48 protein-coding genes and 2 tRNA genes (1 of these 50 running past the window's edge) are annotated in these 57671 nt (G+C 72.1%); 39 read left to right on the forward strand and 11 right to left on the reverse strand.

Going from position 1 to position 57671, the window contains the following annotated elements:
- Positions 1 to 66 precede the first annotated feature (66 nt).
- Entirely contained in the window at positions 67 to 2154 is a 2088-nt protein-coding gene (locus ACFVT2_RS32635) for a hypothetical protein (RefSeq protein WP_390023803.1), read from the reverse strand.
- A 385-nt stretch (positions 2155 to 2539) separates the two neighbouring features.
- Between ACFVT2_RS32635 and proB the strand changes: the two genes are divergently transcribed.
- From proB to ACFVT2_RS32660, 5 genes are all read left to right on the forward strand, one after another.
- Positions 2540 to 3637 (forward strand): glutamate 5-kinase, encoded by a 1098-nt coding sequence (gene proB / locus ACFVT2_RS32640; protein ID WP_390023805.1) that lies wholly within the window; start codon positions 2540 to 2542, stop codon positions 3635 to 3637.
- Positions 3638 to 3872: 235 nt separating this feature from the next.
- Positions 3873 to 4373: a hypothetical protein gene (locus ACFVT2_RS32645; protein WP_390023807.1), complete on the forward strand. Its 501-nt coding sequence runs from the start codon at positions 3873 to 3875 to the stop codon at positions 4371 to 4373.
- Positions 4374 to 4567: 194 nt separating this feature from the next.
- A complete protein-coding gene (locus tag ACFVT2_RS32650) occupies positions 4568 to 5836 on the forward strand; it encodes a glutamate-5-semialdehyde dehydrogenase (RefSeq protein WP_390023809.1) in 1269 nt (422 codons plus the stop codon).
- 85 nt (positions 5837 to 5921) lie between these two features.
- Positions 5922 to 6530 (forward strand): hypothetical protein, encoded by a 609-nt coding sequence (locus ACFVT2_RS32655; RefSeq protein WP_390023811.1) that lies wholly within the window; start codon positions 5922 to 5924, stop codon positions 6528 to 6530.
- 59 nt (positions 6531 to 6589) lie between these two features.
- A complete protein-coding gene (locus ACFVT2_RS32660; protein WP_390023813.1) occupies positions 6590 to 7714 on the forward strand; it encodes a hypothetical protein in 1125 nt (374 codons plus the stop codon).
- Here the strand turns inward: ACFVT2_RS32660 and ACFVT2_RS32665 are convergent.
- Complete coding sequence (locus ACFVT2_RS32665; RefSeq protein ID WP_390023815.1) at positions 7677 to 8771, reverse strand: M48 family metallopeptidase; 1095 nt, start codon at positions 8769 to 8771, stop codon at positions 7677 to 7679. The two genes, ACFVT2_RS32660 and ACFVT2_RS32665, sit on opposite strands and share 38 nt — an antisense overlap.
- Before the next feature lie 130 nt (positions 8772 to 8901).
- Between ACFVT2_RS32665 and ACFVT2_RS32670 the strand changes: the two genes are divergently transcribed.
- From ACFVT2_RS32670 to ACFVT2_RS32705, 8 genes are all read left to right on the forward strand, one after another.
- Complete coding sequence (locus ACFVT2_RS32670) at positions 8902 to 9051, forward strand: hypothetical protein (RefSeq protein WP_390023817.1); 150 nt, start codon at positions 8902 to 8904, stop codon at positions 9049 to 9051.
- Positions 9052 to 9233: 182 nt separating this feature from the next.
- Positions 9234 to 9395 carry a hypothetical protein gene (locus tag ACFVT2_RS32675; RefSeq protein ID WP_016577759.1) on the forward strand — a complete coding sequence of 54 codons (162 nt, stop codon included), beginning with the start codon at positions 9234 to 9236 and terminating at the stop codon, positions 9393 to 9395.
- 53 nt (positions 9396 to 9448) lie between these two features.
- A complete protein-coding gene (gene nadD, locus ACFVT2_RS32680) occupies positions 9449 to 10060 on the forward strand; it encodes a nicotinate-nucleotide adenylyltransferase (RefSeq protein ID WP_390023819.1) in 612 nt (203 codons plus the stop codon).
- Between the two features lie 24 nt (positions 10061 to 10084).
- Positions 10085 to 11980 carry a LytR C-terminal domain-containing protein gene (locus ACFVT2_RS32685; RefSeq protein WP_390023821.1) on the forward strand — a complete coding sequence of 632 codons (1896 nt, stop codon included), beginning with the start codon at positions 10085 to 10087 and terminating at the stop codon, positions 11978 to 11980.
- 79 nt (positions 11981 to 12059) lie between these two features.
- The gene (locus ACFVT2_RS32690; protein WP_390023823.1) at positions 12060 to 12191 is read left to right on the forward strand and encodes a hypothetical protein; all 132 of its coding nucleotides are present in this window, start codon (positions 12060 to 12062) and stop codon (positions 12189 to 12191) included.
- The gene (rsfS, locus tag ACFVT2_RS32695; RefSeq protein ID WP_390023825.1) at positions 12188 to 12622 is read left to right on the forward strand and encodes a ribosome silencing factor; all 435 of its coding nucleotides are present in this window, start codon (positions 12188 to 12190) and stop codon (positions 12620 to 12622) included. Before ACFVT2_RS32690 ends, rsfS begins: the two co-directional genes overlap by 4 nt.
- Entirely contained in the window at positions 12619 to 13272 is a 654-nt protein-coding gene (locus tag ACFVT2_RS32700; protein ID WP_390023889.1) for a histidine phosphatase family protein, read from the forward strand. The genes rsfS and ACFVT2_RS32700 overlap by 4 nt, the downstream gene beginning before the upstream one ends.
- A 114-nt stretch (positions 13273 to 13386) precedes the next feature.
- Positions 13387 to 13459, forward strand: a tRNA-Ala gene (locus ACFVT2_RS32705).
- A gap of 143 nt (positions 13460 to 13602) precedes the next feature.
- On the opposite strand, the gene ACFVT2_RS32710 is transcribed toward ACFVT2_RS32705, so the two are convergent.
- On the reverse strand, positions 13603 to 14565 hold the full coding sequence (locus tag ACFVT2_RS32710) for a helix-turn-helix transcriptional regulator (RefSeq protein WP_390023826.1): 963 nt from the start codon (positions 14563 to 14565) through the stop codon (positions 13603 to 13605).
- Positions 14566 to 14676: 111 nt separating this feature from the next.
- Here ACFVT2_RS32710 and ACFVT2_RS32715 point away from each other — a divergent pair, with 111 nt between their 5' ends.
- Genes ACFVT2_RS32715 through ACFVT2_RS32725 form a run of 3 tightly spaced genes read left to right on the forward strand, consistent with a single transcriptional unit; the run spans position 14677 to position 16683 of the window.
- Complete coding sequence (locus tag ACFVT2_RS32715; RefSeq protein ID WP_390023828.1) at positions 14677 to 16212, forward strand: MFS transporter; 1536 nt, start codon at positions 14677 to 14679, stop codon at positions 16210 to 16212.
- A 57-nt stretch (positions 16213 to 16269) separates the two neighbouring features.
- Positions 16270 to 16446 (forward strand): hypothetical protein, encoded by a 177-nt coding sequence (locus ACFVT2_RS32720; protein WP_390023830.1) that lies wholly within the window; start codon positions 16270 to 16272, stop codon positions 16444 to 16446.
- Positions 16447 to 16449: 3 nt separating this feature from the next.
- A complete protein-coding gene (locus ACFVT2_RS32725; protein WP_147245244.1) occupies positions 16450 to 16683 on the forward strand; it encodes a hypothetical protein in 234 nt (77 codons plus the stop codon).
- Positions 16684 to 16945: 262 nt separating this feature from the next.
- Here ACFVT2_RS32725 and ACFVT2_RS32730 read toward each other — a convergent pair whose 3' ends face one another.
- Positions 16946 to 18361: a glycosyltransferase 87 family protein gene (locus ACFVT2_RS32730; protein ID WP_390023832.1), complete on the reverse strand. Its 1416-nt coding sequence runs from the start codon at positions 18359 to 18361 to the stop codon at positions 16946 to 16948.
- Between the two features lie 165 nt (positions 18362 to 18526).
- Here ACFVT2_RS32730 and ACFVT2_RS32735 point away from each other — a divergent pair.
- The 8 genes from ACFVT2_RS32735 to ACFVT2_RS32770 all read left to right on the forward strand — a co-directional run bounded on the left by ACFVT2_RS32735 (position 18527) and on the right by ACFVT2_RS32770 (position 31996).
- Positions 18527 to 18599 (forward strand) — tRNA-Ala (locus ACFVT2_RS32735).
- A gap of 348 nt (positions 18600 to 18947) precedes the next feature.
- Positions 18948 to 20906, forward strand: a complete 1959-nt coding sequence (locus tag ACFVT2_RS32740) for a protease pro-enzyme activation domain-containing protein (RefSeq protein ID WP_390023834.1) — start codon at positions 18948 to 18950, stop codon at positions 20904 to 20906.
- A gap of 323 nt (positions 20907 to 21229) precedes the next feature.
- Complete coding sequence (locus ACFVT2_RS32745; protein WP_390023836.1) at positions 21230 to 24157, forward strand: leucine--tRNA ligase; 2928 nt, start codon at positions 21230 to 21232, stop codon at positions 24155 to 24157.
- Positions 24158 to 24431: 274 nt separating this feature from the next.
- A complete protein-coding gene (locus ACFVT2_RS32750; RefSeq protein WP_390023838.1) occupies positions 24432 to 25253 on the forward strand; it encodes a hypothetical protein in 822 nt (273 codons plus the stop codon).
- Positions 25254 to 25615: 362 nt separating this feature from the next.
- A complete protein-coding gene (locus ACFVT2_RS32755) occupies positions 25616 to 26461 on the forward strand; it encodes a DegV family protein (RefSeq protein WP_390023840.1) in 846 nt (281 codons plus the stop codon).
- 1164 nt (positions 26462 to 27625) lie between these two features.
- Positions 27626 to 28102, forward strand: a complete 477-nt coding sequence (locus ACFVT2_RS32760; RefSeq protein WP_390023891.1) for a helix-hairpin-helix domain-containing protein — start codon at positions 27626 to 27628, stop codon at positions 28100 to 28102.
- A gap of 68 nt (positions 28103 to 28170) precedes the next feature.
- Complete coding sequence (locus tag ACFVT2_RS32765; RefSeq protein ID WP_390023842.1) at positions 28171 to 31086, forward strand: ComEC/Rec2 family competence protein; 2916 nt, start codon at positions 28171 to 28173, stop codon at positions 31084 to 31086.
- Between the two features lie 136 nt (positions 31087 to 31222).
- Entirely contained in the window at positions 31223 to 31996 is a 774-nt protein-coding gene (locus ACFVT2_RS32770) for an arylamine N-acetyltransferase (RefSeq protein ID WP_390023844.1), read from the forward strand.
- Between the two features lie 106 nt (positions 31997 to 32102).
- On the opposite strand, the gene ACFVT2_RS32775 is transcribed toward ACFVT2_RS32770, so the two are convergent.
- Positions 32103 to 32357 (reverse strand): hypothetical protein, encoded by a 255-nt coding sequence (locus ACFVT2_RS32775; protein ID WP_390023846.1) that lies wholly within the window; start codon positions 32355 to 32357, stop codon positions 32103 to 32105.
- Between the two features lie 161 nt (positions 32358 to 32518).
- Between ACFVT2_RS32775 and holA the strand changes: the two genes are divergently transcribed.
- The gene (holA, locus tag ACFVT2_RS32780) at positions 32519 to 33502 is read left to right on the forward strand and encodes a DNA polymerase III subunit delta (RefSeq protein ID WP_390023848.1); all 984 of its coding nucleotides are present in this window, start codon (positions 32519 to 32521) and stop codon (positions 33500 to 33502) included.
- A 967-nt stretch (positions 33503 to 34469) separates the two neighbouring features.
- Here holA and rpsT read toward each other — a convergent pair.
- Entirely contained in the window at positions 34470 to 34736 is a 267-nt protein-coding gene (gene rpsT, locus ACFVT2_RS32785) for a 30S ribosomal protein S20 (RefSeq protein ID WP_390023850.1), read from the reverse strand.
- 608 nt (positions 34737 to 35344) lie between these two features.
- Here rpsT and lepA point away from each other — a divergent pair.
- The 4 genes from lepA to hemW all read left to right on the forward strand — a co-directional run bounded on the left by lepA (position 35345) and on the right by hemW (position 43361).
- Positions 35345 to 37219: a translation elongation factor 4 gene (gene lepA, locus ACFVT2_RS32790; protein ID WP_390023851.1), complete on the forward strand. Its 1875-nt coding sequence runs from the start codon at positions 35345 to 35347 to the stop codon at positions 37217 to 37219.
- Between the two features lie 249 nt (positions 37220 to 37468).
- Positions 37469 to 39358, forward strand: coding sequence for an AMP-dependent synthetase/ligase (locus ACFVT2_RS32795; RefSeq protein WP_390023852.1), 1890 nt, complete (start codon positions 37469 to 37471; stop codon positions 39356 to 39358).
- 228 nt (positions 39359 to 39586) lie between these two features.
- Positions 39587 to 41695 carry a SpoIIE family protein phosphatase gene (locus tag ACFVT2_RS32800; RefSeq protein WP_390023893.1) on the forward strand — a complete coding sequence of 703 codons (2109 nt, stop codon included), beginning with the start codon at positions 39587 to 39589 and terminating at the stop codon, positions 41693 to 41695.
- A gap of 433 nt (positions 41696 to 42128) precedes the next feature.
- A complete protein-coding gene (gene hemW, locus ACFVT2_RS32805) occupies positions 42129 to 43361 on the forward strand; it encodes a radical SAM family heme chaperone HemW (RefSeq protein WP_390023853.1) in 1233 nt (410 codons plus the stop codon).
- A gap of 171 nt (positions 43362 to 43532) precedes the next feature.
- Here the strand turns inward: hemW and ACFVT2_RS32810 are convergent, their stop codons facing one another.
- The 3 genes from ACFVT2_RS32810 to ACFVT2_RS32820 all read right to left on the reverse strand — a co-directional run bounded on the left by ACFVT2_RS32810 (position 43533) and on the right by ACFVT2_RS32820 (position 45645).
- On the reverse strand, positions 43533 to 43808 hold the full coding sequence (locus ACFVT2_RS32810) for a DUF1876 domain-containing protein (RefSeq protein ID WP_390023855.1): 276 nt from the start codon (positions 43806 to 43808) through the stop codon (positions 43533 to 43535).
- Between the two features lie 95 nt (positions 43809 to 43903).
- Positions 43904 to 44746, reverse strand: a complete 843-nt coding sequence (locus ACFVT2_RS32815; protein ID WP_390023857.1) for a DUF3097 domain-containing protein — start codon at positions 44744 to 44746, stop codon at positions 43904 to 43906.
- A 164-nt stretch (positions 44747 to 44910) separates the two neighbouring features.
- Complete coding sequence (locus ACFVT2_RS32820) at positions 44911 to 45645, reverse strand: MBL fold metallo-hydrolase (protein WP_390023859.1); 735 nt, start codon at positions 45643 to 45645, stop codon at positions 44911 to 44913.
- 410 nt (positions 45646 to 46055) lie between these two features.
- Between ACFVT2_RS32820 and hrcA the strand changes: the two genes are divergently transcribed.
- The 5 genes from hrcA (at position 46056) to ACFVT2_RS32845 (ending at position 51513) form a co-directional block, all read left to right on the forward strand.
- Positions 46056 to 47072, forward strand: a complete 1017-nt coding sequence (gene hrcA, locus ACFVT2_RS32825; protein WP_390023861.1) for a heat-inducible transcriptional repressor HrcA — start codon at positions 46056 to 46058, stop codon at positions 47070 to 47072.
- The gene (dnaJ, locus tag ACFVT2_RS32830) at positions 47073 to 48209 is read left to right on the forward strand and encodes a molecular chaperone DnaJ (RefSeq protein WP_390023863.1); all 1137 of its coding nucleotides are present in this window, start codon (positions 47073 to 47075) and stop codon (positions 48207 to 48209) included. It abuts the gene before it with no gap.
- A gap of 87 nt (positions 48210 to 48296) precedes the next feature.
- A complete protein-coding gene (locus ACFVT2_RS32835; protein ID WP_390023865.1) occupies positions 48297 to 49397 on the forward strand; it encodes a nitronate monooxygenase in 1101 nt (366 codons plus the stop codon).
- Positions 49394 to 50137, forward strand: coding sequence for a 16S rRNA (uracil(1498)-N(3))-methyltransferase (locus ACFVT2_RS32840; protein WP_390023867.1), 744 nt, complete (start codon positions 49394 to 49396; stop codon positions 50135 to 50137). The genes ACFVT2_RS32835 and ACFVT2_RS32840 overlap by 4 nt, the downstream gene beginning before the upstream one ends.
- A gap of 263 nt (positions 50138 to 50400) precedes the next feature.
- Positions 50401 to 51513: a phospholipid scramblase-related protein gene (locus ACFVT2_RS32845; RefSeq protein ID WP_390023869.1), complete on the forward strand. Its 1113-nt coding sequence runs from the start codon at positions 50401 to 50403 to the stop codon at positions 51511 to 51513.
- Positions 51514 to 51563: 50 nt separating this feature from the next.
- On the opposite strand, the gene ACFVT2_RS32850 is transcribed toward ACFVT2_RS32845, so the two are convergent.
- A complete protein-coding gene (locus ACFVT2_RS32850; protein ID WP_390023870.1) occupies positions 51564 to 51995 on the reverse strand; it encodes an OsmC family protein in 432 nt (143 codons plus the stop codon).
- 220 nt (positions 51996 to 52215) lie between these two features.
- On the opposite strand from ACFVT2_RS32850, the gene ACFVT2_RS32855 reads away from it, so the two are divergent.
- The gene (locus ACFVT2_RS32855; RefSeq protein ID WP_390023872.1) at positions 52216 to 52575 is read left to right on the forward strand and encodes a histidine triad nucleotide-binding protein; all 360 of its coding nucleotides are present in this window, start codon (positions 52216 to 52218) and stop codon (positions 52573 to 52575) included.
- A gap of 6 nt (positions 52576 to 52581) precedes the next feature.
- Positions 52582 to 53487 (forward strand): ribonuclease Z, encoded by a 906-nt coding sequence (locus ACFVT2_RS32860; protein WP_390023874.1) that lies wholly within the window; start codon positions 52582 to 52584, stop codon positions 53485 to 53487.
- Between the two features lie 41 nt (positions 53488 to 53528).
- On the opposite strand, the gene ACFVT2_RS32865 is transcribed toward ACFVT2_RS32860, so the two are convergent.
- Positions 53529 to 54323, reverse strand: a complete 795-nt coding sequence (locus ACFVT2_RS32865) for an HAD family acid phosphatase (protein ID WP_390023876.1) — start codon at positions 54321 to 54323, stop codon at positions 53529 to 53531.
- A 213-nt stretch (positions 54324 to 54536) separates the two neighbouring features.
- On the opposite strand from ACFVT2_RS32865, the gene ACFVT2_RS32870 reads away from it, so the two are divergent.
- From ACFVT2_RS32870 to ACFVT2_RS32880, 3 genes are all read left to right on the forward strand, one after another.
- Entirely contained in the window at positions 54537 to 55844 is a 1308-nt protein-coding gene (locus ACFVT2_RS32870; RefSeq protein ID WP_390023877.1) for an enolase C-terminal domain-like protein, read from the forward strand.
- A gap of 162 nt (positions 55845 to 56006) precedes the next feature.
- Positions 56007 to 57092, forward strand: a complete 1086-nt coding sequence (locus ACFVT2_RS32875; protein ID WP_390023878.1) for an S-(hydroxymethyl)mycothiol dehydrogenase — start codon at positions 56007 to 56009, stop codon at positions 57090 to 57092.
- On the forward strand, positions 57092 to 57671 hold the 5' portion of the coding sequence (locus ACFVT2_RS32880; RefSeq protein WP_390023879.1) for an MBL fold metallo-hydrolase. The gene runs 50 nt beyond the window's last position; only the first 580 of its 630 coding nucleotides appear in the window; it begins with the start codon at positions 57092 to 57094; its stop codon lies off the right edge, out of view. The genes ACFVT2_RS32875 and ACFVT2_RS32880 overlap by 1 nt, the downstream gene beginning before the upstream one ends.

Genomic DNA, 57671 nt, shown 5'->3' on the forward strand with positions numbered 1-57671 from the left:
CCGGGAGGAACGCTCCTCCCGGGGCCTGCCCGCGTCTGCGGGGGCCGCGCACGGCCCGCTGTGGGCTCAGACGGCGGCGGTGGCGTCCGGGGCGCCGCCGGAGCCGTGGCGGGTCGTCTCGGCGCCGGTCACGCCCTGCTGCGAGCGCTGCACGGGGATGCCGGACAGCCGGCTCTCCATCCGGCGCCGCCGCTCGTCGGCCTGCACGCACAGGCCCACCGCGGCCTCGTTGAAACGGACCGTCGACGGCGGGTCGGACGGGCCGAGCAGGTGCTCCTTGAGCTCGGCGCGGTCCGCGGCCAGGCCGTCCCGCTCCTGGTCCCGAACCGCTTCGAGGAGCGCGGGCACGCCGGCCGCGTCGGGCGTGAGGACGGTGGCCGCCCGCACGGTCGGGAAGTTCGTCCGGAAGTCGTCCTCGGCCATCCCGGAGGTGTTGGCGACCGCGTACGGCTTCTCGCTGGACAGGTAGTCGGAGACCACGCTGGAGACGTCGCTGATCAGCAGGTCCGCCTGGTTGAAGCAGGTGAAGATGCCGGGGCGCACGGTGGTGATGACGCGGTGTTCCCACTCCGGGAAGGAGTTCCAGTACGCCTCCTCCCAGGCGACGACCGCGGCCTCGACGGCGGCCGCGCGGCCTTCCTCGGGGGTGCTCTGGAGCCGCATCCGCTCCAGTTCGTCGGCGCTCTTGCGGAAGTCGGCGGTGGTCAGCCGGTCCAGTTCGGCGGCGCGGCGGGCCAGTTCGGCGGCGGTCTCCGGGCCGGGCAGCGCGCCGCCGCGCCGGGCGTTGGCCTCCGTGATGAGCGCCTGGATGCGGGCGTCGGCGGCGCCGGCCCGCGGGTCCACCGAGCCGGTCATCGGATGCGGCTTGTACAGCAGCCGCACGGTGGGGTCGGCGAGCAGGGCGCGGACGATGTTCTCGCCGGCCAGGACCATCGAGGTGTTGCCCGGGTTGCCGTCCCAGCCCTCCCAGGTGGGGGCGTAGAGCACGGTGGTGTACCGGCCGAGCGGGGCGCCCTCGTAGGGCCGGATCGACGCCAACTGGGGGCGGCCGACCTCGACGACGTCCTTGTCCTCGATGCCGATGTCGGCGAGCTGGTAGCGGTCCCGGGCGGCCGGACCGGCCACCCACACCTCGTCGTACGCCTTGGCGTACGGGTTGCAGGAGGAGAGCTTGTCGCTCTCGCCGTGGTTGATGAAGGCGTGCTTGATGGAGGGGATCCGCAGGATCTGCGAGGTCTTGCCGGAGTTCGCCGGGTGCAGCAGCACCTTGAGGGTGGAGTGCTCCAGGCGCATCAGGTGGGTGACCTTGGGGATGCAGACGATCGGGATGTCGGTGGCCTCGATCTTCTGCACCATGAAGCGCTCGCGGAGCACGATGATCGGCTTGCCGTCCAGTCCGGCCAGGGTGCTCAGCCACATGTTGGCCTGGTAGGCGGAGGAGGAGCCGCCGGAGAAGTACATGCCGACCGTCGGTCGGTAGGCCGCCAGCCAGTCGTCCAGCCAATCCAGGGCGCGCTGTTCGCCGACGACCTGCTTCCCGGGCAGCAGCCAGGTGCTCAGGTAGAGGGTGCCGCCGGCGGAGAGCAGTAGGGCGACGCAGATGCCGATGCCGCCCCAGAAGGCGTTGCCGGTGACCGCGGTGACCATCATTCCGGCCGTGGTGGGCACCGAGAAGCGCAGCAGCCGCCGGCCGGTCTGGCGGTAGAGGAGCCGCGGCGGGGCGTCGGTGAGCCCCAGCGCGCCGGCGTCGATGTTGCGGGTGACGAGCGGCAGGCTCCGGGACCGGCGGACCAGGACCGCGACCGCCTGGCACACGAAGTGGGTGCCGTAGAAGGCGAGCAGGGTGATGGTCAGGGGGGCCTGCTCCTCCAGGGGGTTGATGCCGTCGATGTGCAGGAGGCCGACCAGCAACAGCATGTCCCGCAGCAGTTGACGCACCGTCACGTCGAAGCGGATCCGGCCGAGTAGGGCGAGCAGGCCGGGCTGCTGGTGCTGGAGGACCAGGTCGAGACCCAGGTTGACCACTGACGCTGCGATGAACAGCGGAATGACGGGCAGCAGCGCGCCGATCAGCTGGGCGGTGAACGCGACCATCATCGCGAAGAGCGCCGCGAGCTGGACGGCTCGTCTGGGGGCGATTCCGGCGGAAGGCACGGGGGAGGGCTCCTGGCAGCAGAAAGGTCATGGGGGGAGGCCGGGGACGGCGGCCGGGTCCCGCGCTGCGACGCCGCAGGAGCGGCGAAACGGGACCGATGGACACCCGACCGTATGACCTCGTTGGCCTTGGTGACAATCTGCTGTGGCTCCCTCCGCCGCGAAACGGACCAATCGAACGCAACCTTCGAGTGTCATTTTCCGTCTTAGTTCTTTACGGCTCGGCCTCCTTGCCGGGGGATCCGGGTGTCCGCCGGAGCGTCCGCCAGGCGATATGGCGAGGCGTCCGCCAGGGGTGCTGCCGTAGATTGCGGCTGTACGGGGTTCCGTACGGCAGAGGGAACGCGAACACAGGGGTGTACAGGTGGCTGGGGCAAGGCAGGACGTGGCAGACGCCCGCCGGATCGTGGTGAAGGTCGGCTCGTCCTCGCTGACCACGGCCACGGGGGGACTGGACGCGGACCGGGTCGACGCCCTGGTGGACGTCCTGGCCAAGCATCAGGACAAGGAGGTCGTGCTGGTCTCCTCCGGCGCCATCGCCGCCGGCCTCGCCCCCCTGGGACTCGACCGCCGCCCCCGCGACCTCGCCCGGCAGCAGGCCGCCGCGAGCGTCGGCCAGGGCCTGCTGGTCGCCCGCTACACCGCGTCCTTCGCCCGCTACGGCCGCCGGGTCGGCCAGGTGCTGCTGACCTCCGACGACACCAGCCGCCGGGCCCACTACCGCAACGCCTGTCGCACCCTCGACCAGCTGCTGGCCATGGGGGCGGTGCCGATCGTCAACGAGAACGACACCGTCGCCACCGACGAGATCCGCTTCGGCGACAACGACCGGTTGGCCGCCCTCGTCGCCCACCTCGTCCGCGCCGACCTGCTGATCCTCCTCTCCGACGTGGACGGCCTCTACGACGGCGACCCGTCCACTCCCGGCACGTCCCGGATAGACGTGGTCACCGGGCCCAAGGACCTGGAGGGCATCTCCGTCGGGAGCGCCGGGAAGTCCGGCGTCGGGACCGGCGGCATGGTCACCAAGGTCGAGGCGGCCCGGATCGCGGCCGCGGCCGGCATCCCGGTCGTGCTCACCTCCGCCGTGCACGCCGCAGACGCGCTGGCCGGCGCCGCCACCGGCACCCACTTCCTGCGCACCGGCCGCCGCTCCGCCGACCGGCTGCTGTGGCTGGCGCACGCCTCCACGCCGCAGGGCGCCCTGGTCCTGGACGACGGCGCGGTGCGGGCCGTCGTCGAACGGAACTCATCGCTGCTGCCGGCCGGCATCTCCGCCGTCGAGGGCGAGTTCTCCGCCGGGGACCCGATCGAGCTGCGGGACGCCGCCGGCCACGCGGTCGCCCGTGGGGTGGTCAACTTCGACGCCAGGGAAATCCCTCGATTGATTGGTCGTTCCACCCGGGATCTGGCCCGCGAGCTCGGACCGGCGTATGAGCGCGAGGTCGTGCACCGCGATGACCTGGTGCTGCTGCACCACTGAGCCGCCCCCGACGGGTCCCCGGCGCGGCCCGCACAGGGTCGACCTTCATCAGCCTTTCACCGGGGACCTTCGGTAAAACGGCCCCGCGAGCGGCCGCGGGCTGGTCAACTTTGTTGCGGGGGCGCCGCAGCGGAGCGGCGCCCGCAGCGCGCGAGCGCAGACGTCGAAGGACGACCGCACCAGTCGGCTCCGCACCTTGAAGGGGCGGAGCGATTCGCATCACAGGAGGCCGCCGGTGACACGAGGGCGCCCAGGGGCTCCGGCCCGAGGGACGGCGGAGCGCACACTGACCAGCGTCGGGACCGGCCGGGGCGCCGCCCGGCAGGAGGAGCCCGGCCGGTGGGCGGAGCGGGACCGGACGGCGCCGCGGGCGCGGGAGGGCGAGCGCCGGGAGACGTCCCGGCTGTGGCACGTCACCCTCAGCGTCTCGGGCGTCGAGGCACCGCTGAAGGAGGTCCGGCGGGCGCTCGAACAGCTCGCCCACGACCACCCCTTCCTGCTGACCAGCCGCTACGCCAACGACCACGCCGAGATTCGCTATTGGGAGGAGGCCCGGGACCTGCACGACGCGGCGGCGGTCGCCCTCCGCCTGTGGGGCGAGCACCGCTCGACGGCCAAACTGCCGCCCTGGGAGATCGTCGGCCTGGAGGTCATCGACCGGGAGACGTACCACCAGCGCGTCGCGGAAGGCTATGGACCGCCGCCGGCCTCGCCGGTCGGAGTGCATCCCTACTGACGCCGGTCCGTTGGGTCCCCAGGGCCGGTCCGACGGGGCCGCGCGGGGCGCCACCCCATCGGGCAGGCCCTCGCGCGCTCCCCGTACCGGAGCGGCCCCTACGGTGGTCCACCGGCCCCGTCGCCGGTGTGACCGGCGTCCCGCTCTGTGGAATCCGTCGTGGCCGTCGCCCGGTGCGGCGCTAGGCTGCGGCCATGACCAGCAGTGCATCCCAGTCCTCGCCCGTCCTCGACACCGCCCGCCGCGCCAAGGAGGCGGCCGCCGTCCTGGCCCCGCTGCCGCGCACGGCCCGCGACGGGGCGCTGCTCGCCATCGCCGACGCCCTGGTGGCGCACACCGACGTCCTGGTGGCGGCCAACGCCGAGGACATCGAGAAGGCCCGGGCCGCCGGCACCTCCGCGTCGATCGTGGACCGGCTCACCCTCACCCCCGAGCGGATCGCCGCCATCGCCGACGACGTACGCAAGGTCGTCGGGCTGCCCGACCCGGTCGGTGAAGTGGTGCGCGGCTCGACCCTGCCCAACGGCCTCGACCTGCGCCAGGTCCGGGTCCCGCTCGGCGTGATCGGGATCATCTACGAGGCCCGGCCCAATGTGACGGTGGACGCCGCCGCCCTCTGCCTGAAGTCCGGCAACGCCGTGCTGCTGCGCGGCTCGTCCTCCGCGTACGCCTCCAACAGCGCCCTGGTGGACGTGTTGCGCGGTGCCGTGGAGAGCGCCGGGCTGCCGGCCGACGCCGTCCAGCTGGTGCCCGGCGAGAGCCGGGACTCGGTGCGCGAGCTGATGCGCGCCCGCGGCCTGGTCGACGTGCTGATCCCGCGCGGCGGCGCCGCCCTGATCCGTACCGTCGTCGAGGAGTCCACCGTGCCGGTCATCGAGACCGGCACCGGCAACTGCCACGTGTACGTCGACGAGGCCGCCGACCTCGACATGGCGATCGACATCCTGGTCAACTCCAAGGCCCAGCGCCCCAGCGTCTGCAACGCCGCCGAGACGGTGCTGGTGCACGCCGGCATCGCCGAGAAGTTCCTGCCGCGCGCCCTGGAGGCGCTGACCGAGGCCGGCGTGGTCGTGCACGGCGACGCCGCCTGGCAGCAGGCCGGCCCCGGCCTGGTCGCCCCGGTCACCGACGAGGACTGGGCGACGGAGTACCTCTCCTACGACATCGCGGCCGCCGTGGTGCCCGACCTGGACGCGGCGGTGGCACACATCCGGCGCTGGTCCTCCGGCCACACCGAAGCCATCGTCACCGGCTCGCAGGCCGCTGCCCGCCGCTTCACCCAGTTGGTGGATTCCACGACGGTCGCGGTCAACGCCTCGACCCGCTTCACCGACGGCGGCCAGTTCGGCTTCGGCGCCGAGATCGGCATCTCCACCCAGAAGCTGCACGCCCGCGGCCCCATGGGTCTGCCGGAGCTGACGTCCACGAAGTACATCGTCACGGGCGACGGCCACATCCGCTGACCCACCCCGCGGACGGCCCCGTTCCGCCCGTATCCGACTGCTTTCCTCCCTGCCCAAAAAGTCCGGCCGGGGCTACCCTGGACGGGTGCCGGACGACGTGGGGGGCACGCCGTTCCCGGACGGCGAACAGCCCGACGAGCACCACCACGGGAGCCACGGACGAGCGGACGACGAGTTCGCTTCCGTGGTCTTCGACGAGGAATTCGTGCGGTCCGCGACGATCCATGAGCCCTCGGCGGTCGAGCGCATGTTGGCCGCCGCCGAGGCGCGTGCGGAGGCCGAGGCGGCCGCCCGCCCGGGGGGCGGTTTCGGACCGGACGACGACTACGACTACGGGGACGCCGACGAGCGGCCCCGCGACCGCGACGCCTACGACCCGTACGGTCCCTACGGCGGGTCCCTGCGCCCCTACCGCGGCCCCGCCCGTTGGCACCGGCCCATGGCCTGGGTGCTGGCCGTGGTGATGGGCATCGGACTGGTGGCACTCGCCTTCAGCGCCGTCTACCGGGGCGCCTCCGGCCGCAGTCAGAGCCCCGTGCCGCCGGCCAGTTCCACCGGCGTCGACGCCCCGACCTCCGGCGCGCCCCCCAAGGGCGGCCAGGACAACCTGCGGACGTCCCGCCCCCGGGTGCCGGCGGCCGGCTCCGCGGAACCGCTGCGCCCGTCGTTCTCCGCGGGCCCCGGGTCGCACTGACGCGAAGTTGTGGCGCCCTCCGGCGTTTACGTCGGCCCCGTCAGACCTACCCTTGTTGTATGACCGGGCCTGGTGACCCTCCCGAGGGGATGCCTGACGGCGCCCCGGGAGGCGGTGACGACGAGTACCGATCCGTGGTCTTCGACGAGCGGTTCGTGCGCGCCGCGCGACTGCAGGAGTTCTCCGCCGACGAGCGGCTCGGGGAACACCACGCACCGGCGGTGAAGATCCGCCACGCATGGTTGCGGTTGGGCGGATCCCGCCAGGCGATCCTGCTGGTGCTGCTGATCGTGCTGGCCTTCGGCACCGCCGTCTACATGGGCATACGCCACCCGTACAAGGCCCCCGAGCCGGTCCGGGCCGAGCCGTTGCGGTCCTCGGTGGTGCCGCTGGCGCCGCCCGGCCCCGTACCGGGCGCGACCCCCGCGGACCTCTTCGCGCACAGCCCGGCGGCCGACTACCGGATCGGGGCGGCCGGCATCAACCTCCCCACCGTCCAGCGCAGTGCGCACTTCTCCGACGGCCAGATCGTCACCGCGCTGACCATCGCCAAGGACTACCTCGTCCGCTCGTCGGTGGATCCGGCGACCCTCACCGGCGGCGCCGTACGGCCCGTCCGGCTGCTGCTGGACACCGGCCAACTCGACCAGTTCGACCGGAGCCTGACGCACCCCGACGACAACGGCCGGGACGCGGCGACCGGCTGGCTGGTCCGCTTCGACCCGAAGCAGATCCAGCTCGCCGACCGCGACGTCCGCGTCAACGGCACGCTGAGCGCGACGGAGTTGAGCGCGGACACCCTAGACATCGCCGCCGACTACACCTTCGTCTACGCCGTGCAACCGGCCCCGAGCGCCCCGAAGGACGCCGCCGGGCAACACGCCGGCACGCCGACGCCGGGCGCCGCCTCGCTCGTCACCGTCCGGCGCGAACTGCACTTCCGGGTCGGCCGGGACGACCTCGCCGACCACCGGCTGACCGTCGTGCAGAGCAGCCTGCAGGCCGGGCCGCTGAGCTGTTCCTCGGACCCGGCCGACACGCTGCACCCGCTGCTCGCCGGGCAACGCGCCGGCACCGACCGGCCCGCCGGCACCGACCCCTACGCCCGGGGCCGGGCCAACGCCGCGCTCTGCGGCGAGCTTTCGGCTACTTCCCAGCCGACTCCGAGCCATCCGATCCCTTAGCGTCGCTCGACCCGCCGGCGCCGTTCGCCCGCGAGCCGAAGACCGTGTCGCGGAGCTTGCCGCCCAGGTCCCCGGCGCCGCCCGCGATGTCGCGGACCAGACCCATCAGCGGGTCCTTGCTGGTGCGCACCGACTCGGCGTAGTGCGCCGCGGAGTCCTTGAACGAGTCGGAGACCGAGGCGTCCTTGTCCTCCTCGCGGCGCAGGTAGTGCCCGTCCATGATGCGCTGGTAGTCGCGGCTCGCGGCCCACTTCTTCAGCTCGGCGGCGCGGACGGTGGTGAACGGGTGGCTGCGCGGCAGGAGGTTGAGGATCTTCAGCACGGAGTCGCGCAGATCGCCGCCGGACTCGTACTCCTCGGCCTGCTTGAGGAACGCGTCGACGTTCATCTCGTGCAGGTGGTTGCCGCCGGCCAGCTTCATCAGGCCGCGCATCGACGCCTGGAGGTCCTGCCCGACAAGCAGGCCGGCCCGGTCCGCCGACAGCTCCGACTTGCGGAACCACTCGCGCAGCGCCGTCACGATCGCCATGACCGCGACATTGCCGAGCGGGATCCAGGCGACCTTGGTCGCGAGGTTGGTCAGGAACAGCAGGATCGTGCGGTAGACCGCGTGCCCGGAGAGGGCGTGGCCCACCTCGTGGCCGATGACGGCCCGCATCTCCTCCTCGTCGAGCAGCTCGACCAGACCGGTCGTCACCACGATGATCGGCTCGTCCAGGCCGATACACATGGCATTGGGCTGCGGGTCCTGATTGACGTACATCGGCGGGACCTTCTCCAGGTCCAGCACGTAGCAGGCGTCGCGCAGCATCGCGTGGAGATGGGCGAACTGCTGGTCGCCGACGCGGACCGAGTCCGACAGGAAGAGCAGCCGCAGGCTGCGCTCCGGCAGCAGACCGCTGAGCGTCTTGAAGACGGTGTCGAACCCGCTCAGCTTGCGCAGCGCCACCAGCGCCGAGCGATCTGCCGGGTGCTCGTAGGACCGCGACGAGATGCCGGGGAACCGCTTGCGGTTCCGGCTCGGTACGTTCGCGTCGCCGTCTGGGCTCTCCGTCATTGGGGCCTCCCCCTGTTCGACTGCGTGTGATTCAGACTAGAGGACGCCACTGACAGGCGAATGGATGCCCGGGCGTACGCTGGCGTGCGGACCAATGCCCGCCAGGCCCGTACAAAAGGGAGCCACCGCCATGCCGCATCCGAGCCTGCTGCTCGCCGTCGCCGAGACCTCCAAGGACAGCGGCCCCGGGTGGATCCTGCGCACCGTGATCATCGTCGGTGTGGTGGGTGCCGCGCTGCTCGCGTGGTTCCTGCTGCGCGGCTACGGCAACCAGGACTGACCCCGGCCCGGGCCGGCGTCACCGGGGACCGACCCCGAGCAGGACCTGCGCCGGCCGGGGAACGGTCCGGGGCGCCGGCCGGGCGCGTTCGGGCGGAGTCGGCGTGAGCCCCCGGTGACGTGGCGCTTACGATGTGGCGGAAGCCTCTGTCCGCACCCCGCCCGGATTGGTACCTGCCAACGATGAGCCTGAACTCCGCCGCACAGTCCCTGGTATCCCTCGCCGAAGCCGGGCACGAAGGTGGCCAGCACGCCAGCCTGAGCCCCTACCTCACCGGTGGCAGCGCCCTTTTCATCCTGCTTCTCCTGCTCTGGATCACCACCCGCTTCAACCGCGACCGCTAAGCCTTCCAGCCCCGGCCCCCGGCACCGCGTCCCGCCAAGTAGGGTCTGCACGCATGGGAGAGCACACAGGGCCCGTGAAGCGGCGGCTCGGCGTGATGGGCGGCACATTCGACCCGATCCATCACGGACACCTGGTCGCCGCCAGCGAGGTGGTCAGTCAGTTCCATCTCGATGAGGTCGTTTTTGTGCCCACGGGGCACCCGTGGCAGAAGAGCCACAAGACGGTGTCCCCGGCCGAGGATCGCTATCTGATGACGGTCATCGCGACCGCGTCCAATCCGCAGTTCTCCGTCAGCCGGATCGACATCGACCGCGGCGGCAAGACGTACACGATAGATACGCTGCGTGACCTGCGGGCGGAGCACTGCGACGCGGATCTGTTCTTCATCACCGGCGCCGACGCGCTCAGCCAGATCCTGACCTGGCACGACGCGGCGGAGCTGGTTTCGCTTGCCCACTTCATCGGGGTGACCCGGCCCGGCCACGTCCTTGCGGACCCCGGGCTGCCCGAGGGAGCGGTGTCCTTGGTCGAGGTGCCCGCGCTGGCCATCTCCTCGACCGACTGCCGGGCGCGCGTCGCCCAGGGGGATCCGGTCTGGTACCTCGTACCGGACGGTGTGGTGCGCTACATCGACAAAAAGCAGCTGTACCGCGACGACCGCTGACGGGGCAGACGGAAAGGGGCACCGGTGAGCGACCGACACGATCCGTACGGGCCGCAGGACCCATATCCCCAGGACCCGTACGCCCAGCAGCAGGGGCAGCACGGGCAGCAGGGACAGGGCTACACCTACGACGCGTACGGCCGGCCGGTGCCCCACGAGGCGCCGCAGCAGTACGAAGCGCAGCAGCCGTACGAGCAGCAGCACTACGACCCCTACGGGCAGCCGGCCGGGCCCGGCGCCCCGTCCGGCTACGCCCCCTACGACCCCTACGGGGCGCAGGGCAGCCAGGCGCCGCCGACCCAGCAGCCGTACGAGGGGCAACCCGAGTACGGCTACGACGCCTACGGCCGCCAGCCGGTCCAGCAGCAGACCGGCTATCCCCAGCAGTACGACCCGTACACCCAGCCCCAGCAGCCGCCGTCGCACCCGTCGCCCCAGCAGGCGGACTGGATCCCGCAGCAGGCTCCGCAGCCGCCGTACGAACAGTTCCCCTACGGGGACCAGCAGCCGCGCCCCGAGCAGTCGCCCCACGAGCCGCCGCAGTACGAGCAGGCGCGTCAGGGGCAGACCGGCCCGGTGCCGGGGGCCGCCCCCGAGGCGCCGCCCGCGCCCGCCGGGTCCAAGAGCGCCGCGGGCCCCAAGGGCGGCTCCGCAGGCTCAGCCGCCGAGGACTTCGGCACCGAGGAGTTCTCCTTCGTCGAGGAGCCGGACGACGACTCCGAAGACGTCATCGACTGGCTGAAGTTCACCGAGAGCCGCACCGAACGGCGCGAGGAGGCCAAGCGGCGCGGCCGCAGCCGGCTCATCGCCCTGTCGGTCGTCCTGGTCCTCCTGGCGGCCGGCGGCGTCGGCTACCTGTGGTGGGCGGGCAAGCTGCCGGGACTGTCCGGTGCGGGCAGCGGCGGCGCGGCCGAGGCCGGTGGGCAGAAGCGCGACGTCCTGGTGGTGAACCTGCGGGACACCAAGACCGGGAACAGTTCCACCGCCCTCCTGGTGGACAACGAGACCACCCACAAGGGCACCACCCTCCTCCTGCCCAACAGCCTCATCGTCGCCAAGGACGACGGCACCACCACGACGCTCGGCAAGTCCGTCAAGGACGACGGCACCGACGCCACCCGGGAGTCCCTCAACACCCTCCTGGGCGCCGACCTCAACGCCAGTTGGCGGCTGGACACCCCCTATCTGGAGAACCTCGTCGAGACGGTCGGCGGGATCACCGTCGACACCAACACCTCCGTCCCCGGCGGCAAGAAGGGCGACTCCCCGGTCGTCAAACAGGGCACCGGTCAGCTCCTCAACGGGCAGGCGGCCGTCGCCTACGCCACCTACCAGGGCCCGGGGGACACCCAGACCAAGCAGTTGGAGCGGTTCGGGCAGGTCGTGCAGGCCACCCTGAAGAAGGTCTCCAGTGATGCGGACGGCGCCACCGCCACCGTGAAGTCCCTGCTCCAGATCCTCGACCCGCCGCTCACCGAGGCGCAGCTGGGCAGCTCGCTGGCCCAGCGGGCGGAGCTGGCGAAGACCGACAAGTACGACACCGAGGTCCTGCCGGTGCAGGCCGACGGGACGATCGGCCAGAGCACCGCGGCCGGCGTCGTCAAGGACGTCCTGGGCGGCACGGTCAAGAAGACCGCGCCGGGCGTGACCCCGCGGGTCGCGGTCCGCAACGCCACCGGCGACAAGGCCGCCACCGGCAAGGCCCAGGTCGCGCTGCTGAACGGCGGCTACACCTTCGTCGACGGCGGCAGCGGCGGCACCGCGGCCACCTCCCAGGTGACCTACGCGGACGCCCCGCAGCGGGCCAAGGCCACCGAGGTCGCCAAGACGCTGGGCCTGCCCGCGAGCGCCGTCCAGCAGGGGAAGGTCGCCGCCAACGCGGACATCGCGGTGGTCCTGGGCCAGGACTACAAGGGCTGACCGCACGGCGGATCATGGGGCTGACCAGGCAGGATGTCGGCACCTCCCGGTGGGGCGGAAATCCCCGCCGGGAGTGTCGGTGGTCCGTGAGACCCTTGAGGGGTACCTGACCGCCGATCTGGCCACCCAGGACCGCCGGTGCGCCACGGCCACGCCGCGCGCCCTGCGTTCCGGCCGGAGCGGCCCCCTCGACCCGGAAAGCCGCTTGTGACCGCCACGGACCGTTCCCTTGAGCTCATCAACGCCGCCGCCCTGGCGGCGGCCGACAAGCTCGCGCACGACATCATCGCCTACGACGTCAGTGACGTCCTCTCGATCACCGACGCCTTCCTGCTGGCCTCCGCGCCCAGCGACCGCCAGGTGAAGGCGATCGTCGACGAGATCGAGGAACGACTCAACAAGGAACTCGGCGCCAAGCCGGTCCGCCGCGAGGGCGACCGCGAGGCCCGCTGGGTGCTCCTCGACTACGTCGACATCGTCGTCCACGTCCAGCACAGCGAGGAGCGCGTCTTCTACGCCCTGGAGCGCCTGTGGAAGGACTGCCCGGAGATCGACCTCCCCGAGGAGGCCAAGGCCACCCGGGGCAAGGCCGCGGCGCACGCCCGGGCCACCACGGGCGACGAGGACGGAGACCTGCGCTGAACGGCACCAAGGGCGGCCGGGGCCGCCGCGTCGTCCTGTGGCGCCACGGTCAGACGGCCTGGAATCTGGAGCGCCGCTTCCAGGGGTCGACCGACATCGAGCTGACCCACACCGGCCTCGCCCAGGCCCGCCGCGCCGCCCGGCTGCTGGCCGCCCTGCGCCCGGACGCCATCATCGCGTCCGATCTGCGCCGGGCCGCGGCGACGGCGGGTGAGCTGGCCGCTCTGACGCGGCTGGACGTGTCCCACGACGCCGCGCTGCGGGAGACCTACGCGGGCGCCTGGCAGGGTCTGACGCACGACGAGATCCTCGCTCAGTACGGCGCGGAGTACGCCGCCTGGAAGCGCGGTGAGCCGGTGCGCCGCGGCGGCGGCGAACTGGAGACCGAGGTCGCCGACCGGGCCGCCCCGGTCGTCCTGCACCACGCCGACAAGCTGCCCGACGACGGCACGCTGGTCGTCGTCAGCCACGGCGGCACCATCCGCACCACCATCGGGCGGCTGCTCGGCCTGGAGTCCCACCACTGGGAGGGGCTGGGCGGTCTGTCGAACTGCTGCTGGTCCGTGCTGGGCGAGGGGGCGCGCGGCTGGCGGCTGCTGGAGCACAATGCCGGCACCCTGCCGGAGCCGGTGCTCGGCGACGACGACTGAGCCACCGGGGCGGGGGCGGCCGGGCCGGATTTCGCATCTGGGCAGGTCGCAGGCTAAAGTTCTTCTTGTTCGCGGCGCCTCCGGGGAAACCCCCGGAGGAACGGAACAAGACCCGGGGCTATAGCTCAGTTGGTAGAGCGCCTGCATGGCATGCAGGAGGTCAGGAGTTCAATTCTCCTTAGCTCCACAGCCCGGAAGATCCCGCCTCCTGAAGGAGGCGGGATCTTTGCGTTACGGCCGGGTGTTGCGTCACGGCGGGGGCTGTCGCAGGCAGGTGGGCCTGACACCGCGCCGGGAGGCGGCCCGCCGCCGGCGGACCTATGGGCCACGTCACTCCGTTATGGAGCGCTGCTCTGCGGGCGCGGTGCCGCTGCGCTCCCACCTCCGCTCCAGGTCCGCGCTGGCCTCGGAGGCGGGCCGCAGATGCTCGGGGCAGCCGATGAGCGGGTCATGGACCGTGCGCAGCACCGCCGTCAGCCGGTGGCTCTCCTCGTCGGCCGGGGTGTAGACCACGATCCGGGTCTCGGGGACCCCGCCCACCGCCAGCGACGTGGAGAGCAGTCGTATCTCGCCGACCGAGGCGTGCTGGATCACCTTCGTGCGGTTGCCGTGCGGGGCGACGTCCCCGGCCGCCCACAGGCGGGCGAACTCCGCACTGGCCCGTGAGAGCCGGGCGATCAGGGTCTCCCAGGCGGGCTCGCCGACGTGCCGCCCGTAGGCGCCGCGGAGTTGGGCCACCAGCGCCGGGAACTCCTCGTCGCGGTTGCGGATCGTGCAGCAGCACGGGGGCATCGTGAACAGCTGCCACAGGATGTTGCGGGCCGGGCCGCGGGCGAGCGCGATGGTGGGGAAGACGCCTTGGTAGGCGGAGTTGGACGCGAGGACGTCGTAACGGGCGTTGTAGACCACCGCGGGCAGCGGTACCAGGGCGTCGATGATGCCGCGCACCTCCGGGCCGACGGACTGCGCGTCCGCCTCCCTGGCGGGCACGTACGGAACCTCGGCGAGGTGGTAGAGGTGCTCCCGCTCGGCGTCGTCCAGCCGGAGCGTACGGGCGACCGCGTCCAGCACGTGGCCGCTGGCGTTGATCGGGCGGCCCTGCTCCAACCAGGTGTACCAGGTCACCCCGACGCCGGAGAGCTGGGCGACCTCCTCGCGGCGCAGGCCGGGTGTGCGGCGTCGCAGCCCGGGCGGCATGCCCACGTCCCGCGGTGTCACCCGGGCGCGCCGGCTGCGCAGGAAGGCGGCCAGCTCGGGCCGTCGCCGCCGGTCCGCTCGGACTGAGGTCGTCATGCCGCTCACACCCCCATCGTCGGGGCAGGCCGGGGGGCCTGCCAGGTGCTGTCGGTACCAGCATCGACGGGCACTCGTTACCGGTATCCGTCCGCGGTCAGGCTCCCTGTCATGACCGACAACCTGACCGCGGACGCCACCGGCGACCGCACCCGGCGCCGCACCCGGGTCCTCTCCCCGGGGGCGCGACCTCCGCGTGCCGACACCGCGTCAACTCCACCTGCCATTAAAGACTCCGGCACTGACAGTGGCATCGCCGACGGCCGGTCCAGCGGCTCGACACGGGTGTTGGTGATCGTCCTCGCCGGGCAGTTCATGGCGCTGCTGGACGCCTTCATCGTCAATGTCGCCGCCCCCTCGATCGGCGTCGGACTGCACGCCTCGGGGGCCGCGCTGCAACTCGTCATCGCCGGCTACACCATCGCGTACGCGGTGCTGCTCATCACCGGGGCCCGGCTCGGCGAACTGCTGGGCCCGCGGCGGACGTTCCTGGCCGGACTCGCGGTCTTCACGGGCGCCTCGCTGGCCTGCGGACTGGCCGCGGACGCCGGACAGCTGATCGCGTTCCGGGTCGTCCAGGGGGCCGGCGCCGCGGTGATGCTCCCGCAGGTGCTGGGGCTGATCCAGCGGACGTTCACAGGCGCCGCGCGGACCCGGGCCATCGGGGCGTACACCGGGGTGCTGGCGGTGGGGGCGGTCAGCGGGCAGATCGCCGGTGGGGTGTTGGTCAGCGCCGACCTCTTCGGCGCGGGCTGGCGGCCGGTGTTCCTGGTGAACGTGCCGATCGGCGCGCTGCTGTTGGCGGCCGGGCCGCGACTGATCCCCCGGGACCGGCCGTCCGGTGCGGCGCGCGGGCTGGACCTGCCCGGACTGGTGCTGCTGGCCGGCGCGTTGGGCCTGGTGACGGTCCCGCTGGTGCTCGGCCAGGAGACCGGGTGGCCACAGTGGTCCTGGTGGTCGCTGGGCGGCGGCGGGCTCCTGTTGGTGGCGTTCGCGGCATACGAGGCGGCCCGGGCCCGGAGGGGCGGGGCGCCGCTGATCGCGCCCCGGGTGGCGGGTGCGCCGGGGATGCCGGTGAAGGTGGTGCGGATCGCCGTGGTGATGGCCGTCAACGCGGGCTACATGTTCGCGCTGACGCTGTACTTCCAGAACGCGCTCCACTACAGCGCGCTGCGCACCGGGCTGACCTTCGTGCCGACGGCGTTGGCCTACGGGGTGGTGGGGCTGTGGTGGCGGCGGTTGCCGCAGCGGGTGCACCCGCTGCTGGTCCCGTGCGGGTTCGTGCTGATCTGTGTGGCGCTGCTCGGGATCGGGTTGGCGCTCAAGGGCGGCGGGGACGGCGGGGGGTGGGTGTTCGTGGCCTATACCGTGCTGGGCGCCGGGTTCGGCTTCGCCCACAGTGCCAATCTGGCCGCCGCGTTGGCGTCCGTTCGTACGGAGGACGCGGCGGACGCGAGCGGGCTGGTGGTGACCGTGAACCAGGTCGGACTCCTGCTCGGAACCTCGCTTTTCGGGACGCTCTTCCTGAACCGACTGGCGGCTGAGGGGCCGGGTGGGGCGTCGCGGGCGCTGTGGGGGAGCGTTCTCGCGCTGAGCGGCGTGGCGGCGCTCGGCGGGCTGGTCGGGGTGCTCCGTAGGCGGACCTGACCCGGTGGGCGGTCCGTGGCAGAATCGGACGGCGCCGCCAGGGGAGGAGAGATCACGATGCCCACGAGCATCCTTGGGCAGGTCGACGACCTGCTCGGCCCCGCCGCCGCATGCGCTGCCGCGGACGTGACTCTCCAGTGCCCCTCGTGCGGCTCCTCCCATGTCGCACAGGTGCTGGGCGACAACGGCGGTGTTTCCTTCGTCTGTACGGCCTGCGGCCGCAGTTGGAGCTGATGGATGGGCGCCCACAGCAGGAAGTGCGACTGGTGCGGCAGCGGTACGCCGATCGTCCGCGACATGGAGCCGGTCAACGCCGATTACCAGTACTGGTGCGAGGAATGTGCGCGCGCCCTGGTCATAAAGGGCGACCCCATCGAGACCTACCGCGAGCTCGACGGGGAGCCGATCTACGGCCGGCTGCTGGAAGAGCACTGCACGCTGAAACGGTTCTATTCCTTCGCCACGGCCTGAGTGAGGGCGTGCGCCGGGCGGGCAGGGCCGGGATGGCCCCGAACGTCACCAAGCAATCATTTTCCGGCCCGTGTTGTGCGAGCGCGAACAGTTCCGATCGTTTCCGATGGTTCGGAACTCCCGCGGAGCGGCGAGGCGTTCACGCATCGGAACCCGCTGCCGACTCGGCCGGCCGCGGGACCGCGGCAGCGTGACGAAGAAGGCGGCACGACGGGGGCGGACATGACGACGATCGGCAGCACACGAGCGGTGGCGGGGACGGTCACGGGCCGGGGGGCTCGGCAGGACCGGACGGGGAAGCGGACCCGGATGCGGAATCCGGCCCGGACTCGGACGTGGCCCTGGCCCTGGCACTGGACGACATCGTCGGTTCGGATATCGCGGTGGCGTCCGCCGGTCGCCGGAGCCGGACCGCGGTCAGCACCAGCAGGGTGAGCCCGGCCAGCGGGTAGACCGCGGAGAGCAGCATCTGGCCGGCGTTCTGGTGGAGTTCCTCGTGCTGGTGCCAGCGGTGTGGCACCCACCACAGTGCGAACGAGCAGAACAGCAGCCCCATCGCGCCGGTCACCATCCACCAGCGGCGGGCCGTGGTGCCCGAGTGCCGCAGCGCCTCGGAGCCCAACAGGATCAGCATCGGGACGCCCCACACCCAGTGGTGCGACCAGGAGATCGGGCTGATCAGCAGGGCGGTGGCCGCGCAGGTCAGGACGGCCCAGGCGCGCTCGCCGCGCAGCAGCGCCCCGGCGGCCAGCGCCAGCCCGGCGGCGGCCGCCAGCGTGGCCAGGACGAGCCAGGCGGCGCCGGGGTCGTGGGTGTGCAGCAGCCGGGCCAGGGCGCCCCGCAGCGACTGGTTCGCGGTGATCTCCACCTCGCCGACCCGGTCGGCGGCGAAGACGATCTCGGTCCAGAAGCGGTGTGAGTCGCGCGGCAGCACGACCGCGGAGAGGAGGGCGGTGGCGCAGAACGTGCCGGTGGCGACGGCGGCCTGCCGCAGCCAGGGGTTCCAGGCGGCGCGCCACCCCGCGCCGGAGCGCAGTTGCCGGACGGCGCGGACCGTGCCGGCCAGGGCGAGGAAGACGGCGAACAGTGCCGGGGTCAGCTTGATTCCGGCCGCGATGCCGATGCCGATGCCGGCCCAGCGATTGGTGTCCCTGCGGGTCAGGTCCCACAGCACCAGTACGGCGAGCAGGAGGTTGATCTGTCCGTAGCGCAGCGTCGTCCAGACCGGTTCGCACCACACCAGTGGCGCGGAGAGTGCCAGCGTCGCGGCGAGCGGGGGGAGCCGCCGGGGCCGGCCGACCAGGCGGAGGGAGAGGTGGACGACGGCGACGAGCAACACGAGGTTCCCGGCCGTGGCCAGGGTGCGCATCACCGGGACGCCGAAGAAGGTGAGCGGGACGAACAGCAGCGCGGCGAAGGGCGGATAGGTGTTGGGCAGCCGTGCGGAGGTGGCCACCATGTCGTAGAGGTCCTTGCCGTCCCGGGCGGTCTGGCCCTCTGCGCGGTAGACCATGAGGTCCACCATCGAGACGTGCGCCAGCCGCTGTGCGACCCAGAGGGCGGCGAAGGAGGCCAGGCAGGCCAGCGCCGCGGCGAGCACCGGGTGGCGGCGGATCACGCCCGCGCGGGGGCGTGATCCGCGAGGCTCGGTGGGCTGGTCCGGATCCAGCGCAGTCACGGCGTACGGCTCCCCAGGACGAATCGGGCACGGCTCGCCGACAGTACCTCGCGTCCCGTCGGAGGGCCTGTGAGAGAACGATTTGGCAGAAGCCCGGGGGGTCCGTGTAATGTAGGCGATGCCGCAGCGGGGAGCCGAAAGGGAACCGCAGCGGAGACAAGACCTGGGGCTATAGCTCAGTTGGTAGAGCGCCTGCATGGCATGCAGGAGGTCAGGAGTTCAATTCTCCTTAGCTCCACAGAAGGCAGAGAGGGTCGTCCGTCACGGACGACCCTCTCTGTCGTGCGTGCGGGGACGGTCGGGTCCGCGGTGCGGGGATCTTCAGGGGTTGCCCTGATATTCGGTCAACAACGTGACCGGTGTGGCGAGTTGGGCGTCGTTTCTGTGACCGATTCTGCCCGATCGTTGCCGTTCTTTGGTCTCTTCTTGGTGATCGCATAACCCTGACATGAACGGTTCACCGAAAGAGTGGCGAATCGCGTGAGCGTCACATCCGACGCATTCACCGCTGATGGAGGTGGCGCGCACCGGCGCACCGGCGCGGCGTCACCACGCAGCGCACCGCATCGCCACAGCAGGGGGTTACATGAGAGCAAGCCGCACCAGATCACCGCGCGTCCGCGTCGGTCTGGCCTGGGCAGCGGCGCTGCCGCTGGTCGCCGGAGCGCTCGCGCTCGGTGCACCGGCCGCCGACGCCGCGGGCCACGACGGGGGCCGGCACGCGCTGCAGGGCACCAAGCCGCGGTGGGCCACCGACCAGGCCGACCAGGGTGCCACCGCCGGCGCCACCGAGGTCAATGCCCGGGTCTACCTGGCCGGCCGCGACGCCAAGGGCCTCGCGGACTACGCCAAGGCAGTCTCCGACCCGCACTCCGGCACGTACGGGAAGTACCTGAGCCCGACCCAGGTGCAGGCCCGCTACGGCGCCACGCAGGACCAGATAGCCAGGGTGACCGCCTGGCTGAAGAAGGCCGGCCTGACGGTCACCGGCACCACCGACCGCTATGTGACGGTCACCGGCGATGCGGCCGCCGCCCAGCGGGCCTTCGCCACCGGCCTGCACAACTACCGCAAGAGCGGTCACACCTACCACGCGCCGTCGACCACCGCCTCCGCGCCCGCGTCCGTCTCCGACGCGGTCCTGACGGTCACCGGCCTGGACAACGCGCCCCGGCTGGCCCGGCACCACTCCGCCGAACTGCCGCCGCCGTCCCCGGTCTTCCGCAACTCCGGGCCGTTCTCCACCTACTACGGCTCGCGGACCAACGAGAACCTGCCCTCGGCCTACGGGGGCAAGGCGCCGTACGCGATCAAGGGCTACACCGGTAAGCAGCTGCGCGCCGCCTACGGGGCGAAGAACTGGAACGGTAAGGGCGTCACCGTCGCGATCACCGACGCCTACGCCTCGCCGACCATCGCCAAGGACGCGGACACCTACGCCGCCCGCAACGGTGACTCCCGTTACCGCAAGGGTCAGCTGTCGCAGGTCCTGCCGAAGGACTACACGCACATCGACGACTGCAAGGCGGCCGGCTGGTACGGCGAGGAGACCCTCGACGTCGAGGCCGTGCACGCGGTCGCCCCCGCCGCGGACATCGTCTACGTCGGCGCCGCCTCCTGCAACGACGACGACCTGCTGGACTCGCTCGGCAAGGTCGTCGACGGGCGGCTCGCCGACATCGTCTCCAACTCCTGGGGCGACGTCGAGGCCAACGAGACCCCTGACACTGCCGCCGCCTACGACCAGCTCTTCCAGCGGGGCGCCGTAGAGGGCATCGGCTTCTACTTCTCCTCCGGCGACAACGGTGACGAGGTCGCCAACACCGGCACCAAGCAGGTGGACACCCCCGCCAACTCCGCGTGGGTGACCGCGGTCGGTGGCACCTCCCTGGCCGTCGGCAAGGGCAACAGCTACCAGTGGGAGACCGGCTGGGGCACCCAGAAGGCGGTGCTCTCCAAGGACGGCAACGACTGGACCGGCTTCCCCGGTGCCTTCAACGGCGGCGCGGGCGGCGGCACCAGTAAGTCCGTCGCGCAGCCCTTCTACCAGCGCGGCGTCGTCCCGGACGCGCTGGCCAAGGCCAACGGTGGCGGCGCCATGCGCACCGTTCCGGACATCGCGGCCGTCGCCGACCCCAACACCGGCTTCCTGGTCGGCCAGACCCAGACCCTGCCCAACGGCAAGCTCGGCTACGAGGAGTACCGCATCGGCGGCACTTCCCTGGCCGCGCCGGTGATCGCGGGCGTCCAGGCGCTGGCCCAGCAGGCCCGGCACGGCATCGCCATCGGATTCGCCAACCCGGCCATCTACCAGCGTTACGGCACCTCCGCCCTGCACGACGTGACCGACCACCCGCTGGGTGCCGGCCGTGACCTGGCGGTCGTCCGGGTGGACTTCGCCAACGGCATCGACGCCAGCAAGGGCACCATCACGTCGCTGCGCAGCCTGGGCAAGGACAGCTCGCTGCACGCCACCGTCGGCTACGACGACGTCACCGGCGTCGGCACCCCGGGGGCCGGCTACGTGAACTCCTACCGCCCCTGACGCAGGGGTGCCGCACCTCCCTCCCCGCAGACCCGTGACCTCACGGGCGTGGCGGTAGGACGGCGGGTGTAACGCGGCGGGGCCCGTGCCCGGGGGAATCCCGGGCGCGGGCCCTGGGTGCCCTGGGGTACCCTGGCGCCATGTGTGCCGTACGCCTTCTGCTTAGCGGGCCGCGCTGATCAGTCCCGACCGGGCCCTTCGCTGTGGCCGCCCGGGTCGGCATCGGCGCGGCTTCCCCTCCTGCGAGAGGGGCATTTTTGTTTCCGCAGGAGCCGTGTCCGCAGCAGCCGCAGGCAGAGACGATCGATGGAGCTTTGAGGACGATGAGCGAGACGACTAACTCCCCCGCTGCTGGAAGCGCGGGAGGTGCCCCCTCCGAGGTGGCAGCGCCGCACCGCTATACGGCCGTGCTGGCCGCGGACATCGAGGCACGCTGGCAGGACTTCTGGGAGGCGGAGGGGACCTACGAGGCCCCGAACCCGCGGGGCGATCTGGCCGGCGACGCCGGACTGGCGGCCCGCCCCAAGAAGTTCATCATGGACATGTTCCCCTACCCCTCGGGTGCGGGACTGCACGTCGGCCACCCCCTGGGCTTCATCGCCACCGACGTCTACGCCCGCTACCACCGCATGACGGGCCACAACGTCCTGCACACCCTGGGCTTCGACGCGTTCGGCCTGCCCGCCGAGCAGTACGCCGTGCAGACCGGCACCCACCCGCGGGTCTCCACCGAGGCCAACATCGTCAACATGCGGCGCCAGCTGCGCCGCCTGGGCCTGGGCCACGACCAGCGCCGCTCGATCGAGACCATCGACCCGGCGTACTACAAGTGGACCCAGTGGATCTTCCTGCAGATCTTCAACTCCTGGTACGACCCGGAGGCGGACAAGGCGCGGCCGATCGACACCCTGGTCGCCCAGTTCGAGGCCGGCACCCGGCCCACCCCCGACGGGCGGTCCTGGGCCGAGCTGTCCGGCACCGAGCGGGCCGACGTCCTGGGCCAGTACCGCCTGGCATACGCCTCGGAGGCCCCGGTCAACTGGTGCCCCGGACTGGGCACGGTGCTGGCCAATGAGGAGGTCACCGCCGAGGGCCGCTCCGAGCGCGGGAACTACCCGGTCTTCAAGGCCAAGCTGCGCCAGTGGAACATGCGCATCACCGCCTACGCGGACCGGCTGCTGCGCGACCTGGACGCGCTGGACTGGCCGGAGGCCATCAAGCTGCAGCAGCGCAACTGGATCGGCCGCTCCGAGGGCGCCCGGGTCGACTTCCCGGTCGGCGACTCCGACAAGATCACGGTCTTCACCACCCGCCAGGACACCCTGTTCGGCGCGACCTACATGGTCCTGGCCCCCGAGCACCCGCTGATCGCCGGCGCCGACAACGGCACCGGCTCCATCGTTCCCGACGCCTGGCCCGAGGGCACCCACGAGGTGTGGACCGGTGGGCACGCCACCCCCGCCGAGGCCGTCGCCGCCTACCGCAAGCAGGCCGCCGCCAAGTCGGACGTCGAGCGGCAGGCCGAGGCCAAGGACAAGACCGGTGTCTTCACGGGCGTCTTCGCCACCAACCCGGTCAGCGGCGAGCAGGTCCCGGTCTTCATCGCCGACTACGTCCTGATGGGCTACGGCACCGGCGCGATCATGGCCGTCCCGGCCCACGACAGTCGCGACTTCGCCTTCGCCCGCGCCTTCGAGCTGCCCCTGCGCTGCGTGGTCGAGCCCACCGACGGCCGCGGCACCGACGCCGCCACCTGGGACGACGCGTTCGCCTCGTACGACGCGAAGCTGGTCAACTCCGCCGGTGAGTCCCTCTCGCTGGACGGTCTGGGCGTGCCCGAGGCCAAGGCGGAGATCACCGAGTGGCTGGCCGCCAACGGCATCGGCGAGGGCACCGTCAACTACCGGCTGCGCGACTGGCTGTTCAGCCGTCAGCGCTACTGGGGCGAGCCCTTCCCGATCGTCTACGACGAGGACGGCGTGGCGCACCCGCTGCCCGAGTCGATGCTGCCGCTGGAACTGCCCGAGGTCGAGGACTACTCGCCGCGCACCTTCGACCCGGACGACGCCGACACCCAGCCCGAGACCCCGCTGTCCCGTAATGAGGACTGGGTCAACGTCGAGCTGGACCTGGGCGACGGCCGCGGGGTGCAGCGCTACCGGCGCGAGACCAACACCATGCCCAACTGGGCCGGTTCGTGCTGGTACGAGCTGCGCTACCTGGACCCGAACAACGACGACGCGCTGGTCGACCCGGCCGTCGAGCAGTACTGGATGGGCCCGGCCGAGGGGCAGCCGCATGGCGGTGTCGACCTGTACGTGGGCGGCGCCGAGCACGCCGTGCTGCACCTGCTGTACGCCCGCTTCTGGTCCAAGGTGCTGCACGACCTGGGGCACGTCTCGTCCGTCGAGCCGTTCCACAAGCTGTACAACCAGGGCATGATCCAGGCGTACGTCTACCGGGACACCCGCGGCATCGCCGTCCCGGCGGCGGAGGTCGAGGAGCACGACGGCGGCGTCTTCTACTACGAGGGCGGCAAGGTCTCCCGGCTGCTGGGCAAGATGGGCAAGTCCCTGAAGAACGCCGTCACGCCGGACGAGATCTGCGTCGAGTACGGCGCGGACACCCTGCGCCTGTACGAGATGGCGATGGGGCCGCTGGACGTCTCCCGGCCCTGGGACACCCGGGCCGTCGTCGGCCAGTACCGCCTGCTGCAGCGGCTGTGGCGCAACGTGGTGGACGAGGCGACCGGTGCGGTCACCGTCGTCGACGCCGAGCCGGACGAGGCCACTCTGCGGGCCCTGCACAAGGCGATCGACGGCGTCACCCAGGACATGGCGAACCTGCGCTTCAACACCGCCATCGCCAAGATCACCGAGCTGAACAACCACCTGACCAAGGTGGGTGGCCCGGTGTCGCGCACCGTGGCGGAGCAGCTGGTGCGGCTGGTCGCCCCGCTGGCCCCGCACATCGCCGAGGAGCTGTGGCGCAAGCTGGGCCACACCGACTCGGTGGTCCACGTGGACTTCCCGGTGGCCGATCCGGCGTACGTCGTCGATGAGACGGTGACCTGCGTCGTCCAGATCAAGGGCAAGGTCAAGGCCCGGCTGGAGGTCGCGCCGGCGATCTCCGACGCGGACCTGGAAGCGGTCGCGCTGGCCGAGCCGGCGGTGGTCGCGGCGCTGGGTGGCGCGGGCATCCGGAAGGTGATCGTCCGGGCGCCGAAGCTGGTGAACATCGTTCCGGCGTGAGCCGGGCAGCGACGCGTGGGCCGGGCGGCGGTGACCCCGCACCCGGCCCACGCGGCGGCCGAGCTGGCCGCCGGAATTCGCCAGGATCGCGCCTGACCTGGTCCTTTGTGGGCCGGGTCGGTGCGTGGGGCTGGTGTTCCGCACGCGTATAGGTGGTTTCCCCTACGGGCAGGTTGGGGGTTCGTTTGGAACCCGTGACCTGCCCGACGCGTTTACCGTGGAGGTACGGGCGCCGGCGTAGAACCGGCGCCGTCGACACCTCTGGGGAGTGCCCATGGAAGTTGCCGTTGCCATCTTCGGGTTGCTCTTCGTGCTGTTCGTGGTCGCCGGGGTGTTCCTCACGGTCAAGGCGGCCCAGGCGGCCAAGCGCGGCGTGGACCGCAAGGTCGCCCAGGCCCGGCGGACGGTCGAGGACACCACCCTGCGGGCCCGGCAGTTCACCCAGCCCGGAGCCGCCGGCGAACTGGCGCAACTGCGGCTCTCGCTGCGCACGTCCATGCGGGCCACCCAGGAGATCCTGCGTTCCGCCTCCTCCGACGACGCCTCACTCGCCGAGGCGGTCCGCCTCTTCGAACGGCTCAGCGCGCACGGCCGTGAGCTCGACGACGACCTCCGCCGAGTGGAACGCGAGCCCAACAAGGCCACCGTCACGGCCCACCTCCCCGAGCTCCGGGAGCGCCTGGAGCGGATCACGCACTCCGCGGAGTCGCTGCGCTGGGCCGCCCGCGACCGGGCCCGCAAGTTCGCCGACGACGACCTGGCCGCCCTGAGCGACCAGATCGACATGGAGGCGGGGGCCCTGCGGCACTGGACGGACGACGCGGCGGGATGGGAACGGCAGCAGGGTACGGATGGGGGGTCGTCCGGGGGCGGGGCTGGTTCCGGTTCCCGGTCGGGTGCGGATGCCGGGTTGGCGGGCGGTGCTGGTGCTGGTTCGGGCCGTGGGGACAAGGGGTATTCCTGGGGGTCGGCGGAGGACGAGGCCCCGGCGATCACCGCCCGGGATCCGCGTGCCCAGCCGACGTACCCGTGGGAGAAGACCCCGGAACGGGAGACGTCCCGCCGAGCGGAAGGCAGCGGCGGAACAGCGGGGTAGGGCTGCGGCTCTGCGGTGCCTGGTTGGCTGTGGGGTTCCTGGGGTGGGGCTTGTAGCTCGTGGGCTCTCAGGTTCTGGGGTCCCTGGAGGTGCGGGGTGTGGGCGGGGTGGGCGTGGGGGAGCCCCCGAGAGCGACTGTGTCCGGGAGGGAAGCCTCGCGGGCAAGCCTCCGGGCCCGCGCCCGCGGCCGGCGGCCTCTGTTAGCCAGCCAGCCGCCGTGCGTACGCGCCCCCTGTTAGGTCCTGCTGCTCGTCGATGGGCCGTGACCTGGGCGGACTTGGCATAGCCTTGGTGAAACCCGGAAGATCCTGGGGAGGGGCCCGCACTGTCGGCCGTCTGTGTCCCCGGATAACCTCCCAGTCATGTCCCGCCATGTCGCGATCGTCACCGATTCCACGGCCTACCTGCCGCGGACCGCTGTCGAACGTCACCGCATCACGGCCGTACCGCTGACCGTCGTCCTGGGGGACCAGGCCCTCGAAGAGGGCACCGAGATCTCCGCGAGATCCGTCGCGCAGGCGCTCCAGAAGCGTCGGTCCGTGACGACTTCGCGGCCGAGCCCCGCCGTGTTCGCGGACACCTATCGCGCCATCGCGGCGGCCGGGGCGAGCGGCATCGTTTCTCTTCACCTCTCGTCGGAGTTCTCCGGCACCTACGACGCGGCGGTGCTGGCGGCGAAGGACGCCCCGGTGCCGGTACGGGTCGTGGACACCGGGATGGTCGCGATGGCCCTCGGGTTCTGCGCCCTCGCCGCTGCGGAGGCGGTGGAGGCCGGCGGGGATGTGGACGACGCGGTGGCCGCCGCGGAGAAGCGCGCGTCGGGCACCTCCGCCTACTTCTACGTCGACACCCTCGACTACCTGCGGCGCGGCGGCCGGATCGGCGCGGCGCAGGCGCTGCTCGGCTCGGCGCTCGCGGTGAAGCCGATCCTCCAACTCGCCGACGGACGCATCGAACTGCTGGAGAAGGTCCGCACGGCCTCCAAGGCCATCGCACGCCTGGAGGAGATCGCCGCGGAGCGGGCGGGGGCGGGCCAGGTCGACATCGCGGTCCACCATCTCGCGGCGGCGGAGCGGGCGGAGGCGCTGGCCCAGCGGCTCCGGGAGCGGGTGCCGGGGTTGAACGAGTTGCTCGTGAGCGAGGTCGGTGCGGTGATCGGCGCGCATACGGGGCCGGGGTTGCTGGGGGCCGTGGTCTCGCCGCGGTGAGGGCGTCTTGGGCGCCTTGGGCACCTGGGCGCCTTGGATGTCGTGGGTGTCCTGGACATCGCCGGCGTCCTGAATGTCGCGGCGTCGTGGGTGTGGATGTGATCCCTGCGTGACACCTGTGTGGCGGGTGTTTGGCCTGTGGCGGCTGCCGGCCCAGGGTGTCCGTGTGAGTGACGGAGTTATCCACAACTCCCCACTTATCCACGGGATTTGACGCAGATCGGCGGGATCCGCGCGAGGTGCTTACCGTCGAGGGCTATGAGCACTTTTCGAACGGCTTTCTTGCCGGATGCAACGTCAGTATCGGTGTCCGTTTCCGCGCCGGAGTCATCGGCCGGACCGACTTTCCCGTCCGCTGGTTCCTCGACCTCCGTCGTGCCGTCCGGGCGATGGGGGAGGCGGGAGCGGGAGCGAGTGCGGGAGTGGAAACGCGAGCGGATGCGGGCCCGAGCCGCGGTGATCTTCGGTACCGATCCGAAGGGTGGTGCGGGGGCGTATACGGGGGCGGAGAGAGGTTCCGGCGCGGGGAGAGCTGCCGATGTGGGGAGGGGCGCCGGCGGGGGGAGAGGCGTCGGTTCGGAGAGGGGCAGCGATCCGGGTGCTGGACCGGACGCGCACGGGCTTGGCGTGGAGGGGCTCGGTGCGGACGGGGGTGACGCGGATGGGGGCTCCGCGGACGGGGTGGGCCCGGGTGGTGGCGGTGTGGGCGGTCCAGTTGCTCCGAGCGCTTCGAGAGTTCTGAGGGCTTCGAGGGCTTCGAGGGCTTCGCGTGGCCTGAGCGGCGGTCGCGGTCCGTTCGATGCGGGGGACAAACCGTCGTATGCGCACCGTGGTCCGCCGCCGCGCGAACACGATCCGTCGTATGCCCGCCGGCCGGGGCGTTGGTGGCCGGCGGTGCGTGAACGGCTGCCGTTATGGCTGCAGTTACGGTGCGGCACGGACCCGAAGGCGTTGGCCGCGTTGGCCCTGGTGCTGGTCGTGGCCGTGGGGTTCGCCGTCCAGCACTTCTGGGTGGCACGTCCGGAGCCGGTGCGTGCGCCGGATGCCGAGCGGACGGTTGTGGCGCCCGGCCCCGGCGCCCGCTCGCCGGCCCCGCCGTGGTCGTCGGCGCACGCCTCGCCCCAAGGCTTGGCGGCGGGTGGACCACCGGGTGGCGCGGGCCGGATGGTGGTCGTGGACGTTACGGGGAAGGTCCGTCGACCTGGGATTCACCGGCTGCCTGCGGGTTCTCGGGTGACCGATGCCTTGGAGGCGGCGGGCGGGGTGTTGCGTGGGGCGGACCTCCGCGGCTTGAACCGCGCGCGGCTGCTGACCGACGGTGAACAAATCGTGGTCGGTGAGGAAGGCACCGGCGCCGCGGGTGGCGCGGGCAGTGGTGGGCAGACCGGGGCCGGTGGTGCGGCAGGTGCGGGAGGTGGTGCGGGCAGCGGGGTGCCGGGCCTGATGAGCGGGCCGCTGAGTCTCAGTACGGCGACGGAGCAGCAGCTCGATGCCCTGCCTGGCGTGGGCCCGGTCCTGGCCCGCCACATCGTCGAATTCCGCACCCAGCACGGCGGGTTCACCTCGGTGGACCAACTTCGGAAGGTGACCGGAATCGGTGAGCGTCGGCTCGCCGACCTGCGCCCCTTGGTGGCGCCATGACGTCGGCTCGGGAGGATGAGACCTCTGCTCGTGGGGCTGTGACCTGTGGAGCTGTGGCCCGTGGAGCCATGGCCTCGGCGGACGGTGGGGCGACGGGATGCGCCGCGGGCGAGGGGCGGGAGGGCTCGTCATCCGGTGCGGTGGGGGCATACCTGGACGGCCATCAGGGAGGCTCGTCGTACGGCGCGGCGGAGGCGCATCAGGAGGGTCCCGCTGACCTGCGGCTGGTCGGGCCTGCGCTGGCGGCATGGGTGGCGGCAGCGGTCGCCCTGGGCGCGCCCGGTAGCGCGGTGGCCGTCGGCTGTGCGGTGGCCGGGGCGGTTGCGGTACTCGCGCTGTGGCGGGCCCGGGCGCTCGCGTTGGGGGACGGCGGCCGGTTCGCGTGGGGTCGAGGCTTGGTACGCGGCCGGTCCGCGGGGGCTCTCGTGGCGCTGGCGGCGGTGTTGCTCTGTGCAGCGGCAGGGGCCGCGTCCGCCGCGTTGCACGCCGCGGACGTACGGCGCGGGCCGCTGCCCTTCTGGGCTCAGCGGTATGCCCAGCTCACGGTGGACCTGGAGGTGACCGACGATCCCCGGATGACCCGGCCCAAGGTACGCGGCTCACAACGGACGCCGCCGGCACTGGTGTTCACCGCCGACGCCGTCCGCGTTGCAGCGCCGGACGGCACGGCCACCGCCGTCCGCACCCCTGTGCTGGCCGTCGTGCAGCAGCGCAGAGCCTCGGGTGCGAAAGAGGCAGGTGATGAGGGTAGTGAGAGCGATGCAGGTGATGTGGGTGATGCGAAGGGAGCGGGGTCGGGGCGGCGGGCAGACGGGGGTCGGGGCGGGCTGTCGCCGGAGTGGCGGGGGCTGCTGCCGTCGACCCGTATCCGGGTCGTGGCGCGTGCCGCCCCGCCGCTGCTGGCGGCGGACCGGATGGCCGCGGTGCTGCGGGTCACCGCCGACGGGCCGCCGACCGAGGTCGGGCCGCCATCCGCCCTCCAGCGACTGGCCGGCAGCCTGCGTGCCGGACTGCGCGAGGCGACCGACGGGCTGAGTCCGGACGCGCGTGCGCTACTGCCCGGCCTCGTCGTGGGCGACACCTCGCGGGTGCCGCCGGATCTCGACGACGCCTTCAGCGCCACCGACCTGACGCATCTGCTCGCCGTCTCCGGGAGCAATCTGACCATCGTGCTCGCCCTGCTGATCGGCCCACCGCACCTCGCCGGCCAGGCCGAACGTCGGGGATTGGCACGGCATCTGGGGCTTTCGCTGCGCGGTACCGCCCTGGCCGGTGCGGCGCTCGCGCTCGGCTTCGTCGTCGTGTGTCGCCCGGACCCGAGCGTGTTGCGGGCCGCCGCCTGCGGACTGATCACGTTGCTCGCCATCGGCACCGGGCGCCGCCGCTCGCTGCTCCCCGCGCTCGCCGCCGCCGTGCTGCTGCTGGTCCTCTACGACCCCTGGCTCGCCCGGAGATACGGCTTCCTGCTGTCCGTCCTGGCGACCGGCGCGTTGCTGCTACTCGCTCCGCGCTGGAGCGCTGCCCTGCAACGTCGCCGGATGCCGCCACGGCTCGCCGAGGTGATCGCCGCCGCGGCCGCCGCCCAGGCGGTCTGCGCACCCGTCGTCGCGGTGCTCGCGGCGCGGGTGGGGCTGGTCGGTGTGCCCTGCAACCTGCTCGCCGAACTGGCGGTGGCTCCGGCGACGATCCTGGGCTTCGCGGCGCTCGCCATTGCCCCCGCCGCCCTGCCGGTCGCCAAGGCGCTGGCGTGGTGCGCGGGTTGGCCGGCCGAGTGGATCGCCGGTGTCGCCCGTACGGGGGCGGAGCTGCCGGGTGCGGAGGTCGGTTGGCCCGGCGGCTGGGAGGGCGGGCTGCTGCTCGCCGTCGCCACCGTGGTGCTGCTGGCGGTCGGCCGCCGGGCGTTGCGCCGTCGCTGGCTGGGTGTGCTGTGCGCGTTGGCCCTGGTGCTGGCGGTGTGCCGGCCCGCGCCGCTGACCCGTGTACTGACGGGCTGGCCGCCGCCGGACTGGCGGGTCGTGGCCTGCGATGTGGGTCAGGGGGACGGATTAGTGCTGGCGGCCGGTGACGGTACGGCGCTGGTGGTGGACACCGGGCCCGAGCCCCGGGCCATCGACCGCTGCCTGACCGGACTGGGCGTCCACCGGATTCCGCTTCTTCTCCTGACGCATTTTCACGCCGACCATGTGGACGGCCTGCCCGGAGTGTTGCGTGGCCGTTCGGTCGGTGCGATCGAGACCACGACGCTCCAAGCGCCGGATGGACAGGCGAAGTTCGTACGGCGAGTGGCGGCGGGTGCCGGGGTCCCCGTCCTCCGCGCCGTACCGGGGGAGCGGCGTCACCTGGGTCCCCTCACGTGGGAAGTCCTCTGGCCGGTCACCTCCCCGCTGACGCCACAGGCGGAAGCACCGCCAGGGGGAGATGCGATGCAACGGCAGCAGTCCCGGTTGGACCCGTCGATGCCGGTATTGGCGGCCGGTGACGGTGAGTTCTCCGGGCCCAACGACGCCAGCGTCACCCTGCTCGTTCGGACGGGTGGGCTGACCGTCCTGCTGCTTGGTGATCTTGAACCGCCGGCTCAACAGGAATTGTTGAGCGCCCATCCGGAGCTGGCGGCCGTTGACGTCCTGAAGGTTGCGCATCACGGCTCTGCCTATCAGGACCCGGAGTTGATACACCGTCTGATGCCCCGGATGGCCCTGATCTCTTGCGGCTCCGAAAATCCGTACGGACATCCCGCGCCTCGCACCATTGCGGCGCTGCGGGCCGGCGGCACGCTGGTGCTGCGTACGGACATCGACGGCGCCATCGCGGTCGTCGGCACTCCCGGCAGGCTCTCCGCGGTGGTTGGCGGACGCCGGTCCAGAGGCCGGTCGTCCCGGGGCCGGTCGTCCAGCGGGCGGCTCGGCGGGCGGCTCGGTGAGCGGCGGCGTAGAGGCCGGGGCAGTGGTCGGTACGGCAGCCCTTTTGAGTCCCACCGAATATGAAGATCCGTGCAGCTCACAGAGAAGTGTGCGGCAGGCTGGGAATTCGAGCGGCACGTGCAGAGCTGCGCGAGAGGTGGAGAGCCGTGCGACGCGAAAGGTGGAGGGCTGTGCGACACATGGAGAGGAAGAACATCTGATGGACGATGTCGCTGCCGATGCCTACCTCAGGCGAATATCCGCTGACCGACCGACCGTCCCTGACGCGGAGGCGTTGCGTGCGCTGCAACTGAGCCATCTGCGGGCCGTGCCGTTCGAGAACCTCGCCATTCATCTGGGTGAGGAGATCGTGCTGGCGGAGCAGCCGCTGTTGGACAAGGTCGTCGGCGCCGGTCGAGGTGGGTTCTGTTACGAGCTCAACGGCGCCTTCGCGGCACTGCTCAGAGCACTGGGTTACGAGGTCGAGTTGCTGTCGGCGCGGGTGTTCGGGCCCGAGGGACTGGGGGTTCCGTATGACCATCTCGCGCTGCGGGTGCACACGCCCACGGGACCCTGGCTCACGGACGTCGGCTTCGGGCGGGGCAGCCACTATCCGTTGCGGTTCGACAGCGCCGCGGACCAGAACGATCCCGGGGGTGTTTTCCGGATAGCGGAGACGCCGGAGGGCGACCTCGACGTCTACCGGGACGGGCAACCGCAGTACCGCCTGGAACAACGACCGCGCGAGCTGTCCGACTTCGAGGTGGGGTGCTGGTGGCAGCGCACGTCGCCCCTGTCGCATTTCAGGCGGTCGCTGGTCTGTTCACAGCTCACGGAGACCGGTCGGGTCACGCTGTCCGGGCGCGCGTTGGTGATCACCGGTGCGGATGGCACTCGGGAGGAGCGCGAGTTGGACGCGGACGAGGTCCTGCAGGCGTACCGCACCCACTTCGGCATCACGCTGGCCCGGGAGCCGATCCTGGTGAGTGCGTGAGTGCGTGAGTGCGTGAGTGCGTGAGTGAGCGACTGAGCGACTGAGCGAGGGTGGGCGCGGCGGCGGGAGGTGGGGGTGGGGCGGGGGAGGGGGAAGGGGAGGAGGGCTACTCGGTCTCGAGCCAGCCTTCGTATTCCGTGGCGAGGGCGTGCAGGCGAGCGGGGTCGTAGGCGGCGTCGGGGTCCTCGACCACGACCAGCCACTGCGCGTCCTCGGCGTCGTCCTCGCCGGCCAGGGCGTCCCGTACCAGCTGGGGTTCCTCGGTGACGCCGAAGCGTTCGGTCAGAGCCTCGGCCACCTCTTCGGCGGCGTCGCGGTCGGGGAGGACGAGTACGTGGCGGCTGTGGTGGGTGTCGTTCACCGGTCCATTGTCGGGTAGCGGTCGGCGGCGAGGCTTCGCCGGACGAGCCCTGGCTCCGGCCGCGGCCAAGCCCGCTCACGCCCTCGCTCCGCCGAGGCGATCGGGCTGGTTGATCTTGGGGCGGGCGGGTTTGTCAGTGGGGCGTGGGATGCTGGGACGCGATGGCCAGGAAGACAGCTAACGACGATCCGCTCGCCCCCGTCACGATCGCGGTGGGGCAGGAGGAACTGCTGCTCGATCGCGCGGTGCAGCAGGTGGTGGCCGCTGCCCGGGCGGCTGACGCGGACACGGATGTGCGGGACCTCGCTCCCGATCAGCTCCAGCCCGGCACCCTCGCCGAGCTCACCAGTCCCTCGCTCTTTGCCGAGCGCAAGGTCGTGGTGGTGCGCGCTTCCCAGGACCTGTCCGCGGACACCATCAAGGACGTCAAGGCGTACCTCGGTTCGCCAGCCGAGGAGATCACCCTGGTGCTGCTGCACGCCGGCGCAGCCAAGGGCAAGGGACTGCTGGACGCGGCCCGTAAGGTCGGGGCGCGCGAAGTGGCCTGTCCCAAGATGACCAAGCCGGCCGACCGGCTCGCCTTCGTCCGTGGCGAGTTCCGGGCTACCGGCCGCTCCGCCACGCCGGAAGCCTGCCAGGCACTGGTGGACGCCATCGGTAGTGATCTTCGTGAGTTGGCCTCGGCTTGCTCGCAGTTGGTCGCCGATGTCGAGGGCACGATCGATGACGCCGTCGTCGCGCGCTACTACACCGGCCGGGCCGAGGCGTCGAGCTTCACCGTCGCCGACCGGGCAGTCGAGGGTCGGGCCGCCGAGGCGCTGGAGGCACTGCGCTGGGCGATCGCGACCGGTGTTGCCCCCGTGATGATCACCAGTGCGCTGGCGCAGGGCGTCCGGGCCATCGGCAAGCTCGCCTCCGCCCCGCGCGGCGCCCGCCCCGGCGACCTCGCCCGCGATCTGGGGATGCCGCCCTGGAAGATCGACCGGGTCCGGCAGCAGATGCGCGGGTGGTCGGCGGACGGTGTCGCCACGGCGCTACGTGCGGTGGCCGAGGCCGATGCGGGGGTGAAGGGCGGTGGGGACGATCCCGAATACGCCCTGGAGAAGGCCGTGGTGACGATCGCGCGGGCGGCCCGCTCGCGGTAGAGACGCGTGCGGTAGAGACACGCGGTACAGGCAACGCGGTAGGGGGCGAGGAAGAAGCCGCGGCAGAGGCCGAGGCGGTGTGGGAGCTGCGGGGTAGCGCGCGGCACCATCCCGCCGCCCGCCGCCCGCCGCCCGCCGCCCGCCGCCCGCCGCCCGAGCGTCGCCCAGTGCCTCACCGCGTGCACGCGCACGCACAACACGCGCGCCCAGGCTCGGCCGCCCTGCGGCCTCACCCCACAGATCATCCCTTCCCCCCTTCCCCTCGTCCCCCATGCCTCCCCACCCTCATCGCCGCAGGTCGCCGCCTCATCCTCAGCCCGTAGCCGCTTTAAAGGTTTTCTTCGCGCTGGATTCAGCATGGTGGCGATCTAGGAGGGGCCGGCGGCTTCACGCGGCTGCTGCTCGTCGCGTAGCTGGACCAGGTCGACCGGTACACCCTGGTGCGCACTGGTATGCCGGGGGTGCCTGGTGTGCCCGGCAGTCGTAACCGCCCGGCCCCTGGTCTGGTACTGGCGGGGCGCCCGGTGGGGACCCGCGGGCCCGGCTGGGCGTAGCGATTCCGTGGAAGGGCACCGGGGGCCGCGGTGCAGGAGCCGGGCCGCAGGCGGGAGGCTGTGGCCCGGACAAGGGATAGTTCTGGTCCCCGGTAGTGGATGTGGCGGCAGAGGAGTGGAGGACTCCGGTGCCGGATCCGGCTCGGAGTGTTCGGCAATCGCCGCCCGGTGCAAGGCCCCACGCCCAACGAAGAACCCCGCCCCGCCCGGAAAAGGGCGGTGACGGGGTTCTTCGTATCCAGTTTGGATGGCTGCTCGGCGGGTTGAGTACCGCGAAGGAGCCGGGTGCGCCGCACCCGCGTGGCGAACGCAGGCCGTGTGCGGCGCGGTGGTGCACCGACAGGGAGCGGAGAGAGGGGCCGCTGGGTCCCTGGACGGCAGGGTGACCGCGTCAGGCGCGGTCAGGCAAAGGGTCAGCCCTTGAGAGAGGCGACCTTCTTGGCCAGCGCCGACTTCTTGTTGGCGGCGTTGTTCTTGTGCAGAACACCCTTGCTGACGGCCTTGTCGAGCTTCTGGGACGCCAGGGCCTGCGCGGCGGTGGCCTTCTCCAGGTCACCGGCCTCGATGGCCTCACGGGTGCGACGGATCGCGGTCTTCAGGGAGGACTTGGCAGCCTTGTTGCGCTGACGAGCCTTCTCGTTGGTCTTGATCCGCTTCATCTGGGACTTGATGTTCGCCACGAAAGAGCCTTTTCAGGTTCGTTGGAATTTCGAGTTGCGCCGCGCGCTAGAGAGGGCACGAAGCGCAGTGGGTCAGGCTACCAGGAGGGTTTACGGGCTCCCAAACCGGGCCTCGATCCCGGCCCGGGCCGCGCACCTGCGACCGCACCGCCCGTACAGACGATCGCGCCGCCCGCGCAGAAGGGCTGCACCTCCTAGGCAGAGGGCTGCACCGCCCGGGCAGAGGGCCGCACCGCCCGACTCAAGCGCGACAGCCGCCCGGCCCAGGGCTCATACAGGCAGGCCAGGGGCTCATGCCGCCCGGCCCCAGGGGCGCACCGCCGCCCGGCGCGAGGTCCGCGCCGCCGTCCGGCCCGGAGGCCACGGGGCCGCACCGCCCGCACCCGCCCGGATGACCGCTCCGTTCCGCCAGCACCGTGAGTCCCCCCACCCCACCCCGGACCCGCCGCCCCACCGGACCCCGACCCGGCCCGATCCAACCCGGCCCCGGCCTCGACGCTGACCCCGCCCCGGACGCCCGAACCGCCTCACCCCCGGCGCTCATGGGACGATGGGGAGACATCACAAGACCGAGTCCCGCCTACCCGCGTTCACTGAATGGACCCTGCGTGCCCGCGACCCCTACGAACGTGCCGGAGCCGAGCCGTACCGATCCGGCGCTCCTCCGTAACTTCTGCATCATCGCGCACATCGACCACGGCAAGTCGACGCTCGCCGACCGGATGCTCCAGCTCACCGGTGTCGTCGACCAGCGGCAGATGCGCGCGCAGTACCTCGACCGCATGGACATCGAGCGCGAGCGCGGCATCACGATCAAGTCCCAGGCGGTCCGGCTGCCCTGGGCGCCGTCCGAGGGTGAAGAGGGAAGTGGGACCACCCACATCCTGAACATGATCGACACCCCGGGTCACGTCGACTTCACCTACGAGGTGTCCCGCTCCCTGGCCGCGTGCGAGGGTTGCGTCCTCCTCGTCGACGCCGCCCAGGGCATCGAGGCCCAGACCCTCGCCAACCTCTACCTGGCGATGGAGAACGACCTCACGATCATCCCCGTCCTCAACAAGATCGACCTGCCGGCCGCGCAGCCCGAGAAGTTCGCCGCCGAGCTGGCGAACCTGGTCGGCTGCGAGCCCGAGGACGTCCTGAGGGTCTCCGCCAAGACAGGCGTCGGCGTGCCCGAGCTGCTGAACAAGGTCGTCCGCGAGGTGCCGGCCCCGGTCGGCGTCAAGGACGCCCCCGCCCGCGCGATGATCTTCGACTCGGTCTACGACGCGTACCGCGGTGTCGTGACGTACGTGAAGGTCGTCGACGGCACGCTCAGCAAGCGCGAGCGCATCAAGATGATGTCCACCGGCGCCGCGCACGAGCTGCTGGAGATCGGCACGAACTCGCCGGAGATGAAGGCGGCCGACGGGCTGTCCGTCGGCGAGGTGGGCTATCTGATCACCGGGGTGAAGGACGTTCGGCAGTCCAAGGTGGGTGACACGATCACCCAGCTCACCAAGGGTGCGGTGGTGCCCCTCGGGGGCTACAAGGACCCCAAGCCGATGGTGTTCTCGGGGCTGTACCCGCTCGACGGTTCGGACTACCCCGAGCTGCGCGAAGCGCTGGACAAGCTCCAGCTCAACGATGCCGCGCTGGTCTACGAACCGGAGACCTCGGCGGCCCTGGGCTTCGGTTTCCGCGTCGGCTTCCTGGGCCTGCTGCACCTGGAGGTCATCCGGGAGCGCCTGGAGCGCGAGTTCGGCCTCGATCTGATCGCGACCGCGCCCAACGTGGTCTACCGCGTGGAGATGGAGGACGGCACCGAGCACACCGTCACCAACCCCAGCGAGTTCCCGACCGGCAAGATCGACGTGGTGCACGAGCCGGTCGTCCGGGCCACGATCCTGTCGCCCAGTGAGTTCATCGGCGCGATCATGGAGCTCTGCCAGACCCGCCGCGGTTCGCTGATGGGCATGGACTACCTCTCCGAGGACCGGGTCGAGATCCGCTACACCCTGCCGCTCGCCGAGGTCGTCTTCGACTTCTTCGACCAGCTCAAGTCCAAGACCCGCGGCTACGCCTCGCTGGACTACGAGCCGACCGGTGAGCAGACCTCCGACCTGGTCAAGGTCGACATCCTGCTGCACGGCGACAAGGTCGACGCGTTCTCCGCGATCACGCACAAGGACAAGGCGTACGCGTACGGCGTGCGGCTGGTCGCCAAGCTGCGCGAGCTGATCCCGCGGCAGAACTTCGAGGTGCCGATCCAGGCCGCCATCGGTAGCCGGGTGATCGCCCGCGAGACGGTCCGCGCCATCCGCAAGGACGTCCTCGCCAAGTGCTACGGCGGTGACATCTCCCGTAAGCGGAAGCTGCTGGAGAAGCAGAAGGAAGGCAAGAAGCGGATGAAGATGGTCGGCAGCGTGGAGGTCCCGCAGGACGCCTTCATCGCGGTGCTGTCCTCGGACTCCGACGGCGAGAGCAAGGCGAAGAAGTAGCGGACGCAGAACGCACGCCGCGGGGCGCCGGTTCCTACGGGACCGGCGCCCCGCGGCGTGTCGGGGCCGGTCGCACGTGCTGCCGGCGACTTTCCGGTCAAGCGGGTGTCATGTGCACCTATCGCTCGGGTCACATCGTGAACCAGTCGGGTGCAGCCCCTTACATGGCGGCGTCACGCGTTCTAGTCTGATCACTGCTCAAAGGTTACTCGCGAGTCACCAGCAACGAAGCGGGCCCCGGAGGACGCCGTGACCGACACTCACACGCTGATCGACAACCGGCCGCCTTCAGTGGCGGCCCTGTTCCTGGAGCGGGTCGCGGCCACACCGGACGCCGAGGCATACCGCTACCCCGTCCCCCCGGCCGCCGGCACAGGACCGGACGACTGGAGGGTGCTGACCTGGGCCGACGCCGCCGAGCGGGTGCTCGCCGCGGCCGCCGGACTGATCGCGCTCGGCGTGCACCCCGAGGAGCGGGTGGCACTGGCCGCCAACACCCGGGTGGAGTGGATCCTCGCCGACCTCGGCGTGCTCTGCTCCGGCGCCGCCACCACCACCGTCTACCCCTCCACCAGCGCCGAGGAGACCGCCTTCATCCTGGCCGACTCCGGCAGTCGGGTGCTGATCGCGGAGAACGCCGGACAGCTCGCCAAGGCTCGTGAGAAGCGCGCCGAGCTGCCCGAACTGGCGCACGTCGTGGTCATCGACGAGGCCGACGCACAGCCCGTCGAGGACGACCCGGAGGGCTGGGTGCTCTCGCTCGCCGAGCTGGAGAAGCGCGGCACCGCCTATCTGGAGAAGCACCCGGAGTGCGTCGAGGAACGGGTCGCCGCGCTCCGCTCCGACCAGTTGGCCACCTTGATCTACACCTCCGGGACCACCGGCCGCCCCAAGGGCGTCCGGCTGCCCCACGACTGCTGGGCGTACATGGCCCGCGCCATCCAGGCGACCGGGATGGTCACCGCGGACGACGTGCAGTACCTGTGGCTGCCGCTGGCGCACGTCTTCGGGAAGGTGCTGACCGCCGGGCAGATCTCCGTCGGCCATGTGATCGCGGTGGACGGCCGGGTCGACAAGATCATCGAGAATCTGCCGGTGGTCCGGCCGACCTACATGGCGGCCGTCCCGCGGATCTTCGAGAAGGTCTACAACGGCGTCGCGGTCAAGGCCCGGGAGGGCGGCGGCGCCAAGTACAAGATCTTCCAGTGGGCGGCCGGGGTGGCCCGCGAGTACGCCAAGGCATCCCAGGACAACTTCCGGCGCACCGGCAACGCCTCGGTGCCGTTCGCGCTGGCCGCCAAGCACAAGGTCGCCGACGCCCTGGTCTACGCCAAGCTGCGGGACGCGTTCGGCGGCCGGCTGCGCGCCGCCATCTCCGGCTCGGCCGCCCTCGCCCCGGAGATCGGCTTTTTCTTCTCCGGCGCCGGCATCCACATCCTGGAGGGCTACGGCCTGACGGAGTCCAGCGCCGCCAGCTTCGTCAACCCCGGTGAGGCGTACCGCACCGGCACGGTCGGCAAGCCGCTGCCCGGCACCGAGGTGCGGATCGCCGAGGACGGCGAGATCCTGCTGCGCGGCCCCGGCATCATGCAGGGCTACCACGGCCTGTCGGACAAGACCGCCGAGGTCCTGGAGGAGGACGGCTGGTTCCACACCGGCGACATCGGCGAGCTGTCCCCGGACGGCTACCTGCGGATCACCGACCGCAAGAAGGACCTGATCAAGACCTCCGGCGGCAAGTACATCGCGCCCGCCGAGGTGGAGGGCCAGTTCAAGGCGGTCTGCCCGTTCGTCTCCAATGTGGTGGTGCACGGCGCCAACCGGAACTTCTGCACCGCCCTGATCGCCCTGGACGAACCGACCATCCTCAAATGGGCCGAGGAGCACGGCCTGGGCGGCAGGACCTACGCCGAGGTCGTCGCCACCGACCAGGTCCGCACGCTGATCGACGGCTACGTGGAGCGGGTCAACGAGGGGCTCCAGCGCTGGCAGCAGATCCGCAAGTTCCGGCTGCTGCCGCGCGACCTGGACATCGAGCACGGGGAGATCACCCCCAGCCTCAAGATCAAGCGGCCGGTGGTGGAGCGGGCGTTCAAGGACCTGCTCGACGAGATGTACGCCGGGGCGCGGGAGGCGTAGCGACGGGGGCGGGGCGGCCCAATGCGCGAGCGAACCCGAGGGCGTGGCGGGGGCGGTCCGGGCGGACTCCGGCCGGACCGCCGGCCAACTGTCGTGCCGCGTCAGCCGAATTGACCCCTCTGACCACGCACTTCCGTGACTCACCGTTTATGGGTCGGCTCGTTCTGTCACTCTGGCGGTGGCGCATCCGGCGCCGCTGGGGAACTGCTCGGGAGTTGCTCAATGAGGATGACAACTTCGGCCGGACGGAACGACGTTGCCGGGGCCGCTGCCCGCTCCCTGCGGGCCACGCTGCCCGGCGACCCGCGGGCCGCGGCGGCCGCGCGACAGTTCGTCCGGACCGCCTTCGCGGACTGGACCGAGCGGCGGCTGCCCGGTGCCGACCGGCTCACCGACCGGTTGGCGGACGAAGCGGTACTGCTGGTCAGCGAGTTGGTGACCAACGCGGTGGTGCACGCGGGCACCACCGTCGAGCTGCTGTGCCGGCTCGACCCCGCCGAGGAGCCGGTGCCGCACCTCGACGACCCCCCGGACGCCGTCCCCGAGGAACCGCCCCGCCCCGGCCTGGTCGTCGAGGTCTCCGACCGGCACCCCACCCAGCCGGTGCGGGCCCGCGAGGACACCGGGGCGTACGAGGGCGGCGGCCACGGGCTCCGGCTGATCAGCGCGGTGGCCGAAGCCTGGGGCGTCACCTACCGGCGGTCGATGAAGACGGTGTGGTTCCGGCTGCCGGTCGGCGGCCCGGACGTCGCCTGGCCGGAGCCGGAATCCCCAGCGGACGCCTACGACGCCTGCGATGCCTACGACGCCTATGAGACCTGCGACGCGTATGACGCCCACGGCACCTGCGATGCCTACGGCGCGCACCACACCTACGGCGCCCTCGACGACCAGAGGTTCCGGCGGGAACTGCGGGCCTCCGAACTCCTCGCCCCGGTACCGCGCCGTGCCGCCCCGCCCGAGGACCGCCCCGTACGGGACCGCGGCGGAGTCGACAGCGGTGCGCTGTCCTTCCTGGCCGAGGCGTCCGACCTGCTCTCCGGACAGCTGGACGCCGACCAGGTCGCCTCGCTTGCCTGCCAACTGATCGTCCCGCGGCTCGCCGACTGGTGCGCGGTATGGCTCCACGACGGCGACGGCGGCGCCCCCGGACGCGGTCTCACCGAGGACGGCGAGGCGCCGCGGCTGGCCAGGGTCTGGCACCTGTCCGAGGGCCGGATCGACTCGCTGCGGACCGCCCTGGAGAAGGAACCGCCGGGCCGGTGGGCCGACGGCGCCACCGACCACCGTCCGGCCCCGGTGCCCTGGCCCTGGCCGCACGAACCGACCGACCGCGAGCCCGACGGCGCGGCCCTGGCCTGCCCCCTGGTCGCCGGCGGCCGTCGGCTCGGCACCCTGCTGCTCGGCCGGGCCGGGCTGCGGCGCTTCCCCGGCGAGGTGGTCGCGCTCACCGAGGACCTGTGCCGCCGGGCCGCCCGCGCGGTGGCCACCGCCCGCGCCTACAGCCGCCAGGAACGCATCAGCCGGGTCCTCCAGCGCCGGCTGCTGCCACAGGGGCGGGCCCAGGTGCCCGGCGTGGCGTCCGCGGTGGTCTACGAGCCGCGCGAGGGCGCCTGGGCCGGCGGCGACTTCTGGGACCTCTTCGACGCCGGCGACGGCCGCTGGTGCTTCGCCCTCGGCGACGTCTGCGGCAGTGGTCCCGAGGCCGCCGCGGTCACCGGGCTGGCCCGGCCGGTGCTGCGGCTGCTGGCCCGCGACGGCTTCGGTGTCGCCGAGGTCCTCGACCGGCTCAACAAGACCATGGCCCGGGAGGCCGCGGACTCCGTCGCCGCGGTCGCGGCGGCGGTGGCGGCGGCCGGCGCGGGCGCCGAGGCCCCGGTGGAGATCCGCGAGGAGGGCGAGCAGGCCCGTTTCCTCTCGCTCCTCTACGGCGAGATCGTCCCGTACCGCGGCGGTTCGGGCGGTGCCCGCTGCACCCTCGCCAGCGCCGGCCACCCGCTGCCGCTGGTCCTCGGCGCCGACGGCGCGGTCCGGGTCGCCGCGGCCCCGCAGATGCTGCTGGGCGTCGTCGAGGACGCGTCGTACGTCAGCGAGTCCTTCGACCTCTGCCCCGGGGAGACGCTGCTGTGCGTCACCGACGGGGTGACCGAACGCCGTTGTGGCCGGCGGCTCTTCGACGACGAGGACGGGCTGGCCACCGCGCTCGCCGCGACAGCCGGGCAGAGCGCCGAAGCCATCGCCGAGCACATCCGCCGCACGGTGCACGCCTTCGGGCCGACCCCGCCCGACGACGACCTGGCGCTGATGGTGCTCCAGGCGGCGGGCGGGTGCCCGTAGGCGGGTGGTCGCAGGCGGGTGCCCGTAAGGGGAGGTCGAACAGGTCCCGTAGGGGGTGCGAGGCCCCCCTGCGGGGCCACAACCGGGCGGGCGGGGGCGGTATTCCGGATCCCGGGCAGTCGGTGCCGACCACCGGAGGGGCCCGGGGCGCCCCTCAGAGCGGCGCCCGTCGGGCGTCTCCGGCCGCCCGCCGACCGGCCGCCCGCCCGATCGCCGACCGCCCGATCGCCGAGCGCCCGACCGACGACAGTCCGCCCGCCGCCCGCCGAGTGCCCGCTCGCCGCTCGCCGCTCGCCGCCCGCCGACCGCCCGACCGCTGACGCCCGATCGCCGACCGCCCCCGGCACTCCGCTCACCGCCTCCATCCGGACCGCGGCCCGCCTCCATCCGGGCCGCGGCCCGGCACCGTCCGGCATGACGGACAATGGACCCCATGCCTTCCGCACTGCCAGATGGTGAGCCGATGCCCGAGGACGGGGCGCTGCCCCGCCATGCGCTGACCGGTGCCGCCCAGCGGCCCCTCGGCTTCTATCTGCACGTGCCGTACTGCGCCACCCGCTGCGGCTACTGCGACTTCAACACCTACACCGCCAGCGAGCTGCGCGGCCCCGGTGGCGCCCTGGCCTCCCGTGAGACCTACGCGGACACCCTCGTCGAGGAGGTCCGGCTGGCCCGCAAGGTGCTGGGCGACGACCCCCGCCCGGTCGAGACGGTCTTCGTCGGCGGCGGCACCCCGACCCTGCTGCCCGCCGCCGACCTCGGCCGGATGCTGGCTGCGCTGCGCGACGAGTTCGGCCTGGCGCCCGACGCCGAGATCACCACCGAGGCCAACCCGGAGTCGGTCGATCCGCGCTATCTCGCCGAGCTGCGCGCGGCCGGCTTCAACCGCATCTCCTTCGGCATGCAGAGCGCCCGGCAGCACGTCCTGAAGATCCTCGACCGCACGCACACCCCGGGCCGTCCCGAAGCCTGCGTCGCCGAGGCCCGCGCGGCCGGCTTCGCGCACGTCAACCTCGATCTGATCTACGGCACCCCCGGCGAGTCCGACGACGACTGGCGGGCCTCCCTCGACGCCGCCACCGGCGCCGGCCCGGACCACATCTCCGCGTACGCCCTGATCGTCGAGGAGGGCACCCAGCTGGCCCGCCGGATCCGCCGCGGCGAGGTCCCGATGACCGACGACGACGTACACGCCGACCGCTACCTGATCGCCGAGGAGCGCCTCACCGCCGCCGGCTTCTCCTGGTACGAGGTCTCCAACTGGGCCACCACCGAGGCCGCCCGCTGCCGCCACAACGAGCTGTACTGGACCGGCGCGGACTGGTGGGGCGCCGGCCCCGGTGCCCACAGCCACGTCGGCGGCGTCCGCTGGTGGAACGTCAAGCACCCCGGCGCCTACGCCCAGGCCCTCGCCGAGGGCCGCTCCCCGGGCGCGGGCCGGGAACTGCTCGCCACCGAGGACCGCCGCGTCGAGCGGATCCTCCTGGAACTCCGCCTCGCCGCCGGCTGCCCGCTCTCCCTCCTCGCCCCCGCGGGTGCCCGCGCCGCCGCCCGCGCGGTGGCCGACGGCCTCCTGGCGCCCGGGCCCTACGAGGAGGGGCTGGCGGTGCTGACGCTCCGCGGGCGGCTGCTCGCGGACGCGGTGGTGCGCGACCTGGTGGACTGACCGTTCCGACCGCTCTGACCGCTCTGCCCGCGCTGACTGCCCGCTCCGACCGCTCTGCCCGCTCCGACCGCCCCGCCGACGCCCCGGCGGTCACCGCCGGGCCAACGGCTCAAGGGCCAACCGATCAAGGCTCAGCCGATCAAGGGTCAGCGGCTCAAGGATCAACGGACGTCAGTGGGTCAGCGGGTAGGACGTCCGGCCCGACGCCGTGTCGATCTCGTCGTGGGCCTTGGTCAGCAGCTGCATCGCCAGATCGTTGAGGGCTCTGGCCCCCGCGACCTCCTCGCCGACCCGGGGCTGATTCCCGTCGGCCGGGTGGCGGCTGGCATAACCATGGGACCGCACCTCGGTCCCATCGGGCAGCCGTACCAGCGCGGCGGCCCGGGTGCGGTGGGTGTCCTCCTCGAATTCCATCTCGACATGCCATCCGACAGCGGTCTTCAACATGGCGGTCACCTCCGGAATCGCTGCTACCAGAGTGCGCTCACCGCCGGCCCGGCGCACGGTGTGCCACCAGGGGCGCACACCGCCCCCAAGGGCCCTCAGCGGCCGTCCGTCCCCTCCGGCGCCGTCACGAAGTCGATGAGTTCCTCCACCCGCCCCAGCAGCGCCGGCTCCAGGTCCTTGTAGGACCGCACCCGGGACAGGATCCGCTGCCAGGCCGCGCCGGTGTTCTCCGGCCAGCCCAGCGCCCGGCACACCCCGGTCTTCCAGTCCTGACCCCGGGGGACCTGCGGCCACGCCGCGATGCCCACCGAGGACGGCTTCACCGCCTGCCAGACGTCGATGTACGGATGGCCGACGACCAGCGCGTGCGCACCGGTCACCGCCGACGCGATCCGGGACTCCTTCGAGCCGGGGACGAGGTGGTCCACCAGTACGCCGAGACGGGCGTCCGGACCGGGCGAGAACGCATCGACGATCGCCGGGAGGTCGTCGACGCCCTCCAGGTACTCCACGACGACACCCTCGATCCGTAGGTCGTCGCCCCAGACGCGCTCCACCAACTCCGCGTCGTGCCGCCCCTCCACATAGATGCGGCCGGCCCGGGCGACCCGGGCGCGTGCCCCTGGCACCGCGAGCGAACCGGACGCGGTGCGCGCCGGGCCGTTCGACGCCGGCCGGCCCTGCGGCCGGACCAGGGTCACGGTCCGGCCCTCCAGGAGGAAGCCGCGCGGCACCATCGGGAACACCCGCTGCTTGCCGAAGCGGTCCTCCAAGGTGACCGTCGGGCCCTCGGCCGTCTTCTCGCACCGCAGGACCGCGCCGCAGTAGCCCGTCACCACCTCCTCGACGACCAGCCCGGGGTCGGCCGGCACCTCCGGCGCCGGCTTCGGCTTCTTCCAGGGGGGAGTGAGGTCGGGGCTGTAGTGCCTGCTGTGCATGCGGGTCTGCTTCCCTACAGGTCGGCGGGGCGGCGGGTCGGTGGGGTCAACGGGCTTGCGGGGCTGCTGGGCGACGGGCCCGGGAGCCAAGGGGGCGGCCCGGCCGGGCGGGGCGGGCCGCCCGAGGGCTCGGCGGCCCGGCGGCCGGGCCAACGGGCCTCGCCTCAGGGGGAGTCGACGCCGAAACGGGCTGCCAGGGCATCGCGCTGGGCGCGGACGAAGCCGGCGTCGACCACCGCGCCGTGGCCCGGCACGTACAGCGCGTCCTCGCCGCCCAGCGCCAGCAGCCGGTCCAACGCGGCCGGCCACTGCCCGGGCAGCGCGTCGCGGCCCGCCTGGGGCTCTCCGGACTCCTCGACCAGGTCGCCGCAGAAGACGATCTCCCGCTCGCCGGCCCGGCCGGGCACCAGGACGGCCAGGTCGTGGGCGGTGTGCCCGGGGCCGACGTTGGCGAGCAGCACCTCCCGGTCGCCGAGGCCGACGGTCAGCTGCCCGTGCACGTGGTGGTGCGGGACGACCAGCAGGTCCGCGGCCTCCGCCGCGGCGTCCGGGTCCACACCGTGCCGCACCGCGCTGTCCCGCAGCGCGTCCTTGCTGTGCCGCAGCAGCTCGTCCAACCCGGTCGCGCCGAACACCTGCACCCCCGCGAAGGCCGCGGTGCCCAGGACATGATCGAAGTGCGGGTGGGTGAGCGCGACATGCGTCACATCGCGGCCCAGTACGGCGCGGACGGTGCGGCGCAGTTCCGCCCCGGCGCCGATGGTCGCGCCGGTGTCGACGATCAGTACGCCCTCCGAGCCGGCGACCACGCCGATCGTCTCGTCCCAGCCGGGCATCCGACGCCGGGTGACACCGTCCCCCAGCCGCTCCCAGCCCGCCTCTTCCCACGTGATACCCATACCGAGACGCTAGCCTCTGCCGGCACCTTCCCGCCTGCCTTCCCCGCGCGAGCGCGCACCGGGCGGACGGCGGGAGGGCAGCGGCAGGGACCGGCGCCCCGCGACAACGTCGCCCGTCACCCCGCCCCCGCACCCGGCGGAAGCGGCCGGGCGGCGGCGCCATAGGGGTGCTGCCCCGGGTGCGGATCAGGGGCCGTGGCGGGGCGGGATCGGGGTTTCCTCGGGGAGGGATCAGGGGGCTCTCAGGGTCGGCCCGGGGGTCGGATTCCGCGGCTGTGGGTAAGTCCTCAGTGCGCCGGCCCTTGCCGCATCCGCGCTACCCGGCCGTACACTGGCTCCGGGTTTGGCACTCGGCCCAGGTGAGTGCCAGGAGTGACGACACGGCGGAACGGCCGACTGGAGGTGGCGGAATGCTCAGCGAACGCAGACTGGAAGTGCTGCGCGCCATCGTCCAGGACTACGTCGGGACGGAGGAGCCGGTCGGCTCCAAGGCACTCACCGAGCGCCACCAGCTGGGGGTCTCCCCGGCCACCGTCCGCAATGACATGGCGGCCCTGGAAGACGAGGGCTTCATCGCCCAGCCGCACACCAGCGCCGGGCGGATCCCGACCGACAAGGGCTACCGCCTCTTCGTCGACAAGCTGGCCGGCGTCAAGCCGCTGTCCGTCCCCGAGCGGCGGGCGATCCAGAATTTCCTGGACGGCGCCGTCGACCTGGACGACGTGGTGGGGCGCACGGTGCGCCTGCTGGCGCAGCTGACCCGGCAGGTGGCGGTGGTGCAGTACCCGTCCCTGACCCGGTCCACGGTCCGCCACGTCGAACTGCTGGCACTGGCCCCGGCCCGGCTGATGCTGGTGCTGATCACCGACACCGGACGCGTCGAGCAGCGACTCATCGACTGCCAGACGCCGTTCGGCGAGACGTCCCTGGCGGACCTGCGCGCCCGGCTCAACAGCCGGATCGTCGGCCGCCGTTTCGCGGACGTCCCGCAGCTGGTGCAGGATCTCCCGGAATCCTTCGAACAGGACGACCGGGCCACCGTCTCGACAGTACTGTCGGTACTGCTGGAGACTTTGGTGGAGGAAACCGAAGAGCGGCTGATGATCGGCGGCACCGCCAATCTGACGCGCTTCGGGCATGATTTCCCCTTGACCATCCGGCCGGTGCTGGAAGCCCTTGAGGAGCATGTGGTGCTGCTCAAGCTGCTCGGGGAGGCCAAGGACTCGAGCATGACCGTACGCATCGGGCATGAGAATGCTCACGAGGGCCTGACGTCCACCTCGGTCGTCACCGTCGGATACGGTTCGGGCGACGAGGCCGTCGCGAAATTGGGCGTGGTCGGACCGACCCGCATGGACTACCCCGGAACGATGGGAGCGGTACGCGCAGTGGCACGTTACGTCGGACAGATCCTCGCGGAGTCGTAAGTGGCCACGGATTACTACTCGGTCCTCGGTGTCGGTCGGGACGCCTCGCAGGACCAGATCAAGAAGGCGTTCCGGCGGCTGGCGCGCGAGCTGCACCCGGACGTGAACCCGGACCCCAAGACCCAAGAGCGGTTCAAGGAGATCAACGCCGCCTACGAGGTCCTGTCGGATCCGCAGAAGAAGCAGGTCTACGACCTCGGCGGCGACCCCCTCTCGCAGACCGGCGGAGCCGGCGGCGCGGGCGGCTTCGGCGCGGGCTTCGGGAACTTCTCCGACATCATGGACGCGTTCTTCGGCACGGCCTCGCAGCGCGGCCCGCGCTCGCGGACCCGCCGCGGCCAGGACGCGATGATCCGCCTCGACATCGAGTTGGGCGAGGCTGCGTTCGGCACGACCAAGGACATACAGGTCGACACCGCCGTCGTCTGCACCACCTGCAGCGGTGAGGGCGCGGCGCCGGGCACCTCCGCGCAGACCTGTGACATGTGCCGCGGCCGCGGTGAGGTCTCGCAGGTCACCCGGTCCTTCCTGGGTCAGGTCATGACCTCCCGGCCGTGCCCCCAGTGCCAGGGCTTCGGCACCGTCGTCCCGACGCCGTGCCCCGAGTGTGCGGGCGACGGGCGGGTCCGCTCCCGCCGCACCCTCACGGTCAAGATCCCGGCCGGTGTCGACAACGGCACCCGGATCCAGCTGGCCGGTGAGGGCGAGGTGGGCCCCGGTGGCGGTCCCGCCGGCGACCTCTACGTCGAGATCCACGAGCTGCCCCACTCGGTGTTCCAGCGGCGCGGGGACGATCTGCACTGCACGGTCACCATCCCGATGACCGCGGCGGCCCTGGGCACCAAGTGTCCGCTGGAGACGCTGGACGGGGTGGAGGAGATCGACGTCCGGCCCGGCACCCAGTCCGGCCAGTCGATCCCGCTGCACGGTCGAGGCGTGACCCACCTGCGCGGCAACGGCCGGGGCGACCTGATCGTCCACGTCGAGGTGCAGACTCCGAGCAAGCTCGAACCCGAGCAGGAGGAACTGCTGCGCCGGCTGGCCAAGCTGCGCGGCGAGGAGCGCCCGCAGGGTCAGTTTCAGCCGGGTCAGCAGGGGCTGTTCTCCCGCCTGAAGGACGCCTTCAACGGGCGGTAAGCACACCGTTCGGGGCGGGGTCCGGGGAGTTCTCCGCGGCCGCCGCCCCGGTTCGGGGTACGGCGCGGGGCGTGACACGATGTGTGCATGCCCACCGCGCTCACCGATTTCTGCCGCCACCCCATCGTGCAGGCCCCGATGGCGGGCGGTGGCTCCGGACCCGAGCTGGCCGGCGCCGTCTGCGAAGCCGGCGGACTCGGCTTCCTGGCCGCCGGCTACAAGACCGCCGACGGCATGTACCAGGAGATCAAACAGCTGCGGGGGCTGACCCGCCGCCCCTTCGGCGTCAACCTCTTCATGCCGCAGCCCGCCCTGGCCGACACCTCCGCCGTCGAGGTCTACCGCGAGCAACTCGCCGGCGAGACCGCCTGGTACGAGACCGAGCTCGGTGACATCAACGGCTCCTCCGACGACGGCTACGAGGCCAAGCTCGCGATCCTCCGCGACGACCCGGTGCCGATCGTCTCCTTCACCTTCGGCTGCCCCACGCGGGCGGTCCTCGACGCGTTCGCCAAGGTCGGTACGTACACCGTCGTCACGGTCACCACCGCCGCCGAGGCGCAGGCCGCGCAGTGGGCGGGGGCGGACGCGGTGTGCGTGCAGGGCGTCGAGGCGGGCGGCCACCAGGGCACCCACCGGGACGATCCGCACGCCGACGGGACCGGCTCGGGGCTGGGGCTGCTGGCGCTGCTCACCCAGGTCCGGGAGACGGTGCAGATCCCGGTGATCGCCGCCGGCGGGCTGATGCGCGGCTCGCAGATCGCGGCGGTGCTGGCCGCCGGTGCCTCGATGGCGCAGCTGGGCACCGCCTTCCTGATCACCCCCGAGTCCGGCGCCAACCCGCTGCACAAGCAGGCGCTGACCAACCCCCTCTTCACGCATACCGAGTTGACCCGGGCGTTCTCCGGCCGACCGGCCCGCGGACTGGTGAATCGTTTCCTGCGGGAGCACGGCCCGTACGCGCCGGCCGCCTACCCCGCCGTGCACTACCTCACCTCCCCGGTCCGCAAGGCCGCCGCCAAGGCCGGCGACGCGCAGGGGATGAACCTCTGGGCGGGGCAGGGACACCGACTGGCGCGGGAGATGCCCGCCGGGCAGCTGGTGGAGGTGCTCGCCGCCGAACTGGCGGCCGCCCGCGCCTCGTTGGGCCTGGGTGGCCCGGACTACGGCATCGGCGGTGCGGTGTGACCGCGCCCGTTTTCCTCGTCGATTCGCTCGCCGGCGTACGGGCCGGGGGCACGCTGACCCTGGACGGTCCCGAGGGCCGGCACGCGGTGTCGGTGCGGCGGCTGCGGGTCGGTGAGGAGGTCGTGCTGACGGACGGCGCCGGGACCGGCGCCGAGGGCACGGTCGCCGCCGTCGAGGGCAAGGACAGGCTCACCGTCGCCGTCACCGGACTGCGCACCGAGGAGCCGCCGGTGCCCACCCTCACCGTCGTGCAGGCGCTGCCCAAGGGCGACCGCGGGGAACTGGCCGTGGAGACCATGACGGAGACCGGGGTGGACGCCATCGTGCCGTGGTCCGCGGCGCGCTGCGTCACCCAGTGGAAGGGCGAGCGGGCCGCCAAGTCGCTGGCCAAGTGGCGCGCCACGGCCCGGGAGGCGGGCAAGCAGTCCCGCCGGCTGACGTTCCCGCGCGTCGCCGACCCGCTGTCCACCAAGCAGGTCGCCGCGCTGCTCGCCGATGCCGACTTCGCCGCCGTCCTCCATGAGGAGGGCAGCACCCCGCTCGCCACCGCCGCACTCCCCACCGAGGGGTCGATCGTGCTGGTCGTCGGCCCCGAGGGCGGGGTCTCGCCGGAGGAGCTGGCGGCCTTCGCGGAGGCGGGCGCCAAGCCGTACCGCCTGGGCGCGAGCGTGCTGCGGACCTCCACGGCCGGGACCGCGGCGACCGCCCTGCTGCTGGGTCGCACCGGCCGCTGGAGCTAGGTCCTGTCCGGTGGATCAGTCGTATTCCCGTCGTCGAACTCCCGCCTGCCGGGCGGCATTTGGACGGACCGGGGTCTGCCCGGTGGATCACGGCCGGTTCCGCGGCTGATCCACCGGACAGGGCCTACGGGAGGGGGGCGACGGCCCCGGGCCGCCGGCCGCAGAGCGCCCCGCCGTCGTGATCAGCTCCGCGAGGGCGCCGGCGTGCGCGGATATTCGCCCCTCGGACGGGGGTTGGGGCGGTGCGGGATACAGTCGTCGCCGTGACTCAGCAACCTGCGGTTCCCCAAGGCTGGTATCAGGATCCTTCCGGCGCACCGCTGTTGCGCTGGTGGGACGGGTACCGCTGGACCGAACACACCCAGGCGCCGGTGTCGGCGCCCGCGCCGGCCCCCGCCCCCGCACAGGCGCCGCCGCAGCAGTACGCGCCGCAGGCCCCCGTCCAGCAGCAGCCGCAGGTTCCCGCTCAGCAGCAGCCCTATGCCCCGCAGGCCCCGGCGCAGCAGCAGCCCTACCCGCCGCAGGCCCAGGCCCAGCAGCAGCCGTACCCGCCCCAGCAGCAGTACGCCCCGCAGGCCGCCGTCCAGCAGCCGCAGGCCCCGGTCCAGCAGCAGTACCCGCCGCAGGCCCCCGTGCCGCAGCAGCCGTATCCGCCGCAGGCCCAGCAGCCGCAGCAGCCGTATCCCCCGCAGGCCCAGCAGCCGCAGGTTCCCGCCCAGCTGCAGTACGCGCCCCAGATGCCCGGGCAGCAGCAGTACCCGCCGATGGGCGGCGGTCCGGAGGCGCTGCTTTCGGCCGAGGTGCTCGCGGTCAACCAGGACTTCAAGTGGGTTGACATCACCACCAGTTACTCGGTGCTGGACCGCCAGGGCAACGAAGTGGGGTCGGTCGCCGAGGTCGGCCAGAACGCCGCCCGCAAGGTGATGCGCTTCGTCAGCAACATGGACCGTTACCTCTCCCGGCGGTTCGAGATCCGGGATCCCGCCGGTGTCCCCTTCCTCGTGCTGAGTCGGGGCACCAAGGTGCTCAAGGCGAAGGTGGACGTCGCCCGCCCGGACGGGACGCCGGTCGGCGAGATCATCCAGGACCGGGTGGTCACCTTCGGCAGCTTCGACCTGATCGTCAACGGCGGCACCGTCGGCCACATCCAGGCGAGCTGGAGCGCGTTCAACTTCACCATCACCGACCACACCGGTGCCGAGGTGGCCAGGATCGGCCGTTCGCTGCTGGACCGCGTCCTGGATGTCACCTTCGGGGCCGATTACTACTACTACGAGGTGCTGCGCCCGATGGCGGAGCCGCTGCGCTCCATGTCCCTGGCGGCCGCGCTCACCATGGACACCCTGCTCAAGCCGGACGCGGACGGCGACGCGTAACGGCGTGCCGGCCGGCCCCAAGGACCGACCGGCACACCGTCGTTGGCACGTCAGCCGAGCAGCTCGGCCTGGAGCGTGATGTTCTTGACGCCCGCCAGCGCCTGGCTGACCGGGCAGTTCTTCTTGGCGTCCTCGGCCGCGGCCTGGAAGTCCGCCTCGGACAGGCCGGGAACCCGGGCCTTGACGGTGAGCACGATGCCGGTGATGCCCTCGCCCGGCTGGAATGTGACGTCGGCTCGGGTGTCCACGGCCTCGACGGTGAAGCCCTTGCCGGCCAGGCCGTGCGAGAACGCCATCGAGTAGCAGGAGGAGTGGGCCGCCGCGATCAGTTCCTCGGGGCTGGTCTTGCCGCCGGGCTGCTCCGAGCGGGCGGGCCAGCTCACGTCGTAGCTGCCGATCTTGGAGGACTCCAGGGCGACGGTGCCCTTGCCCTCCAGGAGGTTGCCTTCCCAGTGGGTGGCGGCGGTGCGTGTGGTTGCCATGGTGCATAACTCCCGTTTGTGGGGCCAATGCGGTCTGGAAGATCAGCTTAGGGTCTGCCGGGCCGCGAACCGGGCGACCGGCACCGGGCCGCCTCCGGCCGCCTCCGATCGGCCCCCGGTCGGTCCCGGGGACCGGCCCCCGGGGCCGCCCGGGGTGATCGGCTAGCATCCGGAGGGCGTACGCACGATGCGTGTCGCGCGACCCGGGAGGAGTCCACCGGTGGCGGGAGAACCGCAGGCCGACTGCCTGTTCTGCAAGATCGTGGCGGGGGAGGTCCCGGCGACGATCGTCCGCGAGACCGAGACCACCGTCGCGTTCCGCGACATCAACCCCCAGGCGCCGACGCACGTCCTGGTGATCCCCAAGGTCCACTACCCGAACGCGGCGTCGCTCGCCGCCGCCGAGCCGAAGGTGATCGCCGACATACTGGGCGAGTCCCGCGAGGTCGCGGCCGCGGAGGAGATCGAGGAGACCGGCTACCGGGTCATCTTCAACACCGGCGCCGGCGCCGGCCAGACCGTCTTCCACGCCCACCTGCACGTCCTCGGCGGCCGCGGCCTCCAGTGGCCCCCCGGATAACGAGCCATGTCAGTACGCGAACTGGTCGTCCTCGGGACCGCCAGCCAGGTCCCCACCCGGCACCGCAACCACAACGGCTATCTGCTGCGGTGGGACGGCCAGGGGCTGCTCTTCGACCCCGGTGAGGGCACCCAGCGCCAGATGTTGCGGGCCGGGGTCGCCGCCCACGACATCAACCGGATCTGCATCACCCACTTCCACGGCGACCACTCGCTGGGCCTGGCCGGGGTGATCCAGCGGATCAACCTCGACCGGGTACCGCATCCGGTGACCGCCCACTACCCGGCCAGCGGTGAGCGGTTCTTCGAGCGGCTGCGGTACGCCACCGCCTACCGCGAAACGGTCCGGATCGCCCAGCGGCCGGTCTCCACCGACGGCGAACTGGACCGCGCCAAGGGGTACGTCCTGACGGCGCGCAAGCTCTCGCACCCGGTCGAGTCGTACGGCTACCGCCTGACCGAGCCGGACGGCCGGCGGATGCTGCCCGACCGGCTGGCCGCCCACGGCATCGCCGGACCGGACGTCGGCCGCATCCAGCGGGCCGGCGAACTGAACGGCGTCACCCTCGACGAGGTCAGCGAGGCGCGGCCCGGCCAGAGCTTCGCCTTCGTCATGGACACCCGGCTGTGCGACGGCGTCCATGCGCTCGCGGCGGACGTGGACATGCTGGTGATCGAGTCCACCTTCCTCGACGAGGACGTCCAACTGGCCGAGGAGCACGGGCACTTGACTGCCGGCCAGGCGGCCCGGGTGGCCGCCGACGCCGGGGTGCGGCACCTGGTGCTGACGCACTTCTCGCAGCGTTACGCCGACCCCGCGGACTTCGAGCGGCAGGCGCGTGCGGCGGGCTTCACCGGTGAACTCACCATCGCCAAGGACCTGCTGCGGGTGCCGCTCCCCAAGAGGCGCTGAAGAAGCCCCGGCGCCCTGGGGAAGGCGCCGGGGACCACCGCCTACGGCAGGTAGTACATCGGGTTCGGCAGCTTGAAGGCGCGCTGCGCCGCGCCGCCCTCCAGATCGCTGTACTGGTCGCCGAAGTTGGCGACGACGCGGTAGCCGAGGGACTCGATGTGCCGGCGGGTGCCCGACTTGAAGTCGATGGTCGAGCAGGTCGTGCCGCACGGCAGGTAGGCGGGCGGGTGCTCCTTGTCCCGCAGGTAGACGTGCGGGCGGTCCAGCGGGACGTCGTAGCCGACGTTCTTGAGGTTGCGCACGCTCCAGTCGCGCTGCGCCTCCTTGCGGCCGGTGAGGAAGAAGACCTCGGCACCCTTCTTGTGGGCCCAGTTGACCAGGTCGTTCATGCCGAAGACCGCGGCCATGTCGGTGTGCTCCAGGTACGCGTCCTGGGACTTGGGGGTGAAGTTGAAGCCGACCTTCAGCTCGTAGTTGTAGGTCAGCAGGGTGGTGTCGTCCATGTCCAGGACGATGGCGGGCTTGGCCTTCCCGGTGTTCTTCTTGGCGAGCGCGCCGGCCAGGTAGGTGCGTGCCTTGGCCTCGATGCCGCGGATCTGGCGGGCGTAGTTGCTGGTGGGGGAGGCGTAGTGCTCGCCGTCGGCCGTCACCGTGTCGCCGTAGTACGCCTTGATCTTGTCCTGCACCTGGGTGAGGTTGGGAATTTCCTTGTCGGTGCGCGGCACGGAGTGCTCGGCGGTGGCCTGGCCGGCGCCGAACACCGCGGTGCCGGCGACGACGACGGCGGCCACTGCACCGCCCAGGCGGACACGGCGGGAGAGGGCGGGGCGGGGCATGCGCGGCTCCTTAGGGAAGCGTGGGTGGTCCCGGGTAGATGTAACAGAGGTGGCGAGCAGCTATCTACGCGCGAAGATTAAAGGGTTGGCAAAGGGTGGCGCGAGGAGGTCGCCCAACTGACCGGCGTGATGCGGCTCTTGACGGGTCGTGCGTGCGCTCCTTAGCCTCCATTCCTGTCCATGGATGTTGTCTACATATGGAGACGAACGCCGATGGTCGCCCTCCGCCCCACGGACCTGGTCGTCACCGAGGTCCGACTCACCCCGGTCCTGGTCGCCGACCCCCCACTGCTCAACACCCAAGGCGTGCACCAGCCGTACACCCCACGTCTGATCATCGAGCTGGTCACCGCCGGCGGCGCCACCGGCCTGGGCGAGACCTACGGGGACACCGAATACCTCGACCTGGCCCGCCCGTTGGCCACCGCCCTGATCGGCCGCCCGGTCACGGACCTGAACGGCCTGTCCGCGCTCGCCGACCAGGTGGGCGGCGCGACGGAGGAGCCCGGCCCGGACGGCGTCGATGCCGCCGGACTGCGCGGCGTCCGCACCGCAGGCAAACTACGGCGCTCGGTCCGCTCCGGCTTCGAAGTCGCCTGCCTGGACGCCTGGGGGCACGCCGCCGGACTACCCGTACACGCCCTGCTCGGCGGCGCGGTGCGCGACCGGGTCGACTACAGCGCCTACCTCTTCTACCGGTGGGAACGGCACCCCGACGGCCTGGGCGAGCCGGACGACTGGGACGCCGCCCTCGACCCGGCCGGCATCGTCGCCCAGGCCCGCCGGTTCGCCGACCGCCACGGCTTCACCTCGTTCAAGCTGAAGGGCGGGGTCTTCCCACCGGACCGGGAGACCGCCGCGATCCGGGCACTGGCCGAGGCGTTCCCCGGGCGACCGCTGCGACTGGACCCCAACGGCGCCTGGTCGGTGGAGACCGCGCTCCAGGTGGCGGACGAACTGGCGGACGTCCTGGAATACCTGGAGGACCCGGTGAGCGGCACCGGGGCGATGGCCCGCGTCGCGGCCGGCACACCGGTCCCGCTCGCCACCAACATGTGCGTCACCACCTTCGAGGAGATCCCCGAGGCGCTCGCCCGCGACGCCGTCCGGATCGTGCTCTCCGACCACCACTACTGGGGCGGGCTGCACGCCACCCGGGAACTCGCCGCCCTCTGCCGCACCTTCGGCCTCGGCCTGGCCATGCACTCCAACACCCACCTCGGCATCAGCCTCGCCGCCATGACCCAGGTGGCGGCCACCGTCCCCGACCTGGACCACGCCTGCGACACCCACTACCCCTGGCAGACCGAGGACGTCCTGGCCGACCGCCTCACCTTCCGCGACGGCCACCTGGACGTCGGCGACGCCCCCGGCCTCGGCGTCACCCTCGACCGGGACCGGCTCGCCGCGCTGCACCGACGCTGGCTGGACGACGACGGCACGTACCGCAACCGCGACGACGCCGCCGCGATGCGCCGCGCCGACCCCGGCTGGATCACCCCCGCGGTGCCCCGCTGGTGACCCGGGCGGGCACGGCCATGATCCTGTGCCCCGGGGCGAGCACCGGCCCCACTGGACCGGCTTGCACCGCGCCCCCTGCCGCGCCCGCGTACGGTGTGGCACGAGACGGTGGCGGTGCGCCACAGTGGTCCCGTACGTGATCTTCGAAGAGGGGCGGTACCGATGGCACAGGAAGTGCGCGGCGTCGTGGCGCCGGGGAAGAACGAAGCGGTCCGGCTGGAGACGATCCTGGTGCCCGATCCGGGGCCCGGGGAGGCCGTGGTGAAGATTCAGGCGTGCGGGGTGTGCCACACCGACCTGCACTACAAGCAGGGCGGGATCAACGACGACTTCCCGTTCCTGCTCGGCCACGAGGCGTCCGGAGTGGTGGAGTCGGTGGGCGAGGGCGTCACCGACGTCGCCCCCGGGGACTTCGTCATCCTCAACTGGCGTGCGGTGTGCGGCTCCTGTCGGGCGTGTCTGCGCGGGCGGCCCCAGTACTGCTTCAACACCCACAACGCGCAGCAGAAGATGACGCTCAAGGACGGCACCGAGCTCACCCCGGCGCTCGGCATCGGGGCGTTCGCCGACAAGACGCTGGTCGCCGCCGGCCAGTGCACCAAGGTCGACCCGGCGGTCTCACCGGCCGTCGCGGGGCTGCTGGGCTGCGGGGTGATGGCGGGCATCGGCGCCGCGATCAACACCGGCCAGGTCGGCCGCGGCGACTCGGTCGCGGTCATCGGCTGCGGCGGCGTCGGCGACGCGGCGGTGGTCGGCGCCCGACTGGCCGGCGCCGCCAAGATCATCGCCGTCGACATCGACGACCGGAAGCTGGAGACGGCCCGCACCATGGGGGCCACCCACACCGTCAACTCCCGCGCCACCGACCCCGTCGAGGCCGTCCGCGAGCTGACCGGCGGATTCGGCGCGGACGTCGTCATCGACGCGGTCGGCCGCCCGGAGACCTACCGCCAGGCGTTCTACGCCCGCGACCTCGCGGGGACGGTCGTCCTGGTGGGCGTGCCCACCCCGGAGATGACCCTGGAACTCCCCCTCCTGGACGTCTTCGGCCGCGGCGGCGCCCTGAAGTCCTCCTGGTACGGCGACTGCCTGCCGTCCCGGGACTTCCCGATGCTGATCGACCTCCACCAGCAGGGCCGGATCGACCTCGGCGCGTTCGTCACCGAGACCATCGGCATCGACGACGTGGAGCGGGCCTTCGACCGGATGCACGCCGGTGACGTGCTGCGCTCGGTGGTGGTGCTGTGATGACCGCCCGCATCGACCACCTCGTCACCTCCGGGACGTTCTCGCTGGACGGCGGCACCTGGGACGTCGACAACAACGTGTGGATCGTCGGCGACGGTTCGGAGGCCGTCGTCATCGACGCCGCACATGACGCCGACGCCATCCTGCGGGCCCTCGACGGCCGCGCGCTGCGCGCCGTCATCTGCACCCACGCGCACAACGACCACATCGACGCGGCCCCGGCGCTCGCCGCCCGCACCGGGGCGCGGATCCTCCTGCACCCCGCCGACCTGCCGCTGTGGAAGCAGACCCACCCGGACACCGCCCCCGACGGAGAACTGTCGGACGGCCAGGTGCTGACCATCGCCGGCACCGACCTGACGGTGCTGCACACCCCCGGCCATGCGCCCGGGGCGGTCTGCCTGTACGCCCCCGACCTGAACACCGTCTTCACCGGGGACACCCTCTTCCAAGGCGGCCCCGGCGCCACCGGCCGGTCCTTCTCCGACTTCCCGACGATCATCGATTCGCTCCGCGACCGGCTGCTGGCCCTGCCGCCGGAGACCGTGGTCCACACCGGCCACGGCGACTCGACGACCA

The sequence above is a fragment of the Streptomyces sp. NPDC058000 genome (assembly GCF_042886435.1).
Lineage (GTDB): Bacteria > Actinomycetota > Actinomycetes > Streptomycetales > Streptomycetaceae > Streptomyces.

Bases quoted from the DNA above. Each gene is read 5' to 3' on its own strand.
- ACFVT2_RS32650 (WP_390023809.1), top strand. From the start codon at position 4,568: ATGACCAGCAGTGCATCCCAGTCCTCGCCCGTCCTCGACACCGCCCGC.
- ACFVT2_RS32660 (WP_390023813.1), top strand. From the start codon at position 6,590: ATGACCGGGCCTGGTGACCCTCCCGAGGGGATGCCTGACGGCGCCCCG.
- ACFVT2_RS32665 (WP_390023815.1), bottom strand. From the start codon at position 8,771: ATGACGGAGAGCCCAGACGGCGACGCGAACGTACCGAGCCGGAACCGC.
- ACFVT2_RS32670 (WP_390023817.1), top strand. From the start codon at position 8,902: ATGCCGCATCCGAGCCTGCTGCTCGCCGTCGCCGAGACCTCCAAGGAC.
- ACFVT2_RS32675 (WP_016577759.1), top strand. From the start codon at position 9,234: ATGAGCCTGAACTCCGCCGCACAGTCCCTGGTATCCCTCGCCGAAGCC.
- nadD (WP_390023819.1), top strand. From the start codon at position 9,449: ATGGGAGAGCACACAGGGCCCGTGAAGCGGCGGCTCGGCGTGATGGGC.
- ACFVT2_RS32710 (WP_390023826.1), bottom strand. From the start codon at position 14,565: ATGACGACCTCAGTCCGAGCGGACCGGCGGCGACGGCCCGAGCTGGCC.
- ACFVT2_RS32715 (WP_390023828.1), top strand. From the start codon at position 14,677: ATGACCGACAACCTGACCGCGGACGCCACCGGCGACCGCACCCGGCGC.
- ACFVT2_RS32720 (WP_390023830.1), top strand. From the start codon at position 16,270: ATGCCCACGAGCATCCTTGGGCAGGTCGACGACCTGCTCGGCCCCGCC.
- ACFVT2_RS32725 (WP_147245244.1), top strand. From the start codon at position 16,450: ATGGGCGCCCACAGCAGGAAGTGCGACTGGTGCGGCAGCGGTACGCCG.
- ACFVT2_RS32740 (WP_390023834.1), top strand. From the start codon at position 18,948: ATGAGAGCAAGCCGCACCAGATCACCGCGCGTCCGCGTCGGTCTGGCC.
- ACFVT2_RS32745 (WP_390023836.1), top strand. From the start codon at position 21,230: ATGAGCGAGACGACTAACTCCCCCGCTGCTGGAAGCGCGGGAGGTGCC.
- ACFVT2_RS32750 (WP_390023838.1), top strand. From the start codon at position 24,432: ATGGAAGTTGCCGTTGCCATCTTCGGGTTGCTCTTCGTGCTGTTCGTG.
- ACFVT2_RS32755 (WP_390023840.1), top strand. From the start codon at position 25,616: ATGTCCCGCCATGTCGCGATCGTCACCGATTCCACGGCCTACCTGCCG.
- ACFVT2_RS32760 (WP_390023891.1), top strand. From the start codon at position 27,626: ATGGTGGTCGTGGACGTTACGGGGAAGGTCCGTCGACCTGGGATTCAC.
- ACFVT2_RS32765 (WP_390023842.1), top strand. From the start codon at position 28,171: ATGGCCTCGGCGGACGGTGGGGCGACGGGATGCGCCGCGGGCGAGGGG.
- ACFVT2_RS32770 (WP_390023844.1), top strand. From the start codon at position 31,223: ATGGACGATGTCGCTGCCGATGCCTACCTCAGGCGAATATCCGCTGAC.
- holA (WP_390023848.1), top strand. From the start codon at position 32,519: ATGGCCAGGAAGACAGCTAACGACGATCCGCTCGCCCCCGTCACGATC.
- ACFVT2_RS32800 (WP_390023893.1), top strand. From the start codon at position 39,587: ATGACAACTTCGGCCGGACGGAACGACGTTGCCGGGGCCGCTGCCCGC.
- hemW (WP_390023853.1), top strand. From the start codon at position 42,129: ATGCCTTCCGCACTGCCAGATGGTGAGCCGATGCCCGAGGACGGGGCG.
- ACFVT2_RS32810 (WP_390023855.1), bottom strand. From the start codon at position 43,808: ATGTTGAAGACCGCTGTCGGATGGCATGTCGAGATGGAATTCGAGGAG.
- ACFVT2_RS32815 (WP_390023857.1), bottom strand. From the start codon at position 44,746: ATGCACAGCAGGCACTACAGCCCCGACCTCACTCCCCCCTGGAAGAAG.
- ACFVT2_RS32820 (WP_390023859.1), bottom strand. From the start codon at position 45,645: ATGGGTATCACGTGGGAAGAGGCGGGCTGGGAGCGGCTGGGGGACGGT.
- hrcA (WP_390023861.1), top strand. From the start codon at position 46,056: ATGCTCAGCGAACGCAGACTGGAAGTGCTGCGCGCCATCGTCCAGGAC.
- ACFVT2_RS32835 (WP_390023865.1), top strand. From the start codon at position 48,297: ATGCCCACCGCGCTCACCGATTTCTGCCGCCACCCCATCGTGCAGGCC.
- ACFVT2_RS32850 (WP_390023870.1), bottom strand. From the start codon at position 51,995: ATGGCAACCACACGCACCGCCGCCACCCACTGGGAAGGCAACCTCCTG.
- ACFVT2_RS32860 (WP_390023874.1), top strand. From the start codon at position 52,582: ATGTCAGTACGCGAACTGGTCGTCCTCGGGACCGCCAGCCAGGTCCCC.
- ACFVT2_RS32865 (WP_390023876.1), bottom strand. From the start codon at position 54,323: ATGCCCCGCCCCGCCCTCTCCCGCCGTGTCCGCCTGGGCGGTGCAGTG.
- ACFVT2_RS32870 (WP_390023877.1), top strand. From the start codon at position 54,537: ATGGTCGCCCTCCGCCCCACGGACCTGGTCGTCACCGAGGTCCGACTC.
- ACFVT2_RS32875 (WP_390023878.1), top strand. From the start codon at position 56,007: ATGGCACAGGAAGTGCGCGGCGTCGTGGCGCCGGGGAAGAACGAAGCG.